The organism is Glaciecola sp. 33A, from assembly GCF_002836745.1.
Taxonomy (GTDB): domain Bacteria; phylum Pseudomonadota; class Gammaproteobacteria; order Enterobacterales; family Alteromonadaceae; genus Glaciecola.
Genome location: NZ_PJAR01000025.1, coordinates 57,672 through 115,342, shown reverse-complemented (window position 1 = coordinate 115,342; position 57,671 = coordinate 57,672). Strand labels below are relative to the sequence as shown.

Annotated in this window: 43 protein-coding genes and 1 tRNA gene (1 of these 44 only partly in view); 17 read left to right on the top strand and 27 right to left on the bottom strand. The window is 40.9% G+C overall.

Annotation, left to right across the window (positions count from 1 at the left end):
• A protein-coding gene (locus CXF81_RS03340; RefSeq protein ID WP_101179960.1) for a multifunctional CCA addition/repair protein crosses the window boundary here: on the bottom strand, positions 1-81 show its start. Its footprint begins 1,185 nt before the window's first position; the window shows 81 of its 1,266 coding nt (coding positions 1-81); the start codon lies at positions 79-81; the stop codon falls past the left edge of the window.
• Positions 82-182: 101 nt separating this feature from the next.
• On the opposite strand from CXF81_RS03340, the gene CXF81_RS20465 reads away from it, so the two are divergent.
• The 6 genes from CXF81_RS20465 (at position 183) to CXF81_RS03315 (ending at position 9,900) form a co-directional block, all read left to right on the top strand.
• Positions 183-305, top strand: a complete 123-nt coding sequence (locus tag CXF81_RS20465; protein WP_255409403.1) for a hypothetical protein — start codon at positions 183-185, stop codon at positions 303-305.
• 124 nt (positions 306-429) lie between these two features.
• Positions 430-1,782, top strand: a complete 1,353-nt coding sequence (locus CXF81_RS03335; protein ID WP_101179959.1) for a DUF1800 family protein — start codon at positions 430-432, stop codon at positions 1,780-1,782.
• A gap of 4 nt (positions 1,783-1,786) precedes the next feature.
• Positions 1,787-3,001 (top strand): DUF1501 domain-containing protein, encoded by a 1,215-nt coding sequence (locus tag CXF81_RS03330; protein WP_101179958.1) that lies wholly within the window; start codon positions 1,787-1,789, stop codon positions 2,999-3,001.
• A 309-nt stretch (positions 3,002-3,310) separates the two neighbouring features.
• Positions 3,311-5,002, top strand: a complete 1,692-nt coding sequence (locus tag CXF81_RS03325; RefSeq protein WP_101179957.1) for a Zn-dependent hydrolase — start codon at positions 3,311-3,313, stop codon at positions 5,000-5,002.
• 530 nt (positions 5,003-5,532) lie between these two features.
• On the top strand, positions 5,533-8,190 hold the full coding sequence (locus CXF81_RS03320) for a TonB-dependent siderophore receptor (protein WP_101179956.1): 2,658 nt from the start codon (positions 5,533-5,535) through the stop codon (positions 8,188-8,190).
• 126 nt (positions 8,191-8,316) lie between these two features.
• Positions 8,317-9,900 (top strand): sulfotransferase, encoded by a 1,584-nt coding sequence (locus CXF81_RS03315; RefSeq protein WP_101179975.1) that lies wholly within the window; start codon positions 8,317-8,319, stop codon positions 9,898-9,900.
• A gap of 11 nt (positions 9,901-9,911) precedes the next feature.
• Here CXF81_RS03315 and CXF81_RS03310 read toward each other — a convergent pair whose 3' ends face one another.
• Genes CXF81_RS03310 through CXF81_RS03300 form a run of 3 tightly spaced genes read right to left on the bottom strand, consistent with a single transcriptional unit; the run spans position 9,912 to position 13,372 of the window.
• Positions 9,912-10,697: an RMD1 family protein gene (locus CXF81_RS03310; protein ID WP_101179955.1), complete on the bottom strand. Its 786-nt coding sequence runs from the start codon at positions 10,695-10,697 to the stop codon at positions 9,912-9,914.
• The gene (locus CXF81_RS03305) at positions 10,681-11,910 is read right to left on the bottom strand and encodes a GNAT family N-acetyltransferase/peptidase C39 family protein (protein ID WP_232771762.1); all 1,230 of its coding nucleotides are present in this window, start codon (positions 11,908-11,910) and stop codon (positions 10,681-10,683) included. The genes CXF81_RS03310 and CXF81_RS03305 overlap by 17 nt, the downstream gene beginning before the upstream one ends.
• Entirely contained in the window at positions 11,900-13,372 is a 1,473-nt protein-coding gene (locus CXF81_RS03300) for a RimK family protein (RefSeq protein ID WP_101179954.1), read from the bottom strand. The genes CXF81_RS03305 and CXF81_RS03300 overlap by 11 nt, the downstream gene beginning before the upstream one ends.
• 195 nt (positions 13,373-13,567) lie before the next feature.
• On the opposite strand from CXF81_RS03300, the gene CXF81_RS03295 reads away from it, so the two are divergent.
• Positions 13,568-13,795, top strand: a complete 228-nt coding sequence (locus tag CXF81_RS03295; RefSeq protein WP_101179953.1) for a hypothetical protein — start codon at positions 13,568-13,570, stop codon at positions 13,793-13,795.
• 94 nt (positions 13,796-13,889) lie between these two features.
• Here the strand turns inward: CXF81_RS03295 and CXF81_RS03290 are convergent, their stop codons facing one another.
• From CXF81_RS03290 to CXF81_RS03280, 3 genes are all read right to left on the bottom strand, one after another.
• Positions 13,890-14,741, bottom strand: coding sequence for a LysR family transcriptional regulator (locus CXF81_RS03290; RefSeq protein WP_101179952.1), 852 nt, complete (start codon positions 14,739-14,741; stop codon positions 13,890-13,892).
• A gap of 90 nt (positions 14,742-14,831) precedes the next feature.
• The gene (locus CXF81_RS03285) at positions 14,832-15,023 is read right to left on the bottom strand and encodes a hypothetical protein (RefSeq protein WP_101179951.1); all 192 of its coding nucleotides are present in this window, start codon (positions 15,021-15,023) and stop codon (positions 14,832-14,834) included.
• Positions 15,024-15,117: 94 nt separating this feature from the next.
• Positions 15,118-17,031 (bottom strand): M1 family metallopeptidase, encoded by a 1,914-nt coding sequence (locus CXF81_RS03280; protein ID WP_101179950.1) that lies wholly within the window; start codon positions 17,029-17,031, stop codon positions 15,118-15,120.
• Between the two features lie 334 nt (positions 17,032-17,365).
• Between CXF81_RS03280 and modA the strand changes: the two genes are divergently transcribed.
• From modA to modC, 3 genes are read left to right on the top strand one after another with little or no spacing between them, the layout of a single operon-like run.
• A complete protein-coding gene (gene modA, locus CXF81_RS03275) occupies positions 17,366-18,178 on the top strand; it encodes a molybdate ABC transporter substrate-binding protein (protein WP_101179949.1) in 813 nt (270 codons plus the stop codon).
• Positions 18,179-18,237: 59 nt separating this feature from the next.
• Positions 18,238-18,933 carry a molybdate ABC transporter permease subunit gene (modB, locus tag CXF81_RS03270; protein WP_101179948.1) on the top strand — a complete coding sequence of 232 codons (696 nt, stop codon included), beginning with the start codon at positions 18,238-18,240 and terminating at the stop codon, positions 18,931-18,933.
• Positions 18,934-18,935: 2 nt separating this feature from the next.
• Entirely contained in the window at positions 18,936-20,042 is a 1,107-nt protein-coding gene (modC, locus tag CXF81_RS03265) for a molybdenum ABC transporter ATP-binding protein (protein WP_101179947.1), read from the top strand.
• A gap of 47 nt (positions 20,043-20,089) precedes the next feature.
• Here the strand turns inward: modC and CXF81_RS03260 are convergent, their stop codons facing one another.
• Complete coding sequence (locus CXF81_RS03260) at positions 20,090-20,554, bottom strand: DUF2721 domain-containing protein (protein WP_101179946.1); 465 nt, start codon at positions 20,552-20,554, stop codon at positions 20,090-20,092.
• A gap of 84 nt (positions 20,555-20,638) precedes the next feature.
• Positions 20,639-20,715: transfer RNA gene (locus CXF81_RS03255), tRNA-Pro, on the bottom strand.
• A 137-nt stretch (positions 20,716-20,852) separates the two neighbouring features.
• Here CXF81_RS03255 and CXF81_RS03250 point away from each other — a divergent pair.
• The gene (locus tag CXF81_RS03250) at positions 20,853-21,536 is read left to right on the top strand and encodes a 2OG-Fe(II) oxygenase (RefSeq protein WP_101179945.1); all 684 of its coding nucleotides are present in this window, start codon (positions 20,853-20,855) and stop codon (positions 21,534-21,536) included.
• Position 21,537: 1 nt separating this feature from the next.
• Here the strand turns inward: CXF81_RS03250 and dcd are convergent, their stop codons facing one another.
• Together dcd and apbC are read right to left on the bottom strand one after the other, a co-directional pair.
• Positions 21,538-22,137: a dCTP deaminase gene (dcd, locus tag CXF81_RS03245; RefSeq protein WP_101179944.1), complete on the bottom strand. Its 600-nt coding sequence runs from the start codon at positions 22,135-22,137 to the stop codon at positions 21,538-21,540.
• A gap of 108 nt (positions 22,138-22,245) precedes the next feature.
• Positions 22,246-23,379, bottom strand: coding sequence for an iron-sulfur cluster carrier protein ApbC (gene apbC / locus CXF81_RS03240; protein WP_101179943.1), 1,134 nt, complete (start codon positions 23,377-23,379; stop codon positions 22,246-22,248).
• A 121-nt stretch (positions 23,380-23,500) separates the two neighbouring features.
• Between apbC and metG the strand changes: the two genes are divergently transcribed.
• Positions 23,501-25,606: a methionine--tRNA ligase gene (gene metG / locus CXF81_RS03235; RefSeq protein WP_101179942.1), complete on the top strand. Its 2,106-nt coding sequence runs from the start codon at positions 23,501-23,503 to the stop codon at positions 25,604-25,606.
• 135 nt (positions 25,607-25,741) lie between these two features.
• Here the strand turns inward: metG and recQ are convergent, their stop codons facing one another.
• Positions 25,742-27,943: a DNA helicase RecQ gene (gene recQ / locus CXF81_RS03230; protein ID WP_101179941.1), complete on the bottom strand. Its 2,202-nt coding sequence runs from the start codon at positions 27,941-27,943 to the stop codon at positions 25,742-25,744.
• Between the two features lie 94 nt (positions 27,944-28,037).
• On the bottom strand, positions 28,038-28,799 hold the full coding sequence (locus CXF81_RS03225; protein WP_198556309.1) for a methyltransferase domain-containing protein: 762 nt from the start codon (positions 28,797-28,799) through the stop codon (positions 28,038-28,040).
• A 178-nt stretch (positions 28,800-28,977) separates the two neighbouring features.
• Here CXF81_RS03225 and gloB point away from each other — a divergent pair, with 178 nt between their 5' ends.
• Positions 28,978-29,745, top strand: coding sequence for a hydroxyacylglutathione hydrolase (gene gloB, locus CXF81_RS03220; RefSeq protein ID WP_101179939.1), 768 nt, complete (start codon positions 28,978-28,980; stop codon positions 29,743-29,745).
• A gap of 135 nt (positions 29,746-29,880) precedes the next feature.
• Positions 29,881-31,521, top strand: coding sequence for a LysM peptidoglycan-binding domain-containing protein (locus tag CXF81_RS03215; protein ID WP_101179938.1), 1,641 nt, complete (start codon positions 29,881-29,883; stop codon positions 31,519-31,521).
• Between the two features lie 130 nt (positions 31,522-31,651).
• On the opposite strand, the gene cysS is transcribed toward CXF81_RS03215, so the two are convergent.
• Positions 31,652-33,040, bottom strand: a complete 1,389-nt coding sequence (cysS, locus tag CXF81_RS03210; RefSeq protein WP_101179937.1) for a cysteine--tRNA ligase — start codon at positions 33,038-33,040, stop codon at positions 31,652-31,654.
• A gap of 247 nt (positions 33,041-33,287) precedes the next feature.
• Here cysS and CXF81_RS03205 point away from each other — a divergent pair, with 247 nt between their 5' ends.
• The 3 genes from CXF81_RS03205 (at position 33,288) to CXF81_RS03195 (ending at position 35,667) form a co-directional block, all read left to right on the top strand.
• The gene (locus CXF81_RS03205) at positions 33,288-33,782 is read left to right on the top strand and encodes a peptidylprolyl isomerase (RefSeq protein WP_101179936.1); all 495 of its coding nucleotides are present in this window, start codon (positions 33,288-33,290) and stop codon (positions 33,780-33,782) included.
• A 29-nt stretch (positions 33,783-33,811) separates the two neighbouring features.
• Positions 33,812-34,534: a UDP-2,3-diacylglucosamine diphosphatase gene (gene lpxH, locus CXF81_RS03200; RefSeq protein WP_101179935.1), complete on the top strand. Its 723-nt coding sequence runs from the start codon at positions 33,812-33,814 to the stop codon at positions 34,532-34,534.
• Positions 34,535-34,779: 245 nt separating this feature from the next.
• On the top strand, positions 34,780-35,667 hold the full coding sequence (locus CXF81_RS03195; RefSeq protein WP_101179934.1) for a hypothetical protein: 888 nt from the start codon (positions 34,780-34,782) through the stop codon (positions 35,665-35,667).
• 56 nt (positions 35,668-35,723) lie between these two features.
• Here the strand turns inward: CXF81_RS03195 and miaE are convergent, their stop codons facing one another.
• The 13 genes from miaE to CXF81_RS03125 all read right to left on the bottom strand — a co-directional run bounded on the left by miaE (position 35,724) and on the right by CXF81_RS03125 (position 57,446).
• Positions 35,724-36,530, bottom strand: a complete 807-nt coding sequence (miaE, locus tag CXF81_RS03190) for a tRNA isopentenyl-2-thiomethyl-A-37 hydroxylase MiaE (RefSeq protein WP_101179933.1) — start codon at positions 36,528-36,530, stop codon at positions 35,724-35,726.
• A 181-nt stretch (positions 36,531-36,711) separates the two neighbouring features.
• Entirely contained in the window at positions 36,712-37,890 is a 1,179-nt protein-coding gene (locus CXF81_RS03185) for an MFS transporter (protein ID WP_101179932.1), read from the bottom strand.
• Between the two features lie 23 nt (positions 37,891-37,913).
• Complete coding sequence (locus CXF81_RS03180) at positions 37,914-39,623, bottom strand: serine hydrolase domain-containing protein (RefSeq protein ID WP_232771761.1); 1,710 nt, start codon at positions 39,621-39,623, stop codon at positions 37,914-37,916.
• Positions 39,624-39,970: 347 nt separating this feature from the next.
• Positions 39,971-41,578: a sulfotransferase gene (locus CXF81_RS03170; RefSeq protein WP_101179930.1), complete on the bottom strand. Its 1,608-nt coding sequence runs from the start codon at positions 41,576-41,578 to the stop codon at positions 39,971-39,973.
• Between the two features lie 338 nt (positions 41,579-41,916).
• The gene (locus tag CXF81_RS03165; protein ID WP_101179929.1) at positions 41,917-44,391 is read right to left on the bottom strand and encodes a TonB-dependent receptor; all 2,475 of its coding nucleotides are present in this window, start codon (positions 44,389-44,391) and stop codon (positions 41,917-41,919) included.
• Positions 44,392-44,494: 103 nt separating this feature from the next.
• Entirely contained in the window at positions 44,495-45,358 is an 864-nt protein-coding gene (locus CXF81_RS03160) for a carbon-nitrogen hydrolase family protein (protein ID WP_101179928.1), read from the bottom strand.
• A 98-nt stretch (positions 45,359-45,456) separates the two neighbouring features.
• Entirely contained in the window at positions 45,457-47,286 is a 1,830-nt protein-coding gene (locus tag CXF81_RS03155; protein ID WP_101179927.1) for a PLP-dependent aminotransferase family protein, read from the bottom strand.
• Between the two features lie 187 nt (positions 47,287-47,473).
• Positions 47,474-50,545: an efflux RND transporter permease subunit gene (locus tag CXF81_RS03150; protein ID WP_101179926.1), complete on the bottom strand. Its 3,072-nt coding sequence runs from the start codon at positions 50,543-50,545 to the stop codon at positions 47,474-47,476.
• Positions 50,538-53,912 carry an efflux RND transporter permease subunit gene (locus tag CXF81_RS03145; RefSeq protein WP_101179925.1) on the bottom strand — a complete coding sequence of 1,125 codons (3,375 nt, stop codon included), beginning with the start codon at positions 53,910-53,912 and terminating at the stop codon, positions 50,538-50,540. Before CXF81_RS03145 ends, CXF81_RS03150 begins: the two co-directional genes overlap by 8 nt.
• A gap of 14 nt (positions 53,913-53,926) precedes the next feature.
• Entirely contained in the window at positions 53,927-55,042 is a 1,116-nt protein-coding gene (locus CXF81_RS03140) for an efflux RND transporter periplasmic adaptor subunit (protein ID WP_232771760.1), read from the bottom strand.
• Positions 55,043-55,256: 214 nt separating this feature from the next.
• Positions 55,257-55,814 (bottom strand): sugar O-acetyltransferase, encoded by a 558-nt coding sequence (locus CXF81_RS03135; RefSeq protein WP_101179924.1) that lies wholly within the window; start codon positions 55,812-55,814, stop codon positions 55,257-55,259.
• Positions 55,815-55,923: 109 nt separating this feature from the next.
• A complete protein-coding gene (locus CXF81_RS03130; protein WP_101179923.1) occupies positions 55,924-56,484 on the bottom strand; it encodes a LemA family protein in 561 nt (186 codons plus the stop codon).
• Positions 56,485-56,492: 8 nt separating this feature from the next.
• Positions 56,493-57,446 carry a hypothetical protein gene (locus CXF81_RS03125; RefSeq protein ID WP_101179922.1) on the bottom strand — a complete coding sequence of 318 codons (954 nt, stop codon included), beginning with the start codon at positions 57,444-57,446 and terminating at the stop codon, positions 56,493-56,495.
• Positions 57,447-57,671 lie beyond the last annotated feature (225 nt).

Genomic DNA, 57,671 nt, shown 5'->3' with positions numbered 1-57,671 from the left:
TAACAGTTTATCGCGCACCGCCCCCCCCACAAGATAGACGTATTGGAGTTCTTTTGGTGCATCAAATTCAATAGTAGGCATAGTAATTAGCGGTTTCCTAGCAGTAACGATAACTGTGTTGTAATAACTGTTTTGCGATAACTAATCTTGATAATAACCCAAATTTGAATAGGGTTGTTAACATGACGAGCGATAGCGACTTAATTATCCAATTAATTACTGTAAAGGTCGTTGAAATAGCTACCGTAGAGGTCCCTAAAACACTCAAATATCAAGCGAAAACCTACGATAAAAGTAAAGTGTAAAGATAGTGTAATGTAGATTGTCGTTTACAGTAGCTAGCAGTATGCTGCAAAGGTAACTATTTTGAGTCTAGTGGGCTGGTCTATCAGCCGTCCGAATAAGAGCATTAAATTTTTTGAGTAGAATATGCAAAAAAGTTCCCTGTACATCGCGTTTAACCGTTTTGGTTATGGTGCAACACCTGCCTTAGCAAAGATGAATATTCAAGATCCAAAAAAATGGTTATTAAATCAGCTCCGTGATTATTCTATTCAAAACCCTAAATGGACAAGTGAACAGGCCCTCAAAAATATATTCGCCTACCGACATGATAGAAAAACGACACAGCAATCTGCGCAAAATAATAAAGCGATAACGTCGCTCAAAGACAAACGTCGAGAAATGATCAACAGTAGCAAAAGGCTCAGTGCACAAATCATACGGCAAGCGATTCAAACCAAACAACCATTGCAAGCTCGGCTACAAGACTTTTTCGCTAACCACTTTAGTCTTAGTAATACCAATGCGAACATGCGAACAATCGCCCCCACATTAGAATCTGAAGCGATAGCGCCGCATCTAAATGGTTATTTTGCCGACATGTTAGTGTCAGTTACCCGGCATCCAGCGATGTTATATTACTTGAATAATGAGAGTTCAATTGGGCCTAACTCAGCACTTGGCCTGAAACGCCAAAAACGTGGATTGAATGAAAACTTAGGTCGCGAAATTTTAGAGTTGCACACCTTGGGGGTTAATGGCGGTTATACACAAAGCGACGTGCAGGCCCTTTCAAAATCCTTAACCGGTTGGGGTATTGGGGGTAGGAAAAAGCGCGAAGCACTGGGTTTTGTATTTAGAGCAAATGCACACGAACCTGGAGAGAAAACATTATTAGGCAAACGTTATGCTGCAACACGCGATAACGGCCAGCAAGCTGTTGATATGCTTAACAGTCTTGCAACTCATGATCAAACTGCACAGCATCTATCATATAAGATAGCAAAACACTTTATAGCTGATTCACCACCGCAAACGCTGGTTCAGCAAATGGCAAAACGTTGGGTAGAAACTAAAGGTCATATTCCAAGTGTCATGATAGTCATGATCGAACACCCATTGAGTTGGTCGATAAAGTCAAGCAAGTTCAAAACCCCCAGAGAATACGTTATTTCACTGCAGCGAGCTTGCCAACTTAGCAACACCAAACCAGATATTCTTAAGAACCTAGAAATATTGGGACAAGCACCCTACTCATCGGGCTCGCCCGCTGGTTTTTCTGATAACGCACAAGACTGGGCAAGTGCATCTGCCCTTATGAATCGGATTGAATGGGCTGAGCATATCGCAGGACAAGTTAAAATGGCGCCAATTGATGTTGCAAAGGTGGCGTTAGGGGATTTATTGAGTTCCTCAACAGCCCAACATATAATGCGTGCAGAAAGCAAACAACAAGGCTTAGCGATGTTATTTGTGAGTCCAGAGTTTTTGAGGAGATAATGCGATGACCAATATAAAAAATCCACGCAGAGAATTCATACGCTCAACAATCGCCGGGTGTGTGTTTTTATCCACTCCCACAATAGGTGCAGCAATCGCACATGCGACTGACAAGCAAGCGACTGACACTAAAAATAAAAAAGTGGTTTGGATAATGTTACGCGGTGCGATGGATTCACTGCATGCGGTTATTCCGGCTTTTGACCCCGACTACTTCGCTTATCGTGCGAATATTCTCAGTGATATTACAGGGTCTCTGCTACCCTTAGACAATGGTTTTGCCTTGCACCCCGCGTTTAAGCATTTGCACCAGTTATACAAAAATAAACAATTTTCCCCAGTAATTGCGGTCGCTAGTGGCTATAGGAAACGGTCGCACTTTGACGCGCAAGACCAGATGGAAAGCGGCCTAAACGACATTGATCACGAAAATGGTTGGATGGCAAGAGCCCTAGATCAATACCACGGTCAAGGGCTCGCTATTTCTCGCACCATCCCTATCGCCTTGCGCGCGGGTGTAGAGCCCTCAGCGAATGAGGAGCCCTCAGCGAATAAAAAGCCCTCAGCGAATAAAGAGCCCTCAGCAATTACATGGTATCCATCCAATTTTAAAGCCGCCGACGATGATCTACTCGACCGACTAGAACACTTGTATGAGAACGACGAGGAATTAACACTGTTGTTGCAGCAAGCAAAGGAGCAGCGCGATAACCCAAATATGATGTCGACAGGCAAAACACGACCAAAGTTTACGCTGTTAGCAAATAATTGCGGTAAAATACTGCAAAATGACGACAACATTAATTGCGCTATGCTTGAGCTCGGTGGCTGGGATACTCACAATAACCAAGCTGGCCGTCTACAGCGGCAATTTACGCTGCTTGATAAAGGCATACAGTCTTTACAAGACGGACTCGGACAATCGTTTAAGGATACATTAGTGATAGTAACAACGGAATTTGGCAGAACCGTTGCACTAAATGGCACGGCCGGGACAGATCATGGCACGGCAAGCTGTTTATTTATGCTTGGCGGTAATATTCCGCAAGGGGGTCAAGTCTTAGGTAAGTGGCCTGGACTTTCCCAGGATCACTTATTTGAAGCTAGAGATTTAATGCCTACATCCGATGTGAGAGAGTGGATTGCCAAAGGTTTACAGCATCACTGGGGACTAAAGCAAGTACAAACCAATACCATATTTCCCGATCTCTCGGCTTAACAGAAAGCAAAACAGGATTTTGGAAGGCGTTTTCATGATAAAAGCATGACGACATCTATCGTCAGTGTAGATTACTCATAAATACTGATCGTGGACGACTCCATAATTGACCCACACATCTCACTGAAAATGCATTGCTGCAATTATCAGAAAATCGCGACAACATCTGCGTAAATACCAAAAGTTACATTTGCAATCAGATGACATTCTGTCTTAACATTTAGTTATGGCAGTGCTCATACATGCATGCTACAAACCTGCCTCAAATAGTAAAAAATCAATTACAATAATAATAAAATAGGACAAATCATGCATAAATATAAAATTGCTGCCCTCAGTACAATCGCAGTTATTGTCATTGCTTCATTGACAGGATGTTCAAAATCAACAACTGAAACGCAAGAAAACCCAGCAGGACGTTCAACTGTTGCTGCGCAATCAACGTTAATCGTCGATGAGTCAAGACTCGACATATATTACCCCGTTGAATTAGCCGCCGATTTATCAAGTTATACCCCCAATCAAAGGAAGATGTTGAGCGTGCTTATTGATGCATCTAAAATTATGGATGATTTATTTTGGAAACAAGCGTTTGGTCAAGACAAGTCTCGCTTTTTAGACAACATTGTCGATCCTAAGGTCAGAGCCTTTGCTGATATTAATTATGGTCCATGGGATAGATTGAACGGCGATACTGCGTTTTTATCCGGGATAGATGAGAAATCAAAAGGCGCACAATTTTATCCAGCTGATATGAGTAAAGAAGAGTTCGAAGCCGCTAATTTTGATGATAAACAAGGCCTTTACTCTATTGTCGTTCGTGATGAAAACGGAAATTTGAGTACCCAAAAATATTCACAAGTGTACAAGTCAGAATTGACCGCTGCCGCTAAGCTGTTAGAGCAAGCAGCCACACTAGCAGAAGACAAGTCCTTTGCCAGCTATTTGAATATGCGTGCAAAGGCCTTACTAACTGATGACTATCAGGCATCCGACTTCGCTTGGATGGACATGAAAACAAACACTATTGATGTCGTTATTGGGCCAATTGAGGTTTATGAAGACCAGTTATACGGCTACAGAGCCGCCTTTGAATCATACGTGTTATTAAAAGACTTATCTTGGAGTGAAAAACTAGCGAAGTACGCCACTTACCTTCCTGAATTACAAAAAGGCTTACCCGTTGATGACGCTTATAAAGCTCAGATGCCTGGCACAGATGCGGATTTAAATGCGTATGACGTTATCTATTATGCGGGGCATTCAAATGCCGGTAGCAAAACCATTGCAATAAATTTGCCAAATGACGAAGAAGTACAATTACAAAAAGGCACACGCCGATTACAACTAAAGAATGCCATGCGCGCCAAATTCGACTTCATCATGTTACCCATTGCAGAACAATTAATTGTTGAACAGCAACGTAAACACGTCACGTTTGACGGTTTTTTTGGCAACACCATGTTTCATGAAGTCGCTCATGGATTAGGTATCAAAAACCTATTAAGTGGTGAAGGCACTGTTAGACAGGCATTAAAAGAACATTCTTCAGCCTTAGAGGAAGGTAAAGCCGATATATTAGGCCTTTATATGGTGCGACAGTTGCTAGAAAAGGGCGCAATAACTGAAGGGGTGTTGGAAGATTACTATGTGACTTTTATGGCTGGTATTTTTCGATCAATTCGTTTCGGTGCATCAAGTGCGCATGGCAAAGCAAACATGGTTAGGTTTAACTTTTTCAACCAAGAAGGTGCGTTCAAACGCAATGAAGAAGGCTTGTATTTAGTCGACATTGAAAAAATGGGAAAGGCAATAGATGCTCTTTCAAACAAAATTCTTGTGCTACAGGGAGATGGAGACTACGCGGGCGTATCTGAGATGGTGACAACGATGGGTGTTATTAAGCCTGATTTAGCCGCCGATTTGCAGAAGCTGTCAGATGCACAAATTCCAGTTGATATTACCTTTAAACAAGGTAAACAAATATTGGGCTTAAACTAGGACCTTCATTGGGCTTTGTGGTAAAGATATCCTGTAGGTTTAGGTTGTACCCAACTGAGACATAAAATTCAGTTTGAAAGTACTATCTAAATGTGACTTGAATATTAAATAGCCTGGATAACGCCATGGATTTTGGTATTCCCTAGGCTATTTAATGTCGTTTATTACTTTTAAACCTTATTTAGTTCAATTTAATATTAATTAACTGTTTTTTAAAAATTAATGCATTAAATTTAACATATGTCCTTCCGCAAACCCCAGCTACACTGTTATCCAATCGACACAACAAATACCAAAACACAAAAAATAAGCGTATTCCATCTTTAAAAAATAATTATCGCTATATTATAGACTTTGAGCTAATTGTAATTTAAGTTTAAGCAAGGTAGTTTTCGCCGTACAACGTTCAAATCTTAAGCGCGTTGAAACATCGGATTAAAGGGAACTATATCTATCAGATTGCGGATACTAAAAACAAAAAACGCAACTTATTAAAAATTTATAATCTACATTTATAAACGGGATAACACATGAAAAACAACCTCACACTAATAACAAGAAGCGTACGTGTTGGCCTAGCCGTTAGTGCTGCCGCATCGCTTACGTTTGCATTACCCACAGTTGCACAAGAAGACGGCAAGAAAGCATCCATGGTTGAAAAAATCGCGGTTGTCGGCAGTCGTGCAGCACCTCGCTCAATTGCTGATTCACCCGTCGCAATTGATATTATCGGTGGCGATGAGCTCGGCAAAGGCGGTAACACAGACATGCTTGAATTATTGAAAGGTACAATACCTTCACTAAACGTGCATGCAAACCCGATCAGTGATGCAGCAACACTAGTTCGTCCAGCTAACTTGCGTGGTTTATCTTCAGATAGCACACTCATTTTAGTCAACGGCAAACGCCGTCATCGTTCCTCCGTTATCGCCTTCTTAGGTGGTGGTATTAACGATGGTGCTCAAGGCCCAGATATCAGTGTTATTCCTAGCGTTGCACTGAAGCAAGTTGAAGTACTTCGTGACGGCGCTGCAGCGCAATACGGTTCTGACGCGATTGCTGGTGTAATGAACTTCGTGTTAAAGGACAGTGCCGAAGGCGGTTCATTGTCGCTTCGTCAAGGTTCGTATTACGAAGGTGATGGCGATACAAGTCAATTATCAGGAAACGTGGGTCTACCATTCACAGCGGATGGTTTCGCTAACCTGAGTTTCCAGTATAAAAATGCTGATGCCACCAGTCGAAGTGTTCAACGTGCCGATGCAACTGCGTTCGAGCAAGCCGGTTTAAATGTTGCAAACCCAGCGCAAATCTGGGGTTCACCTGAAGTAAAAGACGACATAACCATTTTTGGTAACATTGGTCTTGATTTAGGCGATGATAAAGAGTTTTACATGTTCGGAAATTATTCTGAACGCGATGTACGCGGTGGTTTCTATTACCGTAACCCAACCACACGCCCCGGTGTTTATGGCGGTATAGTGCGTGATGTTAACGGCACTGCTGGTTACCGTCCAGGTGATGATGACGCAGCCGGTCAAGATGCATGGGATGCTGCTCCAGCAACTATCTTAGTGGGTTCGTTAGATGGCTTATCACAACAGTTAAACTGCCCAATTGTCGAAATTGCTGCAAATGGTTTACCTGACCCGACCGCACTAGGTCAGTTAGCTGGCGCGAACTGTTTTGCTCATAACCAAGGCATTGCAGAAGGTTTTACACCAAACTTTGGTGGTAATATCACGGACACATCATTAGTTATTGGTACCAAAGGTGAAATAAAAGGCGGTGTTGCTGAAGGTTGGTTCTATGATGTTAGCGGTTCAGTGGGTCGCAGTGAATCAGCATTTCTTATCTTTAATACCTTGAATTCTTCACTAGGTCCAGATACGCCTCGCGATTTCGCTCCTGGTAAATATATTCAACTAGAAAAAAGCTTCAACCTAGATATGGTTAAGCAGTTTGACTTCGATTTATATAGCGAAGTGAACATTGCTGGTGGTTTAGAGTGGCGTGAAGAAAGCTTTGAAGTTATTGCAGGTAACGTTGCATCGTTTGAAAACGGTCCATTGTTCGACCAAGGTTTCAGCGTTGGTTCAAACGGTTTCCCTGGTTTCAAACCTTCTGATCAAGGCGTATCGACTCGTCGCAACTATGCGGTTTATTTAGATACAGAAATTCCATTCACCGAGGCGTTCTTACTAGGTGTTGCTGTTCGCTACGAAGACTATGACACATTTGGTTCAACTGCTAACTTTAAGCTAGCTGGTCAATACCATGTAAACGATGATTTTTCTTTGAGAAGTTCATACAGTACAGGGTTTAGAGCACCCACCGTTGGACAAGCCAACGTAAGTAACGTGCAAACCAACCTAAGTAGTGGTGTATTGGTTGATTCTGCGTTGCTTCCTCCTACTAATCCAATCTCGGTTGAACTAGGTGGTACTGAGCTAACGCCAGAAGACTCAACCAGTTACACATTAGGCGCTGTATATACCTTGGGTGATGTTTTCATCACACTTGATTATTACAACATCGAAGTTGAAGACCGTATCAGTCAATCTGAAAAAATCAACTTGACTCCTCAAAACAAAGCAACACTCATCGCCGCTGGCGTACCGAATGTTGCAGGGTTGGCACAGGTAAGTTTCTTCACTAACGATTTTGATACCACTACGACAGGTATCGATTTAGTAGCTAACTACACTACTGAGTTAATGGGTGGAAACTCTACCTTTAGCTTGGCGTATAACTGGAACGAAACTAAAGTTGATAGATTTAGTGCTATAACCGGTGCTTTTAAAGTTAAGCGTTTAGAAGAAGACCTTCCAAACCATCGTGCTACAGGAACATGGGCACAAAGCATGGATGAGTTCTCATTCTTTACACGTGTTAACTACTATGGCGAATACCAAGGTGTTCACGTGGATTATGACGCAACGGCAATTACAGCTGATGCTGCAGTGACTGTTGATGTTGAATTTAGTTACTTCTTAACTGAAGAATTCACACTAACAGCTGGTGCGCAAAATGTCTTTGACCAAGATGCACAGCGCATTGATATACCAGCTGCCAAACAAGCATCTGAAGGAATTAGCAATAATACATGGGGTGGTGTTTTCTATGAGACGTCTCCGTTTGGTATTAACGGTGGTTTCTACTATTTACAAGCAACTTATAGCTTCTAAATAGTAAACACGCTACAAAAGCCTTGTCCTTTAAGACAAGGCTTTTTTTTAGCATTAATTTTTCTTTATTTACACTCTCTTATATGGCATTTTTACTTGCTTCGTTAATTGTGGATACCTATTATTTTGACTTTGCAGGACTCGCACGTATCTTTTGAGAAACAGCTCAACATTGCGCAAGATGCAGTTGCTAAAGGTGATTTTAAACGTGCATTTAACCTATTCTTAGCATTACAGAAATTGGCACCAAAGCGCGGTGATGTCTGCTTTTATTTTGGATCTGCATTGCTCAGTGTGGAAGAGTTTGACTCAGCGATCACACAACTCTCAAACGCTTGCCAATTATTGCCAACCCAACATGAGCCTCTTTTTAAACTAGCGGATGCTTTTGAAATGGTTAATTCTGTTAGGGATGTTGAAACCGTAATCAACTTTGCCCTAACTCAGTTTCCTAAAAATGCTGTCGTTATTTATCGAGCGGCTAATTTTTACAGGGAAGTAGGTCAACTGATTAAAGCGGATGAGCTAGCCTCTGAATGTATCAATTATTCAGATGACAACTTACTACGTAGTTATGCATGGTTGCTCAAACTCAACCTTGGTCAAATGCAAGATATCAACCTAGCGCATGATGCTCTCAGCGCAATAAATAATATAATACCCAATATTGACGACTTGTCTGACAACCTTTCTCCTAATGAGCCCAACAGTGACAAGGTAGACAATAACTCGGCCAGCGATAACAAATTACAAATGATTGTTAACTACGCACTTGGTCGCTACTTCGAATTAGCAAAACGAAGCAAACCGGCGTTTGCGCACTGGAAAGTTGCTAACCAGCTTCAATTATCTATGTGTGACTATCGAGTCAACGATTTACGCGATCTTTTTACAGCGATCCAAATAAATTCAAATGCAAAAAAATATCACCGAGCTAAAAGCACGCGTTTTACGCCTATTTTTATCCTTGGTTTGCCGCGCACTGGTTCTACCTTACTCGAACAGATGCTATGTCAACATTCAGATGTGTCGAGTTTAGGCGAACAAGCTATTATTGCCAGTCAAGTAGCCAACTTCGTGGCCCACCATACGCAACAGCCCTACCCTTTATTTATGCCCGAATTGGACACCAGAAAAGGACAAGAAATTTGTCAGCAAGCAGCTAATATTTATGTAAATGCGATTAAGAAAAGGCAATTAAGCACGCCATTTGTGATTGATAAACTGCCTGCTAACTTTCAATCTATTGGCTTAATTAAGACCTTATTTCCACATGCAAAAATCATTCATTTGACGCGACAGTTTGCTGATACTGGGCTGTCGATTTTTAAGAATCATTTTGACGCCAACGAACCTTACTTGTGTGATCTCGGTGAATTATCAGTTTACAACCAACTTTATGGCAAGCTAATGCAGCACTGGCGGCAAATCTATCAAGATGAAATTTTTGAAATAGAGTATGAAACTTTAGTTAGTCAGCCACAATCGACCATGCACCAAGTACTCGCATTTTGTGGCTTGAGCCATCAACAGGAATGTTGGTATGAGCAATATAAGAAAGAGGATAAGCGAGAACAAAAGCAAAAATTGGTCAGCATGGTTAAAACCTTGAGTTCGGCCCAAGTTACTGAGCCTATTCATCAAAGAGCAATAGGCCAGCATAATAAATATGCCGCCTATTTAAAACTCAATGGTCTTGTTAATGATTAACACCACACACATTATTTAAAAAAGAAGAGCACAATTTCTGTCGCAATCAAAATAATAACTATCGATCCCAAAAACGATAAATGTTTGTGGTTTTGCTCAGTCGCCAACATGTCATATAGATCATGCATAGTCTGCCGCTTTAGATTTACCAATTCAATTCTTGGTTTTAGTTCTAAATATTTTGATAAGCTCAAATACAAGTGGTCCACCACCGGGAAATCCCAAAAAAACTCAGGTGTGTCCAACACGCGACAATGCAACATAATGTCACTTCTTGTCTGCAATAGTTGGCCTCTCAATTTTGCCAACGCTTTGCGACTTAAGGGAAGCTTACCCGTTTGTGACAAGGTGTTGATCAAATACTGATTATTACTAATTGTATGCTCGGCCAGTATCTCAACATGCTGCAATTTGGCTGACTGAGCAAAAGCATGACTCAAGGTTAACAAACTATCAACCTGCACATTAGGCAACGAGAGCTGGTTATCCACAATAACCAACTGACTGGATTCTTTGCCTGCTTTAACAAACTCATATCTGTCTGTCTGTGCCGGATTTACCCCTTTAGCAATGTGTTTTAGGACGGTCAGATAGTGATCTTGCTTTGCAGGGTTAACTCCCCACGCAACCAATACCCCATAATCAAAAATAAACAGGTGACCTTTGGGCATTTCGATGTGCACTGCATCGCGGTACTTTTGTACAATATATAGTTTTTCAAACTGCGTTTTGACTTGTTCCAAATCAATTTGTGCTGCAAATAAGATAATTTCTGCGTTGTTATTGAAGAAACTCATTTCTTGCCTCTCCTATGGATTCAATTTTTTGTTTGCCTGGCGTTATTATTAAGCAAGTTCTTAATTTGCTTTTTCCAAAAACCGAAAGTGATGCAAAATCTTCTTTTAAAATAGGTAAATGCTGATAGTCCAAATCAATATCTTCACTTTCGCCAGCATCGCTTTGACTATTGCCATCCAACCTAGTGCCAGTCTCATTGTAGAAACCTTCGCTACCATCAGGGTCATGCAAATATAAGCACCTGTCATCCGCATGCGTTATTGCAACCCAGTGTGGGGTTTTTTTACCGTCAAATTGATAAGTACTGATAAGGCAAATAACAGCGAAACCGTTAGACAGGGCGTTTTCAATTTGCGACAGTTGTATTTCATTTTTATACACCCGCACGTTTGCTTCAGTCGCTTTCTCTATAAAGTCTTGTTCCACAATGCGCATAATTGATTTTTTGTGCTCGCTGCGAACCCCGTCAATAAACAAATCATTAACTTGTGTCGAATAAACTGCAACTTCGAATCCACGTTTATGAGCTGCTAATGCAAGTCCTAACGGATGGCAACCACCATGTCCTGATGTCATAAATATAGTCGTTGCATGGCGCCAAATATCGATTTCGGTAGCTTGATCAAATCGAGTGCTTTTATGCAAATACTTCATCGCCATCATTAAAGCGCTTGGACCACAGGTAAATTCAGTGGTCTGCTTATACCATGGGTAATAGCTCATATTGCTGGCCATCGTAGTCTGTTGTATGGCTTTTTGAAAACGCAAGGCGTCGGCACCCGTTTCATAATATTGACGATAAATACCAAACTTGCGATAACCCAACTTTTTATACATTTTTATGGCACCGAAATTATCCTCAGCTACTTCCAAACGCATAAACAAACGTTGTTCGGTTAAGGCTATCTCTTCAAGCTTCAGCAACAAGGCTGGTGCGATATTATGGCCTCTCGCATTGGGTAGCACAGCAAGCGAATACAAGCGTGCTGAGCGACTACCTTTGCGTAAAATAACCAGACCATAACCGACGACTTCAGCCGCCTTTTGAGCTAAAACTAGAATACCATTGTCTGCTTTTAACCAATAACTCATGCGCCTGCGCGACAACCTGTCATTATCAAAACACGCAAGCTCGATACGCTCTAAAGCATCTAAATCTTGGATAGAGGCAATTCGCAACTGCATATCAACAACCACGGTATTAGCGGCCACGTGCTTCCAACCTGTTGGCAAATTCTTGCATAATGATCATGTACAGTTCCTTGCCCAGATATAAATCTTCTACTTTTGACTCAATACTCGGGTTGTCATTCACCTCAATAACATAAACTTTGCCATTAGCTTGTTTAATATCAACACCGTACAAGCTGTTGCCAATCATTGAACAGGCTTTAACGGCAGCATCGAGCACCGGTTTTGGTACTTCAAACGTTGGTAATGTTTCAAAACCACCTGTGGTATTGGTCTTTGAATCATGGTTGTAAATTTGCCAGTGGCCTCTCGCCATATGATAGCGACAAGCGTATATAGGACGACCGTTTAAGACCCCAATCCGCCAATCAAATTCGGTGAAAATGTATTCTTGTACTAACACTAGTGCCGACTCATTCAACATCTTTTCTAGTTTGAGCCTAAGCTCTTGAATATCTTTAACCTTAAATACACCCATAGAAAATGAACTTTCTGGTAGTTTTAATACCATGGGGAAACCGAAGTCTTCCGCTAATTTTTCGCAGGTTAGCGTCTCGTTATCGGAGACAAAATGACTGCGTGGCGAGGGTACTTTGTGGTAGCTAAATGCGTCGTGTAAAAATACTTTATTGCAGCATTTCAAAATACTTGTGGCATCGTCCATAACCACTAGACCTTCTTGCTCGGCTTTACGTGCAATATGATAAGTTGGGTGATTAATAGCCGTGGTTTCGCGTATAAATAGTGCGTCATAATGCCCAATATTGGTCGCTTGTGTTGAGTTAATAACTTCAGCATTGATACCAACAAGTTTCGCCGCTTTTATAAAATGCTTAATCGCTTTTACATCGCTTGGCGGAGTAGCTTCATTTTCATTACACAAAATAGCCATGTCCCAACGCGCTTGTTTTCTTTTACTGCCCCGTCGCCACGTTTTTAACATATAGTCATGTAATGCTTTCGCCAATTCGGTCTTGTCGTTATTGTCGTTATTGTCAGCTGATTGCCAATCACCAAAGCCGACAGTCATAACGGTTGCATTGGCTTGTTTACTTACCGACACACTTAAGAACGGCGCAGGGAAACGTTCAAAGGCGAACTTTGCAATGGGGGCCATAGAAGCGGACTTTGTGCTGCCGAAAAATACGTCACAGTGGCTACCATCTTGCACCTCATCACTTAAGGCTTTTGGCAGTGTAATGGTCTTCATCTGTAAAGACTGTTCTTGGCTCTCAATAATCAAATCGTTAATGGTATTGACGCTAGGCAACACTTTGTGTGTTCTTGCCTCTGCTAAAAGAGAACAGTAATACCCTTTGCTCAAATATCTATCCGTGGCACACAAATTAATGACACGCATTTTGCCTTCATCACGTTTAGGAAATTCAGATAAATACCTATCAAAATCAATTACTTCACAATCATGTAAATCTAATTGACTAAATTCATTCGGCGAATCGACAACAATTAATGTCGTTATCATTTTTGCTTCCCAGTGTAAGTAAAATTAAGGGGTTAATATCGCGCGAAATATAGTCTTTACGTGCACTATATCAAGATAAAAATCAGCTGATTTGAGTGAAATAAATTATTCCACAAGAACATTTTTTTTTGCTCGCATTTAAACATTACCAACATACACTTAGCACATCGAAACACATGTTGATTTGGAGGGTTTATGAAATATACGTTACTAGTGGTTGGTTTGCTTTTTGCTGCGTCGACTATCGCAGACGAGCGTCCTGTCGCTGATGCTCAGCTTATTAAGGAATACAAAGAATACTGCAAGGAAATTGCGGACGACGAGGGAACAGGAAAATTATCAATGGACGAATTCTTGCTTGTATGTGTAAACGAAGAGCTAGAGACTGAAGGATATCAACCGATTACCAAGTTACCGAAATAATAAAGGACTGCACCTTTCATGAAGGTGCAGTTTTCATCAAAATTAGCGTTTATCAAGATATGTGCTAACAGAGCAATAGTGTCTGTTAACGCACTTACTTCACTTTTAGTTGCATATAAGCAATTAGTTCTTCTACGCCTCGATTTTTCTGATTCTTTAATTGATTTAAATAGACCGGGATTTTAACTTCTTGAGTTAATTGCGAAGGCGTAAAATTAGCGAGTACTTCTCGTAAATTAGTATCCAGAAATGCGTGTGATGTTATCGGTAATATTAAACGACTGACCTCAACAGCAGCCAATGCCAATGCAACATCTATTGAAGAAGTGCGTAACTTAGCTTTTCTTAATTCGGGATGTAGTTTACCCAGTTTGTCGTTAACAGAAGGTGACCATTCAATATTGATGTCATGAATTTCGCTATCAATCTCGCTGTTCGCACTATTTGACTGATACATACAAAGTGAGACTTCAAACAACAAACTACTTTCAATATCATCCGACTTAACCTGCGATGTGGTTAAGGCAACGTCAATACTGTGTTCATGCAGTTGCCTGGTGATTTGTTCGATAGTGGCGATTTCATGCTGGAAGCTAACGCTATTGAAGTGAGTAAGCAAGTTTGGCAGCCAATTAGAAAAGCACAGCAAAAATGCATTCTGGGTTGAAGCACAGCTAATGTGCTGGCACTCTTCTTGGGCCAATAACTTTCTTGCTTTTGACAATGTATTCGAGAGTTCTTGAGCGTATGGGATCAGCTTTTGACCTGCTGGCGTAATTTGAATACTATTACGATTTCGAATGAACAATGCAGTGTTGAAATACTCTTCCAACAGTTTAATGCGAGCACTAACTGCCGACTGAGTTAAATATAAATTTTCGGCTGCACGACCAAAGTGTCTGGTTTCTGCTACTTCAAGAAAGGTAGTTAAAAATCTAATGTCCACAAATAAACCAGTAATCGATTGATTACTGGTTTATAACGCGATTTTTACCATGAGTGCAATGCTTAATGTCGCAACTTAGCAAAAAATAACTCAGTGCACACTCTCGGCATCGTCGTTTTGCTTATTGCGAGCGGTGGTCATATCCTTACTGGCGCGCTTTTTACGCACCAACTCGGCTTTAGCTTGTTCAACCTTGCCCTCATCGTTTTGCTTACCCACAATCCAATCTTGGTTGTCAAAATCATCACTTTCTTCTTTGCGAAATCTGTAATCTTTACTCATAACACTTAGCCATAAATCAGGAGTGTATATAATAAAAAAAAAGAGCCAAATAAGTACAACAAATTATTTATTTCCTGAAGAAAAAAATAATTGATTACTCAACATAACCTTCATTCGCGCTTATAGTTAGCGGGTGGTAACCCGGTTTTGCCTGTTCAAATGCTTTTTTCGCAAACGCTTTGCCATCGGGTGTCTTTGATAACTCACGATATAAAGGCTTGACTAATTTGTTACGGCCAATGGTCGTTAAGTACTCGTACAGACGTTCATACGCAGGTTTATATTGATTTTTCACCGCAATCATTAACCAGCTATGTGCTATTTCATTATTTTTGCTTACCGTTAACGAAAATGCAGCATCCAGCTCTGCTAACTGCTTTTCATTTAAAAGCTCAGGCATGTTATTCAAAAAATACAGCCATTGATGCACAGTCCAGTCTTGCGTTTGGGTCATGTTAGCGCTGGTCTTCCCTGCTAACCATTGCTCTCTCGCTTTGTCGACATTCACAAAAGCGTCAGATTCTGGTACCGGAGCACCTTCAGGAATTCCAGGCTCAAAAATCCACTCATTAATGCGTTTTTTATCAAGCTTGTCGGCATATTGGCTTAGCAAGGTTACATCTAGGTAAGCTAAAAACTCATCGGTAGTAATACTTTTAAATGAAAAGTGCTCGAAGTAACTTAACAGGAATTTATCGAAATTATCACGCCCAATTTTTTGCTCGATCTCGCGTAAAAATAGGGCACCTTTTTCATACGGAATATTAGAAAACACATCGTCGGGATTTCTACCACGCAAATCGATCGCAAGGATTTGGTCAGCTGGCGTTAGTGAGTTTATAGCAGCTTGCAAGTCCTGATAACCAAGTACTGCTTCCATATTATAACGGTCTTCACCATACACCATTTCCATAATACGATAGGTCAAATAAGTAGTAAAACCTTCATTTAGCCACAAATCACGCCATGTTGCATTGGTCACCGTATTGCCTGACCAGCTGTGTGCTAGTTCATGCGCAATCAACGATACAAGGCTTTTGTCACCGGCAATCACGGTTGGCGTAATAAAAGATAATCTTGGGTTTTCCATGCCTCCAAAAGGAAATGAAGGAGGTAAAATTAATAAGTCGTAGCGATCCCAGCCATAAGGACCATATTTATTTTCGGTCGCAACTAGCATGCTTTCAGTATCTTCAAACTCAGCGGCCGCAGACTCTAGTAAAGCCGGTTCGGCATACACACCTGTGCGCTCACCCATTGCTTTAAAATGCAGATCGCCAATAGCTAAAGCAATCAAGTACGATGGAATAGGTTGGGGCATATTAAATTCGTAAACGCCATCGCGTTCAGTGCCCGGGTCATTGGACGCACTCATTACGGCTAACAACTCTTTGGGTGTTCTAATGGTTGCAGTATAGGTGACTCGGACTTGCGGAGAGTCTTGCAAAGGAATAAAGCTTCGTGCGTGGATTGCTTGCGCTTGGGTAAACAGAAATGGGTATTTTTTACCTGCTGTTTGCGCTGGCGTTAGCCATTGTGCACCGGACGCTGTTGGCGATGTTTCATAATAAATAGTGAAGGTGTCTGACCCTTTGGGCATTTTGATGTGCAGCGCGGCACCTAAGTTTTGATCTGCCGCTTTCAATTCAAAGGGAACATCATTGCCTTGGCTTGTGACGCTAAAGATAACGAGATCACGGGTATCCAATATCACTTCATCTGCATTTTCTTGTTGACGTTTTACGGTCACTTGCACACTACCGATGAGTTTTTTACTAATAAAATCAGCGGTTAGATCTAGGTTTAGATGCGTTACTAAGACCTCGTCTGGATTGGCATAAGAATGGTAGTCTTTGCCGACATCGATTGCAGAACTGCTTGCCATATCATTTTGCACGTTTTGACTAAGCATACTCTCGGTATCAACCGGCGAGGGGTCCTCAACTGGAGAACAAGCCACCAAGGATACAGCTAGGGTAAACATGCTTAGTCTAAAAAAGTTTTTCATTTGATTTTTTCCATCTGTATATTTTTGAATGAGTTTTAATTATTTTTTTTCAAAATTTGGCTTTCCTTTGCCACCTAGTATAGACGATTACAACAGACTGAGTTTGACATAAAACAAGATATGAAAAACTGTGTCCCTATCGTCTACTCTCATTATGTCTATTCTTAGGTGGGTTTTGTCAACTAACTATTAGTACTAATTGCGCAAATAGGAGGTCAAATATTCATGCTGAATTAGTCAAATAAACAGTCTTAAGTTTTAGACATTAAAGGAACATTACTGGTATCATATTGCACTGTCATGTTGCATCTCGTCGAGTCTAAAAAACCCAACTATGAAATATAATGTAACATTCACTCTGTCATTAAGCATGCTTTGTATTTGCTTATTTCTGTATCCATTAACACCAAGCAATGCCGTTGACTTAAATCAACCAGCTTCTGAAAAGTCACCTTCGATTAACATAAAAACGCGGCATGCGAATGTGGCCGTTGCCTCAAATTTTATTAAACCTATGCAAGAGCTCAAGGCACAATTCGAACTAAAAACACCGCATAAAATACGCGTTTCATACAGTTCATCAGGAAAGTTTTTTGCCCAAATCGTGAACGGCGCGCCCTACGATCTGTTTCTTTCCGCTGATCAAGTAAAGCCTGATGAACTCATCAAGCGAGGAAAAGCGAGTGCCCGTGGGCGCTTTACTTATGCGCAAGGAACACTCATTTTGTGGTCCTCGAATGCTACATTGGTTAATAACTCACCCGATGTTTTATACAATAACCAGTTCAGAAAAGTAGCCCTTGCCAATCCTAAATTTGCACCTTATGGTCAAGCTGCGGTTGATGTTTTAAAACATCTGTCAATAGTTGAACAGACCAAGCCAAAATGGGTAATGGGAGAAAGTATTTCTCAAACCTATCAATTTGTTGCAACTGGCAATGCGGAGATCGGATTTATCTCTTTTTCACAAAAACCAGAACACGGTTCATATTGGCTGATCCCTGAATCTTATTACAATCCAATAAAACAAGATGCTGTTTTATTGGAAAATGCAGAGCATAATGCAGCGGCGTTGGCTTTCTTTGAATTTTTGAAAAGCAATGACGCGAAAAACATCATACAGTCACATCACTACACAGTTGATTGATACAATTGATTCATTTTCGCAATAATAAAATAGCGGCGTATTGCTAACAAGGAACTTGCATGGGACTCATCGATTCTGACATTAATGCTATTTGGCTAACCATAAAACTAGCGTTTACTGTCACCATCATTCTATTGATTATAGGCACACCTATCGCTGTCTGGTTGGCAAAAACAAAGTCTTGGCTGCGCGGGCCAATAAATGCAATCGTTGCATTGCCATTAGTGTTGCCGCCAACTGTTTTAGGTTTTTATCTATTAATCGCAATGGGACCGGAAGGTCCTATCGGCGAACTTACAGAGCAACTTGGCCTAGGGCTACTGCCTTTTACTTTTTGGGGCTTAGTTATTGCCTCATTATTTTATTCGTTACCATTTGTTGTACAACCGATTCAAAATGCAGTAGAGGCTATTGGCAACAAGCCATTAGAAGCTGCTGCCACGTTGCACTCTAAGCCTATGGATACTTTTTTTCACGTCATCTTGCCACTTGCTAGGCCAGGCTTTATTAGTGCCGCTATATTAGGCTTTGCACACACGGTAGGTGAGTTTGGCATTGTACTGATGATAGGTGGTAATATACCCGCAGAAACCAAAGTTGTTTCTATCCAGATTTATGATCAAGTTGAAGCCTTAGAGTACGCTGGCGCACATCGTCTATCGGCTATTATGCTCGGCTTTTCATTTATCGCGCTGTTGCTACTGTATAGTTTTCAAAGGCGCGGTATTGCTACCAAATTTAGAATTGGACGCTGATTATGACCCAGGTTAATAGCACGTCGTCGACTATCGTTGCCAATTTGCAGATCAGTTTACATAGCGGTTCCCAAGTATTCGAACTTAGCGTAAATAGCGAATTTCCCAGTACCGGTATCACTGCAATTTTAGGTGAATCGGGCAGCGGCAAAACAACATTACTTAGATGCATTGCAGGACTTGAAAAAAGTGCTAAAGGTCTACTAAAACTAGGTGAAACGACGTGGCTTGATGATAAGCATTGTGTTCCCACTTATGAACGTGAAATTGGATATGTGTTTCAAGATGCGCGATTATTTGAGCACTTAAGTGTGCAAGGAAATTTACAATTTGCAATAAAACGCAGCCATGAAAAAGTGCAAAAGGCATTTTATGCGGAAGTGATTAATGCATTAGACATTGGACATTTAATGCAGCATAAGCCAGATCAATTATCGGGCGGTGAAAAACAACGCGTTGCTATTGCTCGTGCCTTGTTAGTAAAACCAAAAATGCTGATCATGGATGAACCACTTGCTTCTCTGGACAATGCGCGCAAACAAGATGTACTACCCTATTTAGCCGCACTGCAAAATATGTTTCATTTGCCCATCCTCTACGTAAGTCACTCAACCGATGAAGTATGCCGATTAGCCGACCATGTCATTGTGCTTCACCAAGGCAAAGTCGTTAGTCAGGGTAGCATCAATGACGTGTTTGCCAGTGCTCAATTGCCACACATTTATAAGCAAGAAACTAGCACTATTATTAAAGCCAAAATTATTGAAAAAGATGAACGCTGGCATTTAATAAAAGCAGAATTTGACGGCAACACGCTTTGGCTACAAGACCATAATAAAGCAATAGGCAAAACGGTCAGGCTACGAATTATTGCTAGCGACGTCAGCTTATCACTGCAAGATGAAAAAGAAAGTACTATTTTAAATCGACTAGAAGGACGTATTGGCGGTATTGAAATAGATAAAAAAGGCGCCACAGCTCTCGTTACCATTGACTTAACGAATTCAGAGATTGTCGCTCAAGTAACCCGTAAATCTATTGATGATTTATTCTTAATGGTAGGAATGAAAATTTGGGTACAGATAAAATCGGTCGCTATTTTGGGTTAACAGCATGTTGTTTGCGGTATTTTTAATGTTAAAAACTGACAGTTTACTTATTTATTTTTAGTCAGCTTTTGTACCTTTGAAACATTTATTTTTAGCGATGCGGTAGCTAAGCTAACTTCAAAGAAAAATGCGATAAGTCCCCCAGTCAACAATACAATACTGCTCATAAACGTGGCTAATATGATGGTGTCTAGGCTGGTGCTAATCAAACCATTAATCATCAATAAAATAATATCAAAACAAATCACAAGGGCAGACGCAATAAGGAAGTTAATGGACCAATTGGCCAGTCGCAAGCGTTTGTTTAGTATCCGAATTTCGAGTCGAACTTCGCCATCAATGCAGGACGGTTGTTGACGGCCTAAAGCTTCAAACCAGCGTGCTCTGTCAATCACTCTTCCGACGCGGCCTGTGGCAACATTAACTAGCGTTCCTATACCCACAATAAGGAAAATAGGCGCTAACGCTAATTGAATGATGTCGACAGCATTTGGACTTAAAATAAATTCCACATTTCACTCTTTTTGGTCATCACTAAGTAGTCACATGTTATTGATTATTTGCTGTTTTGAATAGGATCCGAGGAAGTGCTTAATTGGTCGGTGTGATAGGATTCGAACCTACGACCCCTTCACCCCCAGCGAAGTGCGCTACCAAGCTGCGCCACACACCGACCGAAGCGAGTATTATATTGATTACATTATATAATTCCACCGTTATTTTGTTTTTATCTTGATTGTGCTGTATTTAAGTATTGTCAAACCCAACTTTCACCTGTAAAAGTATGTTTTTTAATCATACGTATTGTATATGCAAGTTCCCAACCTTCATCAATTGCAAACACCCGCTCATCTGATTGAGCAGCAAAACCAATCATTGTTTGCAAAAGTCGCCACTGACCTAACAGATAAGGGGTACAGTATTCAACCGTTTGCCTTGCCACTTGAGTTATCCAACAACTTGCTAGAACAAGTTTCATCAATGTCCTCACAAGCGTTCGTGGAGGCTGGGATTGGGCGTTTACGCAAGCATATGCACAACGATTTTGTTAGGCGTGATGAGATTTGTTGGATAACAGGCAACAGTGAAGCTGGGGCACAATGGCTAGACTGGACAGCGCAACTGCAACACTATTTGAACCGACACTTGTTTTTAGGCTTATTTTCATTTGAAAGCCACTTTGCGCACTATGCTACAGGCTCTTTTTATAAGCGACATTTAGATGCGTTCAAAGGTGAGGCAAACCGGATTTTATCAGTGGTTGCCTATTTAAACCCGCATTGGCAACTAGGGGATGGTGGCGAATTAGTGCTTTATCAAGATGAATTTGATGCACAAGGATTAAAGGTTATCCCAGCACTTGGCACGTTAGCCATATTTCTAAGCGAAGAGTTTCCACATGAAGTGTTACCCGCTCAACGCGACCGCTACTCAATTGCAGGTTGGTATAGAATAAATGCTAGTTCAGCAGATCGAGTTGACCCACCGAGATAGACTATTCTCTATCGGTTCTATCGTCAGAACTGATACGACTAGCAATGGCACCTGTTTGACCTTTATACTTAGCGTCAACTCTCGCGTTGTAAGGTTTTTCGGCACTGCCACTGAGAACTTCAAAGCTAATAGCACCTATTTTCATCTTCGGCTTCAGTGCTAGTGGCAATTTACCACTATTAAAAAATTCCAGCACGATTTGGCCAGACCACCCCGGATCAATACGATGCGCAGTGACGTGTATCATTAAGCCTAATCTTGCTAAGGAAGAACGTCCATCCAACCAACCTACGATATTATCCGGTAAGGTAATAGATTCATGCGTAACAGCAATCGCGAGTTCACCTGGGTGCAGATAAAACGAATCGTTTTCACCTATGGTTATTTCGTCACTCATTACTGAATCAAGCGCTTTTTGCACGCTTCCTTTTTCACCACTCAAATCAATATAAGGCGCTGCATGGTCTTGAAATACCCTAAATTTATTGCTTAAGCGAACATCTACCGTTAGGCCGCTAATTTGATCATAGTCAGGTGTCGGGTCAATTTTAATTTTCCCTTCTTGAATATACTGGTAAATATCCCTGTCACATAAACGCATGCTTTGTTCCCCCAAGCTATATTGTCGGACGCGATCAATCTCAGTGCCGTATTATGATCACAGTTGGCTCAGGTTGCAACAGACTATTGTCTGCCTTTGTGCGTGCAACTAGCTTTTGTTTACAACCTGAATATTGACGCCATTTTTATCCTCCCCCGCAGTTTTATCTCGAGTAAGCTGATGTGGCTGCAAAATTGTGCCTACTTTTATCGATACCTTACGCGCAATGCTTTGATAAATTGAAGTTACATTACTGTCAGGTAATGCGTTTACAACAGGTTTTCCATTGTCAGCGTGTTCTCGTATGTCATTGCTTAATGGTAACTCCCCTAATACCTCAGTACCATGCTGCTCTGCCAAGAGGGCTGAGCCACCTTGGGAGAATGGATATGATTTTTCGCCACATTTACATTCGAAGTAGCTCATATTTTCAACTATACCAAGCACCGGGATCGCCAACTTTTCAAACATCGCGATGCCCTTTTTGGCATCTGCCGTAGCAATTGTCTGCGGTGTGGTCACAATCACCGCTGCCGACAACGGCACTTGTTGCGATAAGGTGAGATGAATATCGCCTGTGCCCGGGGGCAAATCAACAATTAAGTAGTCGAGTAATGGCCATTTTGTTTCATAAATCAACTGTTTAAGCGCTTTTGTTGCCATCGGCCCACGCCAAATTGAGGCACTTTCACCGTCAACTAAGTAACCAATCGAATTAGCCGCAATCCCTTCAACCATCAATGGATACATGGTGCGGTTATCTTTACTATCAGGATGCGCTTGGGGATTACCCAACATGATGGGAACGGAGGGCCCATAAATATCAGCATCTAATATTCCGACCCGAGCGCCCTCTTTTTGTAATGCATAAGCTAAGTTAACGCTCGTTGCCGACTTTCCTACGCCTCCCTTACCAGAGGAAACCGCAATCACATTTTTCACATTAGGAATGGGTGCAACCTTGGCTTGAGTAATAGGAACATTGAATGAAATCTCTATGTTGCACTTAGCAATGTTAGGTAATTTTTGCTGTAACGCTTTTTTTAAGGCGTCAAGCGTGCTTTTTACAGTGAAGCCTAAACTGATTTCGATAGTCTGTTTTTTGCCTATTGCATATTTTGCAGGATCAGCCAAAGCTACTATTGCATCAGTTTTTGTATATACACGGCCAACTGCATAGTAATCAGCTATCGCTTGTTCGATATCTTGAATTCTTTCTCTCTTGTTTTTCGAAAAAAACACTCTTTGCTCCTTAGACGCACTAAAACTGCTCAAAACAACCAATTACGTAATGCAAATTGGTGTTGTTTGGGCTACCATCTTGGCACATTTTTAATTTTGTGAAACTGACTAAAAATCATCTATGCCTACTACTTCAGCACAACCTGTTTCAAAACGTCGAATTCTGACTACTAGCGCCCTGCCATATGCTAATGGCTCTATTCACTTGGGTCATCTTTTAGAACATATACAAACGGACATTTGGACTCGTTTCCAGCGCATGCGAGGTCACGAATGTTACAGTGTTTGTGCGGATGATGCACATGGTACACCTGTAATGCTCAAAGCCCAAGAATTGGGTATTACACCAGAACAAATGGTTGAGCAGACACGTAATGAACACCACCAGGATTTGACTGATTTTCATGTAGATTACAATAACTATTATGTGACTCATTCGGCAGAAAACAAGGAGCTTTGCGAATTAGTATATAATCGACTGGATGAAGCCGGTTATATAAGCAAACGTATTATCAGTCAGTTGTACGATCCTGAAAAAGAAATGTTTTTACCTGACCGTTTTATTAAAGGTGACTGCCCTAGCTGTGGCGCTGAAAACCAAAATGGCGACAACTGTGATGTTTGCGGTGCAACGTATGACCCGACTGAAGTTAAAAATCCTCGTTCAGTCGTATCCGGCGCAACCCCTGTTTTAAAAGATTCCGAGCATTACTTTTTTGACTTGCCCAAGTTTGAAGAAATGTTGAAAAGCTGGATCCGCTCCGGTGCTATTCAAAACGAAATGGCAAATAAGCTGGAAGAATGGTTTGAGAAAGGTTTACAGCAATGGGATATTAGCCGCGATGCACCCTATTTTGGCTTTGAAATTCCAAATGCGCCAGGCAAGTTTTTTTATGTTTGGGTAGATGCACCTGTGGGCTATATGGCTAGCTTTAAGAATTTCTGTAACGCCAACGGTATTGATGACACTCCTTTTTGGGCAAAAGACACGGACACTGAGGTGTATCACTTTATCGGTAAAGACATTGCCTACTTCCATTGTTTATTTTGGCCTGCCATGCTCGATGGTGCTGGTTTTAGAAAACCCACTGGCGTTAACATTCACGGTTTCGTGACGGTCAACGGAGCGAAAATGTCAAAATCGACGGGCACCTTTATAAAAGCCCGAACCTATTTACAGCATTTAAATCCAGAGTATTTACGCTATTACTTCGCATCAAAATTGAATGATTCGGTGGCTGACATCGACTTAAACTTTGAAGACTTTGTATTAAAAGTAAATTCAGACCTTGTCGGTAAGGTGGTTAATATTGCTAGCCGCTGCGCAGGTTTTATTACCAAGCGTTTCGATGGCAAACTAGCTAACAACATCGAGGCTCCTGAATTGTTAGCTGAGTTTCAAAATGCCAGCGAGACGATTGCTAATTATATTGAAGCTCGTCACTATAACAAAGCAATACGTGACATCATGGCACTTGCTGACAAAGCAAACCAATATATTGATGGAAAAGCGCCTTGGGTAACGGTAAAAGACGAATCTAAGCAGGCACTGACCCACGATGTTTGCTCCATGGGTATTCATCTATTCAGAATATTGGTGATATATCTTACCCCAGTAATACCAAAGCTGTCAGAGCAAGCGCAAGCATTCCTCAACGATAAGTTTACTTGGGATAGCGCCCAAGAAGTTAAAATAGGTCACCCTATCAATAAGTTTAAAGCCTTATTGCAGCGAGTTGAAATGGATAAAGTGAATGCCATTATAGAAGACTCAAGAGGTAGCTTGGGTTTGCCAAAAATTGACGAGCCTAAAAGCGACAGCAAGACAAATACCAAAGCAAAGGAATCAAACGTTTTAAAAGACGATGGTTTAACGCCTCTAGAACGTGATCCTATTGCTGAAACCATTAGTTTTGAGGACTTCGCAAAAATCGATTTACGAGTTGCTCTCATTTGCAAAGCTGAACATGTTGAAAAAGCCGATAAACTTCTGCGCTTAGAATTAGATTTAGGTGGTGAGAAGAAACAAGTGTTTGCCGGTATTAAGTCAGCTTACAAACCAGAAGATTTGGTCGGTAAAATGACTGTTGTGGTAGCCAACTTAGCGCCCAGAAAAATGCGTTTCGGTATGTCAGAGGGTATGGTTTTGGCTGCGGGGCCTGGTGGTAGTGATTTATTTATTCTTGAGCCACATGATGGCGCGCAACCCGGCATGAAGGTTAAATAAAGAAAATCTATTTAAATAGATGTCAATGACCGGCTTATGTCGGTCTTTTTTTGCCTAAATACTCACTAAATTGAAATACATTCACTTTTTTAACTGCAGGTGCACTCAGGATATCATTCCACATGGCGTTACTTGTCAATGCAGATAAAAAGCGCGAAGCAGGTGCAATTGCTCGTATTTGATATTTTCACCTAAGGCTTCAAACACAGGTTTTAAACGCTCACTGCCATGTTCTTCAAATGCAGCAATACCGTCTTGAACTTGTTCCTGTGTCAATTTTGCTTCTTCTATCAGGCGTTCAGGCTTAACTAATTTATTTCCCAATTGTGCATATTTGTATAAATGACTATAGATGGTATTGTCTTTTACCTTAAGTAAGCGCGACAAGTCTGCCACTGATCTACCCTTCTCAAATTGCTCCACCACCTCTTTCGTTTTACTCCCTACGCTAGACGATTTTGCTATTTCCTTTTTAACCTGAGCGCTAGCTGTTTGCATATTGGCAAACTCATGCAGGTCATGCTGCACGCAGAAGTCGATAATGATTGATAAAAATAGCTCGGCGTACTTAAGCAGCTTGGCGCTACCTACACCATGAATTTGCAGCATGCTTTGTTCTGAGTGAGGCAGATAATATGCCATTTCTTGCAGGCTCCGGTCCGAAAAAATGGCATAAGGAGGCACATTCGCCTTATCTGCACTCTTTTTTCGTTCCGCTTTAAGCCGTGCCACTAAATCAATATTACCAATCACATCTGACGTTGACGCTGTCTGACGTTTTTCTGGAGTCGCTTGCTGCAACATGGCATAAAACGGCACTTTACCTTTTAACACATCAGTTGCTAACTGAGTCAGCTTTAAACCGCCAAACTGTTCATCTTGTTGAAGCATCTTCTTTTGAATAAGTTGTCGCGATAATGTCATCCACTGCTTTTTATTTAACTCGTTACCAATATCATAAGTTGATAATAGATTATGTTGATTTTGCAATACTTTTTCAGCATTTGACCCACGTAGTACATCCACGATGTGTCCAGCGCCAAAACGCTGACCGGTTCGGTGCACGCAGGAAAGAAACTTTTGAGCTGGAACAGTCAGATCTGACTTTTGCTTATCGTCATTCAAACAGTTATCGCACTTCACACACGTGTCGCTAACGTCGGGCTCACCAAAGTATTGGAGTAACGGCACGCGCCGACAATCTTCCGTTTCAGCTAAAGCAAGCATTTCGTTCAGGTGCATGGTAGCAAGTCGCTTTTCATGCTCATTATTCATTTGCTCAATAAAAAATCTGATTTTACCGGTATCACCGTAGCCAAATAGCAATAGACAGTCAGCATCCTGGCCATCACGACCCGCTCGTCCAATTTGTTGATAATAGCTTTCAATGTTTTTAGGTAAATCGTAGTGCACTACATAACGCACATCAGGCTTATTAATGCCCATACCAAAGGCAATAGTAGCAACAATGATGTCGGCATCGTCGCGCACGAACTGCTCTTGATTTGTCGCCCGTTTTTGGCTATTAAGACCGGCGTGATAAGGCAATACAGAATATCCATCTTGTTTAAGTTTCGCGGTCAATTCGTCGACGCCAGAGCGTGATTGACAGTAAACAATGCCCGATTGTTTTTCATGTTTATGTATAAAAGCTTTTGTTTGCGCATACGCCGACTCTTTTAGTGCGACTTCAAGATATAAATTAGGGCGGTCAAAACTGGCAATATACTCACTGTCATTGGTGATGTTGAGCTGACGTTTAATATCTTCACGAACCCTTGGCGTTGCTGTCGCCGTGAGGGCAATTGTTACGGCATCAGGGAAACAGGATACAAGGCGATCTAATTGACGATATTCTGGCCGAAACTCATGCCCCCACTCCGAAATACAATGCGCTTCATCAATAGCAATAAAAGGCACATTGATACTTTGCAATAAGCTAAGAATAGCCGGTTGAAGTGCTGTTTCAGGCGCCAAAAATAGAAGTTTAATTTTACCGTCTTTTAGACTCGCAATATTATCCTGATATACATCAGTAGTTAACGCACTATTTAGCATCACTGCCGGAATATCTAGCTCCACTAATTGCCTAACTTGGTCTTGCATTAATGAGATTAAGGGGGATATAACAATTGTCAGGCCATCAAAGACCATCGCGGGAATTTGGTAACACAAGGACTTACCTCCCCCTGTAGGCATTATGGCTAAGGTGTTACGTTGCTGAAGCACGCTGTCAATAATGTCTTGCTGCGTGGAACGAAATTGGTCAAAGCCAAATACATTTTTAAGAATGTGTTTGGCACTTTTCAATTTAGTTGTGTTCGTGGCTAACTTCATACTCAAAAAACAGTCCATGGTAGCTTATAAGATACGATTTCCACCATGGGTATTCGCAATATGAATTCATAACGGGTTGCTTTAATGTGCGTCGCTAGGTTACTTTTTTAGCAACTGTCGCCTGTGAATGTCCCACTCGAGCGCTAGCAGCAGCAAAATTCGGCTTTTTCACCTTCCATTTTGGTTTAATTGTCGACAGCGGTATTTCCCGTTTTCTCGCTACTAAAATATACATTGACGAAAAAGCCGGCAAGTAGCGTTTGCAAAAAAGTTGCAACTTTGAACCCGGTAAAAATCGTTTATTGGTGAACAACGATGAATACATTACATATTCTTGCTCAAGAATTTCAAAACCGAGTAATTGCAACCAATCTTTGATCCGTGCGCTGGTGAAAAATCGGCCTTGATGCAATAAGTTTTCTTTATTTATCGGCAAGTACTTTAACACTCCAGCTAAACTATACGGGTTGAACCCAGCAATAATCAACTGACCATTAGCAGTAATTGCGCGGTTAACTTCTCGCAAAATTTGATGTGGATCCTGAGCAAAATCCAGTTCGGCAGCCAATAAAAACGCATCAACCGAATTTTGTTGTAATGGTAGTTCTCTGGAAAAGCCGCGCACACTGACTTTTTCATGTTCTACATCAGTTATATTTACGACGTGTTTTATTGAGCAGTTTGGAATATTTATTTCGCTACTTAAACTACCCAGTCTCACAAAATGATAACCAAATATGCGCTCAACTATCGGCGCACATGCATTCTCGAGTTCAACTCGAATTTGTTCGCCTTGGCTGAGTGCCTTCCACGAATTCGGATATGGAGGCTTAGTGTCACTTAACGCTGAACGCATCACTAAATATTTACTTCCCTTAAACATAGTAAAATAGTAGTAACCAAGGTTATAGTGAAGGAGCATCGTTATGCAAGCGTAATCAGATTAATTTGCGAGATACTGCTCAGCATCGTCAATCATATTTACTAAACGCAGTAAACCGCAGCCTTCAACCACATCTATAAAATGAGTTTGTATGAATAATATTTTTGCTATTCCTGCCTTTTCCGACAATTACATATGGTGTATCCATGACAGCAAACATGCAATAGTTGTTGATCCAGGTGATGCATCACCCGTGATCAAAACACTGAATGAAAAACAACTGACCCTCACTCATATTCTCATTACGCATCATCACCACGACCATATCGGTGGTATTAAAGAGTTAAAGGAAACCTATCCTGAAGCTATCGTGTATGGTCCGCAAAATCCGCAAATTGACGGCATTGACCAACGGTTAAAGGAAGGGTCAAACATTGCTTTGCACAATCCTAATATTGACCTAAAAGTGATGGAAACACCCGGCCACACCATGGATCATATTGTTTTTTATAACCAGCAACTTTTATTTTGCGGTGATACTCTTTTCTCTGCTGGCTGTGGTCGCATGTTTGAGGGTACACCGGACGTATTTTACCGTTCATTGCAGAAACTAGCGCGACTACCTGAGCAAATAAAAGTGTATTGCACGCATGAGTATACGCTAGCAAACCTTGCCTTTGCTGCGCATGTAGACCCTGAAAATGACGTATTGCGCGACTATCAGACTTGGGCAACTGCGCAGCGAGAAAAAAACCAAATTACGTTGCCTAGTAATATTGCTGAACAAAAACAGATAAATCCATTCCTTCGTTGTAGTAGTCAAAAAATAAAACAAAACATTGAAAGTATCATGAACTTATCGACAGAGTCTGAAGTCGAAGTCTTCGCAGCACTAAGAAGCTGTAAGGACAATTTTTAATTAATCGCGAAATTTGCTATGATTGGTGCTTACAAAAGTTGCAAAAGCCTGAGCTATGAGCACGGAGATGCTTGATAGACATAATAAAAACGACATTGAAAAATAATTTAGTGCGCAACTAGAAACTGGGAATGAATGAAATATATTACAGCTTTATTGCTGCCCCTCCTATTGAGCGGCTGCGCGTCAACTGAGCAAAATACAAGTCAACAACAAATTGCTGAAGTCGTAGCGCCAGAACATGATGAATTTGCCTGTGTTGTCTCCGGCGAACTTGGTCAAGAGATGTGCGAAGCATCCAGCGAAGGCGTCTTACCAGTCATTCACCCGGCTGACCCCATTGAGTTAAATCTGAATGAAGAGACAGTGCCTGCACCAATACAAGTCACCGATACTTGGGATCGTGTGAGAAAAACCTTCACCTTTGATGTGCCTGATAGAAAACGTGTAAGTAATCAAAAAAATTGGTATTTGCGCCATCCGAGTTATATGAAGCGAGTATCAAAACGCGCTGAGCCCTTTCTTTATTATATTGTTCAAGAATTAGAAAAAGCTGGAATGCCTACCGAACTGGCCCTTTTACCGATAGTAGAGAGCGCTTTCGACCCCTTTGCATATTCGCATGGTCGAGCCGCTGGTATGTGGCAGTTTATACCAAGTACCGGCAAAAGTTATGGTATGAAACAAACTTGGTGGTATGACGGGCGTCGTGATGTTATTGCTTCGACCGAAGGTGCTATAAAATACCTTCAACGCTTGCATCAAATGTTTGACGGCGATTGGCTGCACGCACTAGCTGCATATAATAGTGGTGAAGGACGTGTCATGCGTTCTATTCGCAAAAATAAGCGTCGCGGTAAACCAACTGATTTTTGGTCTCTCGACTTGCCTAGGGAAACACGTGCCTACGTACCTAAACTGTTAGCACTTGCCGACATATTGGCAAATAAAGAGTCTTATGCATTCGACTGGCCAACTATTAATAACCAAGCGGTCATTGAAATTGTGGATGTAGGGTCACAAATTGATTTAGCGGTTGCTGCTAAAAAAGCAGGACTAACCACCAAAGAACTACACTCACTCAATCCAGGATATAACCGCTGGGCGACGGATCCGGATGGTCCCCACAGACTCGTTGTTCCGCGTCGACTTGCGCTGGAGTTTACCGCCGCATTGGCTACAACGGACCCACAAGACAGGTTAAATTGGGTTCGTCATAAAGTAAAATCAGGTGAAAGTTTAGGCTTAATAGCAAATAAATATAACACAACGATTGATGTCATTCAGAACATTAATGGCATGAAAAACAACGTGATATATACAAATGATTTTTTGTTGGTGCCAATTGCGTTGAAAAGTATGGATGAGTATTCACTTTCAGCTGACCAGCGACTCGCTCGTACACAAGCGGAAAAGAAAGGTGCATACCAGCTAACACACAAAATTAAGAGTGGAGACACTTTTTGGGATCTATCACGTGCTTACAAAGTGTCTGTGCGAGACTTAGCAAAATGGAATGGCATGGCACCGCGTGACCCATTAATGCCAGGCAAAGAACTGGTCGTTTGGGTTAATCAGGTGTCTGAACAGCCAACCGACAACAGCATTATGCGCACACTCACCTACACCGTGCGCAACGGTGATTCATTGTCCCGGATAGCAGACAAGTTCAATGTCAAAATCAGTGATATTACGAAGTGGAATAGCCTAAATGGAAAGCGGTATCTGCAACCTGGTCAAAGGCTAAAATTGCATGTCGACGTCACTCGCACCTAAAGTAAAATCAAAACGATGATTGGACTTGACGATAAAGTGGCGCCGTTACCCATTAAGCAAAAGAACGCATTTAGAGCAATGCGCCCTTGTTAAAAGCGCTTGGTGTCTGGGAATGCCTTTTTTTAGCTGTTTACGCTTTTCTCCAAGTCGTTCCGGTAGGACCATCCTCAAGCACTACACCCATTTCATTTAAACCATCGCGAGCGGCGTCGGCTGAAGACCAGTCTTTGTTTTCTCGTGCAGTGTTGCGTTGGGCTATAAAAGCGTCAACCTTCGCAGCAAATTCATCACCGTCTTCGCCTGCGATATTGCCTTGTAAATAATCAGTCGGGTGCATTTGTAGAATTCCTAAAATAGCCCCTAGCTTTTTCAAAATACCCGCAAGGTCTTTGCCTACATCTGGGTCAGTGGCTTTGTTTAAGTCCTTAGCTACATCGAACAACACCGAAAATGCAATAGGCATATTGAAATCATCGTTCATTGCCGTTTCAAATCGGGCTAAATAACCACCCTGCGACAAGTTTACGTCCATATTTGGCAGCACATCACGTAATGACGTGTACAATCGCTCAAGTCCAGCTTTGGCTTGTGAAATGCTATCCTGAGAGTAGCTTAATTGACTGCGATAATGAGCCGACATTAGGAAAAATCTCAGGGTTTCAGGGTCATGTACTTTTAATACATCACGTAAAGTAAAAAAGTTACCCAACGATTTAGACATTTTCACGTCATCTACCTGCACCATTCCCGCATGCATCCAGATATTGACGTAAGGTGTTTCAAATGCACAACATGACTGCGCAATTTCATTTTCGTGGTGTGGAAACATCAAGTCTGAACCGCCACCATGTATGTCAAAGTGCGCACCTAAGTGTTTATAGTTCATCGCTGAACATTCGATATGCCAACCGGGACGCCCGTTACCCCAAGGTGACGCCCAACTAGGCTCATCAGGTTTTGCTGACTTCCATAACACAAAATCAAGGGGATCGTCTTTATCGCTGCTGGTTTCAACGCGAGCACCCATGTTTAGCTGAGACAAATCTTGCTTGCTCAACCGACCATATTGCTGATCCGAACTAACATCAAACAAGACGTCACCCGATGGCGCTTGATAAGCATGGTTTTTATCAACTAAACGTTGAATAATATCCACTATTTCATCCATATGTTGAGTGACACGTGGTTCGATGTTTGGCTCTAATAGGTTTATTGATGCAAAGTCTTGATGCATCATGGCGATGGTTCGTTCGGTTAATTGATCTGGCGTTTCGTTGTTAGCGATGGCTCGCTGAATAATCTTGTCATCAACATCAGTAATGTTGCGCACATAATTAACATCATAGCCAACGTGACGGAGGTATCGCACCATAATATCGAAACTCAGATAAGTTCGAGCATGGCCCATATGACAGAGATCATACACGGTAATTCCGCACACATATAAGCCGACCTTATTCTCAACTATTGGAGTAAAGAGCTCTTTTTTGCGCGTTAAAGTGTTGTAAATCTGTAGCATGTTTTTTGCTTACCTCATGGTGTTGTTAATTAGCTTTAATTTGTAATTACGTTAAGATTGGAGGAATTCTAGCATCGACACCATAAATGTGAACCGATATTATCAATAATACCGTAAAAACGTCAGCATCTCATTGGTCTTACCGGCATTTTACGCTACCATTGCGCTATTCAAATTTCATGTTTTTGGCTTTTGTCCATGCTAAGTCAAAAACGGTTCAAAAAATCAATTTTTACAGGACAAGACAATGGTTATTTTAAAAACAAATCACGGCGACATTAAGTTGGCGATGTTTACAGAGGCTGCGCCAAACACAGTGGCAAACTTTTTGAGCTATGTTGAAGAAGGCTTTTACAATGGAACCGTATTTCATCGCGTAATCAGTAACTTTATGGTTCAAGGTGGAGGTTTCGAACCAGGTCTTGAGCAAAAGACACCAAAAGCAGCTATCGAAAACGAAGCTGACAACGGTAAAAGTAACAAACTAGGTACCCTTGCAATGGCTCGAACTAGTGACCCTCATTCAGCCACAGCTCAATTTTTCATTAACGTGAAAGACAATGACTTTTTAGACTTTACGGCGGCTAATTCACAAGGCTACGGTTATTGCGTTTTTGCTGAAGTGGTTGAAGGCATGGACATTGTTGAAAAAATCAAAGGTGTGACTACGGGTAACATGGGTATGCATCAAGATGTACCATTGGAAGATGTGATCCTTGAATCTGCAGAAATTGTTGAGTGATTTCAACCTAAATCATTAGGTTAATAAGGATGTCTGTCACCTACTTTATCTCGGATCTGCATTTAAGTGCCGATCGGCAAGATATTAACGACTGCCTGTTTCGCTTTTTACAAACGGAAGCAGTCGATGCTGATGCTTTGTACATATTAGGCGATTTGTTTGAGGTATGGATCGGGGATGATGACATCACGCCCTTTTCTGAAAGCATTGCAAAAGCCTTAAAAATGGTAAGTACAACAGTGCCCATTTACTTTATTCACGGCAATCGAGACTTTGCTATTCGCCAATCTTTTGCGCGCCGAGCGGGCATGACTATTCTCCCTGAGCAGCACGTAATCGATCTGTATGGCCGCAAAGCGTTATTGATGCATGGCGATGAACTTTGTACTCGAGATATTGAATATCAAAAGTTTCGTAAAAAATCTCGCGGTTGGTGGTGGCCTAGACTCATGTTGTTGCTACCATTGAAAATGCGGCAAAAACTGGCAACAAACGGTCGTCAAACAAGCATAGAAAATCAAAAACAACTTACCGCTGAGATTATGGACGTGACCCAAAGTGAAGTAGCGTCAGCGATGCAACAGCATCACGTTGATTTACTAATACATGGCCATACACACCGTCCTAAGGTGCATGAATTCACTCTTGATAATAAATTCATGAAACGCATTGTATTGGGTGATTGGTATGATCAAGGCAGTATACTCATTGCTGATAAACAACAGTTATCTTTGCAAAACCGTATTTTCTAATTGCTTGTTGTCATTTATCGTTCATTTCCAGTCTAGACCGCCACATAAATAAGCGCGACGGCACTTAATTTAGTCCTAATTTAGTCCTAATTCTCGTATTTATCTTGCTTGGTATCATGAAAACATTTGTAAACTAATCCATTCCTCTCTATCATTCTTGGCGAGTTAATTAAGTTGATAAGTTTGTATCGCGCTATGCGGGTTGTTAGCGCTAAACCCCATAGAGAATAGAAAGGACATCAATAATGTTCAACCGCAGCATCAAGTACTTAGTACTGGTGATTATTAATATCGTGATTATTGCCATATTGGTAATGGATGATGACCAAAACTCAGATGTGTTCGATACAGACTATGTCATTAACCTCTTGGATAATAGCAAGCAGTTAGAGAGACAGGTAACGAACCTCACTGCACAAAACAAATTCTTAGAAACCTCAAGTGAAAATGTTCAGCGACAAATCATGCAAACCCGATCCATGATTGATGGTAATGTTGAAAGATTGCAGCAATGTAAAAGCGAACAAGCTTCAATGGTTGCACTGGCTGAACAGCAATCGTTACAGCGCAGTAAAATGGCTTCCTCACAGTCCTTCAGTGCACAAGTATGCAGTGATAACGCCGTACAAGTGAGCTTTTTGAATAAACAAATGATCTCACTGAAAGAACAATTAACGGCTGCGAATGCTGCGGCACGTTCTGCCAACACTGAAAAACAAATAATGCAAAGTAAGCTCAAAAAACTGAATTCGAGTGTAGAAAAGTTTGCTGAAGAAAAGAGACTACTGCAAGAAATTAATCAGCAACTAGAAAGTGACTTGTCGAGCAATATTTATGTAAAGCAAATATACACGGCTCCAACCTACTGCCAACCGCCTCGCTTTGAGGAATTAGTTTGTGTTCAGCGCTTACTAGTGCGCCCGCAATTCAGTAAGACACCATTTACTGACGTGCAAACAACATTAACTAACCCGAGAGGAAAAGTGGTTGGTAAGTTTAGTTTTGAGGCAACGAAAGCGAAATTAGTTAACTTCCCCTTCCCTGAGGATACTGAGCAGCCTGCAGGCGAATATACAGTCAGCTTTGTGGTAGATGGTCAGACATTATTAGAAAAAATAATACTGGAGCACTAGTCAAACTCATGGCAGAGGCTTATCGCTTTAACAACCCGAGCCGTTAGATGAGTATTTTAGGCCGCTGTCGTATTAGTCAGCCTAGTTTTTGGTAATATCAAGCTACCGGGGGCGCCACTATGAAATCGAAACTCGCCGCTATCTGATGAATGAATAAGGTCAGCTTCAACGTCAGCAAACACAGCGACACGTGCTGAAATATCGTTTCCTGCTATGGATTCAGCCAACACAAGATAATCTTCAAAATGCCGCGCTTCGGAGCGCAATAGTGACATATAGAAGTCACCTAACTTAGTATCAACATGTGGCGCTAGTTTTGCGAAACGTTCGCAAGAACGAGCTTCAATAAAGGCACCACAAATCAGTTTATCGATAAGTGCATCGGGTTCGTGGGTTTTTACATGACGCAACATACCTTTTGCATAACGACTTGAAGAGATGTTTTCATAAGGAACTTGGTAGTATTCCATCATCTCTAACACTTGATAAAAATGATGAAGTTCTTCCTTTATCAACATGACCATTTTGTCTATTAAGTCTTGCCCGTATACCGAGTTCTGCGCAGGCATCATCGATTTGCTTAACTTGTTGTGCTTTGCTAATAAACGCCAATCGCCCTGCATTCGATACGTAAAGTCTTCATATGGCTTTAACCACTGCAATAAAGCCTGACTGCTCTCTTTATCTACCGCGTAGCGACGGATTAAAAACATGGCGCTTTGCGCCGCTTTTAACTCGCAAATCAAATGATCGAGCAGTATTACTGATAAGTTCGCTGGCTTGATGGCCTCATCAATCCAACTTTGCGGGCTTGGGCATTTTAAAAAGTGATTAATTGGGGATAACAGTTTTTCAGTCGTCAATTATTTAGCTTCTTCATTGTAAATACTTTATGGTTGCGGAGCTTACCATACATTTATTATATGCCACGATATGGTGTCCATATCGAAAAACAAAAGTCCGTCAATATCCCTACATTTATTCATCTACGCCCTTTGCGCTAAGAATTGTACAATGTTTTATTGCGCACAAGGCCCAGCCTATTTATGGGTGCTTTGCGTCCAATACTTTAGCTGGTTTTATGACACATATCGCACAAAGGATTAAGGTAACAACCGCCACATTAATTACCAGGTCGTATTGTTCACCCGTCAATATAAGTGCGCCCACCATAGGGCCTGAAGCCAATCCCACTTTAGATGCAAATCCACCCATAGCGGCTAATTGCCCTGCTTTATCTAACTCCGAACAAATACCAAACATATAAGGCAATGCGAACGCCCAAGTCACTCCAATAATTATATTTGCAATTAAGTAGATTTGAGCGCTATCGCTATAATGTAGCAACAAACTGCATAATGCGGTGCTTAGAATTGACGTCACTAAGGGGATAGTTCGTCCGTATTTAGTTCCTATAATAATGACTAAAAATGGTCCTATTAAAGCTAACCAACTTGCCGAAGCTAGGGCTGGACTCATAAATTCGATGCTCAAACCTTGTGCTTTTCCTAATCCAATTATGTACGCAAACAATCCCATATTTGCAGCCTGAAACAGGAAAATAGCGACCAAATTTAAAAGCAACAGGGTTTTACTCAATTGTGTCTTAGACTGCTCAGTAGATCGATTTTGCTCTACTTTATAATTGGGAATGAATGGCATCATCAATAACGTGACTAAGGTAAAAGCGATTAAAGACAAAAATAAAGCCGCAGTTCCAAAACTTGGCACTAATTCAGGTAGGAACATCAAACCGAAACCGCCTAAGCTCCATTGAATAAATAGCAGATAACCAAAGGTTTTGTCTGCTTCACTAGTGCGAGAAATGATGCCAAATCCTATTCCTACTAGCAATCCACCGGTTAAACCATGTATAAACCGGACAACAACCATTAACGTAGGGTCCTCTATAAAAATACAAATGCCGTCTATCACAAGCAAGCTTATTAATAAAGCATATGACAATACACGCCAGTTAATCCGTTTAATTAAAAAAACCGCTGTTAACGCACCAATCGCAGCTCCGTATAAGTTGGCAGAACTGACAAACCCAGCCTGTTGATTGGTAAAAGCTAAGCCCTCTTTTAAACCGCTCACTACAGCCGGCATAATATTGATGTAAAAGATGCCCGCTGTAGTTAAGAAAGCCAGAAAAACGCGCGCCAGCATGCTGTTAGCACCGACTTTGTATTTTGAAATAGTATGAGTATCACTGTTTAGCATTTATCTCTCCTGTGCGGGTACATCTAATTATCTGCTGTGACGCTTGGACAGATAAGATTCAATTTTTGAAGTTCGGGAATGGCTTCAGACCAATCAAAGTGAAAACTATCACTTACGTAGTAATAAACAGACGATTTAGCCAACAGCGCGATCGTTATTCCTCCGTAGCCAGACATAAACGGTATCCACTGTGGCTTTTTACAAACTGACTTATTTGTGGTTTTTCTCGCCCAAAATCCATGTTGGTAACGAATATGGCTATAGTAAGTAGTTAATCCCGGCTTTTGTGGTTTTTTTTGTAACGCTGCTTGAAGTGGATCCTGTGCCAAAACCGAAGAGTTAACATCAACTTGTGCCTGCTGAATAACAAAACGGCTCAGTCTTGCTAGGTCATCCCTAGTAAAAAATAAACCATAACCCACGTATGGCTGGCCGCTCAGATCAGAGGTTCGTCGACTTTGGGCACTCACTTGGCTAAGGCCCAATGGTTTAAATATCTTTTCATACAATACATCACTGAATAAATCGGCTGTCTTTCCCAACTTCTCTTTTACGTAAGCACTTAAACCCGCGCCTAGCAGGTAGGTATCTGATGTGTGGTAGACAAATATCTTTCCTGGTTTACTTTTACGTGAAAAGTGACCGCACGCAAATTCGAGTCTTTGCTCATTTGTTTTAGCAGTAAAGAATACTAGTTTTTGTGGAGAAGCTTCATCCGCAGAATACGTCGCCGATTCATAATGGCCTGTACTCATGTCCAATAAATTGGAAAAAGTAACATCATCCCAGCTATCACCAGCGCACTGTTTTATCCATTTGCTGATTGGCTGAGAAAATACATCTCCATATTCTTTTTCAAGGTAAAACATAGCGGCAGCAGCAAATAATGATTTGGCAGTTGAATATGAAGGCAATACCATTTGATCACAAAACGGATAATTACCCGCTCGAGTTTGACAATCTGATACATAGTGTACATCACCTAACAACACACCATATGCCGTCATATCGTTAGGCGAAATTCCACTTGATAAGGCTAACATCTCAGGACGTATTTGGTTAGCTTGCTGTGTAATCATCGCAATTGGTTTTGTTCTGACTCTGTGCTTTTTCTCGATCGCATACTGAGTAATATTCTTTTCTTGATCTGCATCCTTTAAGAACGTATTTGTCACAACCCCACGCCCCCAGAAGTCAGCTTTAAAATACGCACATGTCTCACTGCTAATTTGAAAGTAAAAATAGCCCTCAGCAGAATCGCTATCAAAAACGAGCACACCGTTGTGTGTGCAGTTTTGATTTTTTTCGACTAAGGTAAAAGGCATACTTACCCTTTTAATTTCCTCTCCTAAGCTTGCGGGCCAGATTTCACCAACGCCAAGAATATAATCCCAATACGGGCTATCGGAAACCACTAAATGTCTTATACTCGGGATCACCTCACCCGCTTCGTTTTGCACCCAGTCAAATGAGATATTTGGGATCGTATGCCGCCCATCCCTAATCTTTTCTCCTGTCACTATATTAACCAACGCTGACATTTCGGGTCTCATTGAAATGCGTGTTCTTCCCTGCCTAATTGCAAGTTTAGTATTTAAGGGAGGAGGATTAAGAAAAGACATTGAAATAGGGGCAGCCGGCACTGCGTGTTGGTTTTTAAGTATCTCATCTAAAGTTACTGAGAAGGCAGAAATACTAGCCGTCATAAAGGTAAGCAATAATATTAAACGCATAAGATACCTTCGACTTCAAAACTCCGTTCTAGGATGCATAACGGTTTATCAGAATAATGCCAATGAGCAAGATAATTAGCGCATGAGCTTAGCTTAACTTGATGACTTATTACATTAAATTCCTGCCTCAGTTTTGCTGCACCGAGATTGTTACCTAGGCAGAACTGCGGTTGAAATCCAGTCATTGAGAAGTCATTCATACATACTCACTCTATATCACTTTTAGCGTAACGTTGTTATTCAGTGCATTTACTTTCCAACATATCCCCTGCCTTGAGTAGTACCAGTTTTATGACAGCTATGGTGCCAGATTATTTTTTTGAACACGCTTGCTTATAAATTCATGTTTAATCACACGATATTCCAGCCTGCTCCAACATCATTTGCAAAGGTTGAAGTTGCTGACTATATTCACGCCATCGGTCAATTGAGGTGTCATAGATGGGTAGCCTTACTTGAGCTGCACTGGCCGTCGTTGATGCAGTGTTGTTTTCATGGAATCGTAAACATTGATCCTGCCACGGCAAATCACAAAATGTTAATAACGCCTGACTCTGAGCTTCCTGATTATGGACTATGTCTTCATATTTTAAATCATACATTACGCCTGGGATAACCGTTTTCCAATGTTGAATCAATCGATGATAGGCAATGTAGTACTTTGCTAAATCCTGTAAATCGTAAGAAAACGGATAAGCATCCTTGAACAGTTGTTTATATACAGCGTAACAAGCAGCCATTGGGTGTCGAGTCATATTAATTATTTTCGCATTAGGTAATGCTAAATGAATTAAACCGGCATACAACATATTGATTGGAAGTTTATCTATAAACCTTTTAGTATGACCTGTGGAAGGCTTTGTACTGTTAATATAGTTTATTCCTAAGCTAGCAAAATCTACTGAGGCACTTTTTTTAACCAGTTCGGTAAGTGATAATTTTGATGTATCAGTATTCATATTAATCTGTTTTACTAATTCGAGACTAAAATTACTCAACTCTCCCGCAGCATATACATCGCTGTGGCTTCCTAAAATACGCTCTACCAAAGTCGTCCCTGTGCGCGGAAGTCCAATAATAAAAATAGCTTCCTCATTTGAATTACCCACAATATTTCTTTCAAACATCTCTTTTTGGTAAGTGTTTTTTATGACATTAATTGTGTTAATTTCACTATTTACGTCATAAGACATTCGAGCACGGCGATTGTTAGCGCCCTGCTGAAGATAGTTAAAAGATTTTTTAAATTCGCCAAGATCATCACATTCTTTAGCTAAACCATAACAAATATTGACTTTACCCTGCACCGGCAATTTTTTATCTTCTAAGACACTTTCTAATTCTTGGATATGATTAGATTCTTTAGTTTGCTTGCGCAACGAAGAACGCATTGCCTGAGCTTCAAAGTCGAACGGATTTAACGCTAGACATTTATCTAAAACCGTCTCTGATTCTTTTATTTTACCTGCGAAACGAAGTCCAGTAGACAAATTATAAAGTAGTATAGGATTTTCAGGATCCAAGGAAACCGCTAATTCGGTCTGTAACAATGCTTCTTTTCGTAGTTCCTGCACCCCCAGCAACATCGCGGTCTTATCTAGTACATAGAGGCTTAATTGTTTTTTCCATTTAGTAATATTACGCTGATTCGTTTTCGCAATTTCAAGTAGTAACTCTCTGGCTTCAACCAGTTTTTGCATCGCAAGCAAACATTCAATTTTTTGTAATGTGACTCTTGGTTCCGCTGGTTGCAGCGCTAAAGCATGGTCAATTGAGAGCAAACTAGTTTCAGGTTTATTTAATTTAAAATAAAGCTCGGCAGTAATATGCCAACCCTCAAAAAACCTCGGAAACTGAACATTAAGTAACCGACAGGCCTCAATAGCCTGTTTAACGTTCTTACTTTCCAAAGACTGAACCGCAATTTGATATAATTGATTTTTAGTATATTGCACTGCTAAGACTCTTAAATTTGCTAATATTTATTGTAAAGAAAACTCGATATGGACAAGATTACCACCCATGAAAGTAAGTAGCACTTTGGTTTCTGACATTCTACTTACTCCACATCAAACAAATTCTTATCTAAAACGATTATATCTATAAACTGACCGCCACCTGATGATCCAGTCGTATTTTGTGCAGCATTAACATGGATTCCACGGCTACTAAAGAGATCAACCTTAGTGTGTCCTGCTTATTTTTTCATTATTTTATAATTCTTTGTTACCACATTGGGTGAGATTAAAAAGCCGAGATATTCTCGGCTTTTTAAGTAATAACGAAGGAATTATTAAAAGAAATAAGAACCATATACGGTGACCGTTCTTGGAGTCGATATAAAGTCTTTCTGGCCCGTTCCAGAGAAGTTATAGAAGGAGCCATCTCCACCCATATATTCTTCTGTAAACGTTCCCGTTGTGCCTTTTTCATTAGTAATATTCTTTATTGCTACACCAATCGTCCAGCTATCTGCTACCACTGTAAACGACGCATTCAACATAGAGAATGACGGCAGCGTTTGTGCAAATCGATCGCCTTCAAATACACTAAGAATTGAGTTTTCAGAAGACGACTGATAGTAATAGCTAACCCGACTATCTAAATAGAGATCACTCGTCAACGTTTGATAATTAGTAAGCGCTAAATTGAGCGTATTCTTCGCAGTACCAGGTAAAGTATCACCATCTAAGGCTTGAAGTCTTGATGCACCATTAGTCGTATAATCAGCATCATGCGTAAAGAAATCGGCCGTTAGCGCTGCATCAACATAGGTATAACCACCAGACAAGGTCGTCGTCTCAGTAAGCGACCAAGTGAATTCGGTTTCAAGCCCAACACTTTTAGCACTTTCACCGTTTGCTACAGCAAAATAAAAGCCAGATGGTGTTGACGTATTTAATTGAGGATTAGACCAGTCAACATAAAACAAATTGGCCGTGTATCTAAGGCTATCTGTACTACCTTTAACACCAAACTCATAATTGATCACGGTATCTACAGCAAAAGAAGCCCACTCTGGATCATTAGGATCTTGTTGTGCCTGACCTACATCACTTTCCTCGGTCCTAACTGGCGCAGCATTTGATCCACCGCGGCGATAACCTTCTGATATGGTGCCGTAAATCATCATGTTGTTACTTAGTTTATAAGAAATATTTCCTTTAAATAAGATATCGCTGTCTTTTTGTTTATCTTCAACTAATTGCCTCTGTATACCAAAAATTGGAAAGCCAGTTTGTGATACAACGTCTGACTCATTCTCAAAATAACGGAATCCAACACTTGCTTGTAATTTATCGCTAACATGGTACGTGATTTCACCAAATGCGGCGGTATCTTCAAAGTCATTGGCATAGGTCCAAAGAAATGATTCCGCTGGATTATTGCTTAAATCGTAAAAATTACCTAAATAGGCACTGGCTAACCTAGGATCAAGTCCTGCCGCTATGCGCCAATCAGTGAATCCGCGGACTTCAGTAGATTGTCGAGCTGTTGTATCTTTTTGCTGGTAGTAAAGACCAGCAACCCAATCAATATTACTGTCATCGGAATTAGAGACTAAGCGTACTTCTTGTGTAAATGCTTCTGAGGTATTATCGCGTATTGCGGCAAAAGCTAAACGAGGCATATTTCCATACCCATACCAATAAGCAATGCTGTTTGTAATCTGGAAACCAGTATTATCAGCTACTTGATGGTATTCACGCTCACTGAAAGAGCTACTCGAACTTAAAGTCGCAAAACCAAGATTATATTCTACCTCTAAGCTGAGTACTTCATTGTCACTTGATGCGGGTTCTAATAGCGCTGCGCCAAGCTCATCATCAGCATAGTTTTCACCGTTAAGTGCATTAATTCCTGTACTGACTGCGCGGCGAGCACCAAAGTCACCACTTTGATTCATATAAGTGAATAGTGCATTAAAATCATCAGATGGCTCAAACAACACTGAAACACGCTGATAATCAATTTCAACGGTATCAGCATCCGTAATAGATTGAATAATAGGGCCGCCTAAGACAAAGTCACCGCCTTGGGAAACCGGTGAGCCACCATCATCTACTTGATATGCATTTACATAATCAATCACACCATCATTAGAGATTGTCCCTAGATTAAAACGGATTGCAAAGTCATCATTAAGAGGCATATTTAACATGATATTTGCAGACTGATTATTACCATCAGAACCGTCAGTTTGGCCATATGTGCCATCAATTTTGCCATAAAATCTAGATACATCAGGTCTGTTCATAATATAACGCACCGTTCCACCTAATGAACCTGAACCATAAAGTGTTCCTTGTGGTCCGCGCAGAATTTCGACACGCTCGATATCTTTTAGAATAAAGTTACCAAATGCAGGGGTGTCGTTCACATAAGTACTTACGGTTGGATCGGTTAGGAATACGGCATCCGTTCCTGACAGGCTAAGGTTTAGGCCTCGAATAGTAATGGCATTGTTATTTGCAGCTGCTCGCCCACCACCGTCAGGCACAGATATACCTGGCATTTCACGCAGCAAGTCTGCAGTATCAACCCAGCCAGCAGCATCAATTTCTTCTTGACCCACGGCTGAAATATTAAATGGGACTTCTTGAATATTTTGCGCTCGGCGGTTCGCTGTAACTTCTATAATTTCCATTCCCTTTTTCACTGCTGGCTCGACTTCTTGAGCGTGCACACTAGCAGAAGACACGGACATAAATATTGCTGTACTAACAGCTCCCGATATTATTGACTTATTAAATGTAGCTGCTTTCATGTTGTGGCTCCAGATAGTGTAAGGATGTTTTACGCATTTTTGAGACTAAACTAGCCTTTATATTTTTCGTAGTGCCAGTTTTGCACTTATGTTAGGTCCAGTTTTAGTTTCTTTTTATTGTATTAATTTTAGGTATGCATAGAGGCCCCAGTTCTTTTAATATGGTCTCCAGTGGTGCTTTATCCGAATAGACTGAAAATTTAACTTGATTCTTTGCAAAACTTTTAAGTGGCTGACCTAAACAGTGCAGACCTCGCTCGCGATTGCGACGTATCAGCTCAAAATCTACTTCTATGGGGATGATTTCGACGCCTACTCCTGCTTGATAAATAATATTACCTTCCGGTCCAACCACGATTGATTGTCCATTTCCTGCCTGTCCTGCAGCGTTTATAGCGATGACATAACTTTGATTAGTGGCAGCAGTTGCCTGCGCCATAATGAGTTCTATAGGGCGGTCAATCGTGCCGGTTAACGTTGGATAAATAAGGACTTCAGCTCCCATACTAGTTAGTTGTCTTGCAACTTCGGGAAACCAGAGGTCATAACAGATTGCGACACCAATGCGTCCCTGAGGCACGTCGAAAACAACAAAGTCTTGTCCACATGACACACCATCTTCGTAGGGGTAGAAAGGATAAATTTTTCGATAGCGTTGAACTACTTCACCTTTGTTATTGATTACAGTAGTTGTGTTAAACACCTCAGAGCCAGCTTGTTCATACAAGGAGCCAGGAATTAACCAAACATCCTGCTCTTTGGCTAGCTGACAGTAGAAGTTTTCTGTTTTATTCGGCAACTCACTAGCATATTTTTTCTCAGACCCATAAGTGCCTAATTCGCTAAGGACAATCATGTCTACCCAAGGGAAACGTAGTTTTGTTTTAATTATTTCATTTGCTAAAGCGTCGAGATTATCTCCAGCATGAAGATCTAATTGAAGTCCAGCAATCGAGAAGTGACTCATAACTATTCACTCAATATCACTTTTATTGTGATGTTATTTTTAAGTGCTTTTACTTTCTAATATAATCCTTACTCTTAGTAGTACCAGTTTAACTCACGCTATGGTGCCAGATTTTGATTAGTGTAACCCTTGAGTTCTAATTGCCTTACAAAACAATAATCCTTATCAAACCATTTCATTTCTTTGCCATCCATGATTACGTAAAAACCTTTGGTTTCTCCATATCCCCATAACTTCCATTGACGGTAAAACATACCGTTTTCGACCCACCAACTGCCGCTATCAATTTCTCGATTTTCGCCTCCAGTGATGCCCTGCATTGAGCCATCGGCAGTCAGTTCAATAACACATGGCACTCCATAGACCATTTGGCATTCAAGTATTACATCAGGTAGTATTTGTTGTAATGCTTCATTGCTAAGTAATTTACCTTTAGCGTTAGATAGTTTTTCTTCAAATTCGGCAGTTAGCAAGTGAATAAGTTCTGCCAGTTTACTCACGCCTTCTCTTATTTTTTCGTTTCTAATACTAGTAATACCCAAGCGGAAGCAGTTTTCAGGATGTTCTTGTTTAGCAAAATAACGTTTTACCGGCTCAATGAGTATGCCTAACTCGGCGGCTTTTTTTCTTAAATATTCACCATCTAATTGTTTAGGTCCCGTGACCCAATATGCAGTGCCTCCCTGTATTGGTCCGGTATCGATACAATTAGGTAAATAAATATTAAGCGCTTCTCTTAACGTTAGCCAACGTTCAAAAAACACTTTGTGTAATTGCATCATATAAGAGTCGTAATAGCCTAATGATAGAAAATAAGCCACGGTGCGTTGATTATGCAGAGGTGGATTCCGCATCATCAATTTTCTTAGTTTTTTCAACTCACATATCACATTTTTATCAGTAACAATAAAACCTATTTGTACCCCCGCGGCCAAGACCTTGGATAAACAGGAAACATACACTACCCGGTTGTCCTTATCTAAACTGCGAAGCGCCGGATGCGGATGGCCCAAAAAATTACTTTCAAATTCAAAATCATCTTCAATAATTAGTAGATCTTGTTGGTTAGCTTTTTTAAGTAACTCGTCTCTGCGTGCCATCGACATAGTAATACTGGTTGGCGTTTGATGACTAGGTGTAGTGTAGATAATATCGCAGTTATCTAGATTTTCATTAACTACAATACCGCTATCATCAATGGCTTGATAAAGCAGTTTCGCCCCTTTGTTGGTTAATAATTCGCGCATTTCAGGATAACCAGGTTCTTCCACCGCCACCGTAACGTTACTGTTTACAAAAAGCTGCGTCAGCAAATATAACGCTTGTTGACTGCCAGCCGTGATCAGAATTTCATCACGCCCTGCCTGTATGCCTCTGCGTGGCAGTATTTTAGTGCGAATTTCATCCAATAACATAGGATCATCTTCTGCACCTTGGGTTTCTGACCATTTGTAAATTTCACGCGTTGTATTGGCTTTGTTGTTTGCTTCTCGCCATTCTTTTACAGGGTACAACGAAGAATCAAACTTGCCATCAATAAACGAGTAAGGAAAACTTCGCCAATTAGATGGACATGAGGTTTCATTTGTGGTGGCAATCGCACCTTTAAAACGATGATTATTGATACTTGAGTTAGTATCAAAGCTAGCAGGATAACTGTTCGCAACCTTGCCATATTGAACGTTAGAGGTCACATAAATACCACTACGTTCACGACTCTCTAAATACCCTTCATCAATTAAAGCCTGAAACACTAGCACCACCGTATTACGCGAGACTTCTAATTGTTTTGCTAATTTACGAGAAGAAGGTAATTTGCTGCCAGCCGCAAAAGAGCCAACTAAGATCCCTTCCACCAATTTCTGGCGAATTTGACTCTGCAAGCTATCTTCTCGGTTCTGTTCAATATGGATTAAACGGCTGTTCATAACATCACTAATCTCAAGCTTGAAGCTAACAACAGTAACCTATTCAACTGAGCTAGCAAATAAATGACTAAATTTATATCGCCCTTTGCTGATACCTTCAGCAAAATATTTGTGATTTATGTTCACAAGATATGGCCATGTCTATCAATTGACGACTATTTCGTTTAGCCTACTGAATGATGCTTGATCACGCAGCTTTAATTAATTTAGACACCATCATTTTACTTTCACTTATCATTTCTACCGTCGCTCGGCGTAATTTCAGTAATAGCAAGTAAGCTAGAGGCACTAAGAATAAACTGGTAATAGTACTGAATAAAAGACCGCCAATGATCGCTATCGCCATCGGTGCATAAGGAGGGCCATCACCCCCAATATTTACATCGCCAACAGCCAGTGGTAGTAATCCTAACACGGTGGTTAGCACCGTCATTAATATAGGCCTAACGCGAGTTAAACAACCTTCAATTATGGCATCCGGCACACTCATTCCCCTATTAGCCAAATAATTTATTCGATCGACCAGCACAATACCGTTGTTGACTACTATACCCATTAAAATCAGCATGCCTATCATACCCATCACCGTCATCGCATTACCGGTTATCAAGAACGCCCAAAATACGCCGGTAAATGAAAAGATAAGTGAGGTAAGTACTGCTGTTGGCAGCAACAATGATTCAAACAATGCAGCCATCACGATATAAATCATGATAATGGCTAATAACATATTTGTTAGCATGATTGCTTCGTCTTCATCTTGGCGCTGAAAACTTCCCTCTAATGACCATGCATAACCGGCGGGCAGTTCGATATTCTGCATGATTAACTCAATTCGTTCGCGAGCTTCGTCTACCGTGATATCAGCCTCCAAATTGCCACCAATACTCAATGACGTTTGACGTGAAGTGCGTTGAATTTGCGATAAGCGTGGCTCGACCTTCATACTAGCCACCATATCCAAGGTCACGTTTTGATTTTCATCGCGAAAAATAGTTAGTTTACGTAGCTTTTCAACTGAGGTTTGCAGCGACTCGTCATACATCAAGCGTATACTAACCTCACCGTCGGTCTCCCCTCTGAATGTGCGCAAGTTTGAACCACGCAATGCGGTGCTCACAATAGTCGCCACATCCGTTGAACTCAAACCAAAGCGAAAGGCTTTTTCTCTATCTACGGTTAACTGCAGTTCAAAATCTTGACCATCGACAGCAGTTTTCACATCAGTTAAGCCTTCAATACTGTCCAATACCGGTACGATTTGATTGGCTAATCGCAATAGATTTTCTGAGCTCTGACCAAATAAGGTGAGACGTACACCCCCATCCGAGCCTTGATCCCATTGAAACGAGGGCCTTGCTCGTACAAATAATGGCAGCGCTTGTTTAATCTCATTTTTTAAGTCTGCTACTTTTACCGGCAGGTCGTCTTCTAAGGTAATTCCTGATACGGCGAAACCGGCAGTGTAGTAGCTATAAACTTGTTTAATGTGAAATTTCTCTTTATTTGCATATAAATAGGCTTCCATTTTGGCAACTGACTTCTCTACTTCACCTAAACTATAGTTCCCTTGAATATCATAATTCAACCAAATACGATCTTGGTTATTGTTGCTGTCATCATCGCTTTGCAATAATGTCATTGGAATTCCGGTACTTAGCAAAATTCCGACAGCAATGGCTGCAGTCGCTTTTTGGTGTGCAAGTGTCCACCTTAAAACCTGTTCATAGATTGCTTTTAATTTTGACGGTTTTTGTTGCGCAGATTTAGGTTTAATTTTAAGTTTTGTAGTCAGCAGAGGAATAAGGGTTTGAGCAATCAATAGTGACGCCAAGAGTGATATGCAAATTGACACCGCTACGTGCTCCAAGAACACAGTGAGCTCTGCTTTTACGCCAACAATGTTGGGCAAAAATACAATCACCGTGGTTGCCGTACCAGCAATAACCGCTAAACTAACTAACGAAACCCCTTTTTTAGTCGCTTCTACTATATCATCAGACTTTTCTCGTTCTTGAAAAATGCTTTCCGTGACTACCACCGCATTATCTACCAACATTCCTACCGCAAGCATTAAGCCCATAAGAGACAAGATATTTAGCGTGTAACCCATAAAGTACATACAAGCTAATGTAATACAAATAGCGAAAGGGACTGATAACACAACCACCAACGTGGTGGCCAAATTACGTAGAAATAAATACAACACAATGATCGATAATAAGCCCCCAACTAGGCCGGAATTTATCAGGTCTTGCAGGGACTGAGTGACACTTGTAGCCTCATCTTGCATAACAAAAACATTAATGCCATTAAATGAACTGCTGTTTTTCGCATTTTCAATTTCTGCCATGACCGCTTCAGACACGTCAACCAAATTGGCACCCGACTCTCTGAAAATATTCAAACCAATTGCATGGGTTCTATCTAAATGACGACCTTCTACGGCCTTCGGTTTTTCGTATATAACCTTGGCAATGTCGCTGAGCCGAACGTTATGCATCACAATTAAGTCTGCAATGTCTTCTTTACTTTTATATTCGCCGCTTGGATTAACGGTAATTTTTTGGTCTAGGTCAAAAAATTGTCCGGCGGTCATCGAAAAGTTGGCTGCGCGCAAAGTTCTGGTCAATGCGGCAACATCAACATGCAATGCAGCTACTCGGTCAGGATCAAGACGAATTGAAATTTGTTTTTTTTGAACACCATACAACTCAACTCTGGAAACACCTTTGATGCGTTCAATCGGCATTTTTAAATTGCGTTCTAGCAAATCAAATGAATTTGAAATATCACGATCACTGGATAGGCGTAATTGAAACACCGGCATATCAGATAAATTGAATTTGTATACCATGACACGTTCAACATCGTTTGGCAGGAGATGACGTATGGCATCAATTTTCTCACGAGCCTCTATACTTTTCGCTTTTATATTTGCGTCCCAGTCAAAACGAATGTTGATTTCAGCGCTGTTTTCATTTGAAACAGAACGCAGTCGCTTAATACCCGACATGGTCGCTAGCGCCTCTTCAACTGGGCGCGTAATCATTTTCTCTATTTCCGCAGGTGTTGCATCTTGATAAGGTACTTGAATAAAGAGTTCAGGGAAGTCGATACCGGGAAACTTTTCCAAGGGTAAATAACGACTTGCACCCAATCCCATGACAAGTAATGAAAAAAACAACATCGTAATTGTGACTGGACGACGCATAGCGAATGACGCCAACGCCGCGCCTGCGTGTTCGAACTTATCCATGACTAGGCTCCTGGGCAGGAGTTGCTCTTGGCATAGCGCTATTCTCACCTGAAACCGCAACATGCTTAAATCGTTTACGATCAAACAAGCTGTACAACACTGGAATGAGGAACAGGGTTAGCAATGACGCAAATAACAAACCAAAGATGACGGTTACTGCCATTGGGGTGCGGATCTCTGACCCTTCGCCTAGACCAATAGCCATGGGCAGCAAACCTAACACCGTGGTTAACGTTGTCATCAGAATTGGGCGCAATCGACTTTGTGCAGCTTCGATGATGGCTTCATCCTTTGCAACACCACTTTGACGAAGCTGGTTTATGCGATCAATCAATACAATCGCGTTATTCACAACAATACCAGCCAGCATAATCAGCCCTATAAACACGACGACACTGACATTTGTGCCGGTTAGCACGAGACCATAAATAGAGCCTGCGCAGGCCATTGGTACAGTAAATAAAATCAGAAATGGGTGTAGAAAAGATTCAAATTGTGAAGCCATCACGATATACACCATAAATACGGCTAACGCCAAAGCAAAGTAAAGCGATTTGAAGCTGGCTTTCATTTCCTCACTTTGCCCCGCTACATTTGCTTTTAGAGTGATAGGCAGTTGAATGTCATCGATAGCTTGTTGTGCATCAATTACGGCTCCTCCCAGATCGCCATAGGCTAGGTTAGCTGACACTAAAACGACACGTTGTTGATTTACACGGCTAATTTCACTTGGACCGACTGACATTACAATATCAGCAACTGCCGACAATGGAATGGCTGGCGACGCTCCTGGGTTAACAATAATTTGTCCAATATCAGCCACTGAATCTCGCTGTCGATCTTGACTACGTACCAAAATATCGACTTTCCTGTCATCAACACTGAATTTACTTGCAATTTCACCACCAACTTTAGTGGCAATTAACTTGGATACGTCCGGCGCGTTCAAACCTAATTGAGCTAATTTTGAGTGCTCAAAATTAATTTTCAATTCAGGGTTACCGCTTTGTAACGAACTTTCAATATCAGCAAATCGATTATTTTTGCCGAGTTCTTCTGCAAGGACATCACCATAACGTTTTAAATTAACCAAGTCATAGCCTATGATTTCGATTTCCAGTGGTGTTGAAAAACTAAATAGCGCTGGTGCACCAAACTTACTTTGTATGCCCGCCTGATTTGTCAAGTAAGCGCGCATGGCACCAATGACTTGTTGCTCTTGTTCAACATTCGCCGCATCTGACATCACCACATTGAGTTTACCCCAATGATCGCCACCTTGTGCCGGTGAGGCGTTCATCAAACTACCTGTACCTGCTAATGAATAAGTTCGTTCAACACCCTCTTGTTGTTGTGTAAAAGTAGCTAATTGGGAAAGAAGTTCATCAGTATTTTCCAGTCTTGAGCCAGTAGGTAAGGTAATTTCCACATCAAACTCGCCTTGCGACATGGGTGGTATTAATTCGATACCAAGCTTTGGAATAAACAGTATCGAGAATAACGAAACTGAAATAATTGCAGCCAACACTAGGAGTCTGGCCTGCATTGCCCAATCCAATAATTTGAAATAAGTGACAGACAAAGCATCGTATATTTTATCAAACACCCAAAGAGCGGGTTTAAATAGCCAGCTTAACCCGCTGCTAACGATCCTAAACAAAGACACAGTAAAACCAACAGTTACAGCAGGGATAAAGTAAAAAATGATTTTAAATATCCAGCGTGAAGGAGCACCTAAGTACCAGAGAAAGCGTCTGACTTTGCCGTTTGGTTTATCCTTTTTAAAACGCGGGCCCAAATCAAGTTCATTATCTTGTATTGCAACACTGACATGAGATTGATCGCGCGCTGCCAACATAGGAATAAGTGTAAGCGCAACAATCAGCGAAACTAACAAAGCGAAGGTAACAGTTAACGCTTGATCACTGAACAATTGCCCCGCAATTCCTTCAACAAAGACTAATGGAAAGAAAACCGCCATTGTCGTCAACGTTGATGCAACAATGGCCATAGACACTTCTGACGTGCCTATTGAAGCTGCTTGCATGGCATTCACATTATTCTTTTTGTGGCGATCAATATTTTCTAATACCACAATACTGTTATCGACTAATAAACCTATGGCCAATGCAATACCGCCTAAACTCATTATGTTTAAACTAATATCATAGCTATTCATCAAGTTAAACGTAGCGATAATGGAAACCGGAATTGAAATCGAGATGATTAGCGTGGCCCAAATATTCTTGAGAAAGAAATACAAAATGAACATGGCTAAGACACCACCGACCACGGCAGCTGATTTCACTTCGTCTATGGCACTGGAGATAAATTCGGATTGGTCATACACTTTTTGTAGCTCATAGTTTTCTGGTAAACTATTACGGATGCTTTCTAAGCGTTGAGTCACCGCATTTGCCACATCAACTGTATTTGCATCACCTTCCTTATAAACGGCTATTTCAACACCCTCAAAGCCATTAAAACGAGTAATTGAATCTCGTTCTTTATACGAGTCAACTATCTGCGCAACGTCATTCAGCTTTATAAACTTACCTTCTCGTGTCGCAATATAAAGGTTGCGAATATCATCTAAGCTTTCAAACTGATTAATGGTTCGCACTAAATATTCTTGTGCACCATCTTCAACCCGGCCGCCTGATGCATTTACATTTTCATCTTTAAGTCGTTGAATGATCTCACTGATAGGGATATTAAGTTGACTGGTTCTTTGTTGATCGATAAGCACTTGGATTTCATTTTCAAGTCCGCCACCGATGCGCACTGAAGCAACCCCTTCAATTGACTCTAATTTGCGTTTTATTTCTTCTTCAGCATAAGTTCGAATGCGTTTGGTGGTGTTAATATCCATCGTAACCAAGCTTTTAGCTTGCATGCTAGCTTGGTCGATAGCTTGGTTGATAGCTAGCTTACTAACTGCGCCTAGACCGAAACGCATAACTGGGTCAAGACTGGGATTAAAACGCAGTAGTAAAGGGCGTTTTACATCTAATGGTAAAAATAAAACATCGAGCTTTTCACGAACTTCTAAGCTGGCTAAATCCATGTCAGTGCCCCACTCAAATTCAAGCACCACATCAGATTGCTCAGCCTTGGATGCCGACACAACTTTGCGCACGCCTTTTACCACCCCAACCACTTCTTCAATAGGTTTAGTGACCAGTTGCTCTACCTCACCAGGCGCTGCGCCGATATAATCGGTGCGGATAGTTAGGGTAGGATATGATAATTCAGGTAGTAAGTTTATTGATAAACGAGAGAGTGACACAAAGCCAAACAACAACACGGCCAACGTAAACATCCATACGGTGACGGGTCGCTTCACTGCAACATCAATTAAATTCATGATGATCCCCTCAATTAACCGTTAACAACATTGACAAGAGCTTTGTCTTTTAGGTTTTGATGACCGGTAATCACTACCCTTTCATTACCCGATAGCCCTTCAACTACCTCTACAAAATCACCTTCTTGGTAGCCTGTTTTTATAGCTACCTTGTTAGCTATCCCGGTATCATCCACAACGAATACGTTAATTGTGTCGTCCAGGGCAAGCATGGCCTTTTTTGGTAATAAGGTCGCATTATCGCGAGTGTTATAATTTAAACTAACCTGAGTAAACATACCTGCCATCAGCTTTTTATCTTCATTTGGTACGCGTAATGTGACTTTAAATGTCCCTGTTGTGGAATCAATCACAGGGCTAATTCTTTCCACAAGTGCGTTAATTTTTTGGTCATTCAAGGCCGTGATGATTAAGCTCGCTTTCTGGTTTTTATGTACTTTAGAAAGTTCTTTCTCAGGTAAATATACAATTCCATACAACTCTTTCTGCTGAACAATATGAAACATCCTCTCACGTTGGAAAGATTCCGTGAGGTTACCTACTTTTGCATTTCGCTCTGCAATATAACCACTGATAGGAGCAACGATAGTCGCTTCTTTCAAATCTAACTGCGCTAACGCAAGCGTTGCTTTTGCTGATTCATATTGTGCAGTGATTTTGTCGTAAGTGTCATCACTGACTAATTTCTGATGATACACTTTATTGATTTTCGCTAACTCTTTTTCAATCCCGGTCATATCTGCTTGAGCGCGTCTAAGGTTGAGCTCATATCTTTGTGGCTCTAGCTTCGCAAGAATTTGACCTTTTTCCACATAATCACCCTCTTCGACCATTATGTGCTCAATGATGCCGGATGCTCTGCCGACTACAAATGCCTCTTCCTTCGCTTCTAACACCGCAGTCGTTGTGTAGTTTGAGGAAATACTGCCTTTTTGAACGAGACTAACTTCAACCGGAATGGGGATAATTTTCTGTGCTTTTTCCTCAGCAATTTCACTCTCAGTTTTAGTTGCCTCCGCTCTGCCACATCCATTCAACAAAACGACGGTGCTGAGGAGAGCAGCGAGTGCTGCCATTTTAAATTTATTGTTCATTGAGCCAGTTACATTTACAGACGTTGGGGCATTCATAGTGAGTTCCTTGATTGAACTTATTGTTTTAATTCATCTACGCCAAAGTTTGCATCGAATGTGCCAGTTAATTAAAAAATAATAAAAACAATCGCTTAACTATTTAACCACGAAGCACTTTGGTATTCTCGCCATTATAGTTGGCGAATTAAACTAATACTTGGTTGAATTGTTACAGCTTGTGAATTGTGTGTCAGGATAACGAGGGGATTTTTTATAACTGCTTAATCAGTCGTGCCGGTACACCTGCAACAACGGTATTAGCCGCAACTGATTTATTCACTACAGCGCCGGCAGCGATGACAGCATTGTCACCAATAGTCACCCCTGGTAGGATTTTTGCGCCCATACCAATCCAAACACTGTTGCCTATCGTAATTGCATGCGCACTTTCAATGCCTTTATTACGCTTTTTAGGCTCTAAGGGATGTGTTGCAGTAGATATCAAGACCCCAGGCGCTAGCATAACATCATCACCAATTGTCACCGGCGCTGCATCCAATATAACGCAGCCATGATTAGCATAAAACTGCTTACCTAAATAAATATTGTAACCATAGTCACAATAAAACTGCGGCTCAATCCAAAATGATTGAGTACGACCAAAAAGTTCCTTTAACACCTTCATACCTTGTTTAAACTGATTGGGAGGCAATTGATTAAAGTGATGACATATTGTCTTGGCGTTCATTCGGTCTGCTTGCAACTGCTTGTTGCTAGGAAAATACGGTTCTGCTGCTAGCATCTTTTGCTTTTCGGTCTTTTCAGTCATTAACTTTATTCTTCACTTTTCTTTAATTAGGACCTTATACAAGTGTTTGCAGCTAGTATATAAACCGTGGGCTGCGCATCAATCATGGTGACCTTATTCAACGTTATTGTTAAAAATTAGGTTTATAGTCATACGATTCAACCGTGCCCGATTGATGAAAATTATCTAACTTTTCTTTCTTGGTAAACAAACTGTTGACTACATTATACGGTACCATTTCGATGGAGTTATTAAAGTGTTCAACACTGCGGTTATAAATCGTAATAGCCGCCGCGACATTTTCGTTTTTATCGCTAATTTCATCCATTAGTTCTTGTACGATTTTAGTAGAACCTAATTCAGGATAGTTTTCAGCTGTCGCCCGGAAAGCAGAAAACACAGCATTTGATTTTGTCTCAACGTTAGCCAATGCTTTTACATCAATTTCATCTTTGTCCAATACAGAAATAGATTCTCTGAGTGCAGTTACCTTATGAATAAAGTCACTTTCGAACTCCGTAAAGTTATTGGTTAACTCGGTTAATTGTGGGATCACGTCTTGCTTTAATTTTTCGTAAGTGATCACGTCAGACCAAGCACGTTTGGCCCTATTTAAATTGCCGACAATTTGGTTGTATATGATTATGATGCCGATAATAATGACAACAGCGATGATGAGAGAGGTAAGCATATAAAGTCCTATTTATTTTGGTTAATAAAGTGGAGCAAATTTTTAGCATTTTCCAACATTGGAATTTGCGTTGGATGCTGTAATTGTTGAACAAAATCCGCTTGTTTGCGCAACGATGGTTTTTTCACTTGGCTTGGAAAAATGCTTTTCGGTAGTTCAAAGCAAGCAACAGATTCAGCGTTTACATCCATTGACTTAATAAAGCTAAAGTTATCGGCGAAGGTTAAGACAACTTTAGGATTAAAAAATTTAGCCGCTTGAATTTCTGTTGCACATCTGACCTTGAACAGCTTATTAAAGGTGCGGCTGGCTGAATCCCATTTCTCAGAGAAACGCTTCGCATTTAATGAAATATAGTTAAAGTTAGTGAATTGCACCAGCATGCCATATTTATAAATTGTACTTTTTGACTGAGAGGCTCTTGAGTTTCCATTATTGTCGGTTGTGTAATGAGTGGTGACATTAACGTATTTAAACTCAAATAACGTAAATGGCGTCGAATCAACGCCACCTAAATAGCGTTTGGTAATTTTCTGGCCTTCATCACCACAATTGAAGACTGGAAATATGGACTTTAATTCACGCCAATAGTTTTTACCATCAAAGCTATAATCTCTTTCAATACCAGCATGAATGGCAACGGCTCGCACATATAACTGATCGCCAATACGCTTGATTGACGCGAATCGCAACCAAATATTTACAATACAAGCAACGCCTATTATCAAACCACCAATACGCATCCAGTTACGTTGGTCATAAGACAAGTCCATTTGTGCCCAAAAAGACAGCAGTAATGCAAGACCTGCAAGCACAAACCCGATGATTGCCAGACTATGATTAAACTTATAAGCACTGCGCTGAGAAAATCGCAAAATATGTTTCGCGACCTTGTCAATATCATCTTTCGATTTAGCCATTATTGCATGAGCTTTGAGCTCACCTAAATGCGCTTTTAACATTTTGTTTCTTGAATTCTGTTGCATCAGTTGTCTCAGCAAATAAATCATATGTTACAGCAGTTTGCTGCTTTTAAATGCTTCTGTTGGAAACAACAAAGCGCTTGATTTGACTATATCACACCAATCCTGTTTGCGATTTGATTTACGCACCTGAACATAAGGTGCATGAATAGAAATGAAAAACTAAATCACGAATTTGTATTTGACCGATTAGCTCAGATGCAA

Bases quoted from the DNA above. Each gene is read 5' to 3' on its own strand.
- CXF81_RS20465 (WP_255409403.1), top strand. From the start codon at position 183: ATGACGAGCGATAGCGACTTAATTATCCAATTAATTACTGTAAAGGTC.
- CXF81_RS03335 (WP_101179959.1), top strand. From the start codon at position 430: ATGCAAAAAAGTTCCCTGTACATCGCGTTTAACCGTTTTGGTTATGGT.
- CXF81_RS03330 (WP_101179958.1), top strand. From the start codon at position 1,787: ATGACCAATATAAAAAATCCACGCAGAGAATTCATACGCTCAACAATC.
- CXF81_RS03325 (WP_101179957.1), top strand. From the start codon at position 3,311: ATGCATAAATATAAAATTGCTGCCCTCAGTACAATCGCAGTTATTGTC.
- CXF81_RS03320 (WP_101179956.1), top strand. From the start codon at position 5,533: ATGAAAAACAACCTCACACTAATAACAAGAAGCGTACGTGTTGGCCTA.
- CXF81_RS03310 (WP_101179955.1), bottom strand. From the start codon at position 10,697: ATGAGTTTCTTCAATAACAACGCAGAAATTATCTTATTTGCAGCACAA.
- CXF81_RS03300 (WP_101179954.1), bottom strand. From the start codon at position 13,372: ATGATAACGACATTAATTGTTGTCGATTCGCCGAATGAATTTAGTCAA.
- CXF81_RS03295 (WP_101179953.1), top strand. From the start codon at position 13,568: ATGAAATATACGTTACTAGTGGTTGGTTTGCTTTTTGCTGCGTCGACT.
- CXF81_RS03285 (WP_101179951.1), bottom strand. From the start codon at position 15,023: ATGAGTAAAGATTACAGATTTCGCAAAGAAGAAAGTGATGATTTTGAC.
- CXF81_RS03280 (WP_101179950.1), bottom strand. From the start codon at position 17,031: ATGAAAAACTTTTTTAGACTAAGCATGTTTACCCTAGCTGTATCCTTG.
- modA (WP_101179949.1), top strand. From the start codon at position 17,366: ATGAAATATAATGTAACATTCACTCTGTCATTAAGCATGCTTTGTATT.
- modB (WP_101179948.1), top strand. From the start codon at position 18,238: ATGGGACTCATCGATTCTGACATTAATGCTATTTGGCTAACCATAAAA.
- modC (WP_101179947.1), top strand. From the start codon at position 18,936: ATGACCCAGGTTAATAGCACGTCGTCGACTATCGTTGCCAATTTGCAG.
- CXF81_RS03250 (WP_101179945.1), top strand. From the start codon at position 20,853: ATGCAAGTTCCCAACCTTCATCAATTGCAAACACCCGCTCATCTGATT.
- dcd (WP_101179944.1), bottom strand. From the start codon at position 22,137: ATGCGTTTATGTGACAGGGATATTTACCAGTATATTCAAGAAGGGAAA.
- metG (WP_101179942.1), top strand. From the start codon at position 23,501: ATGCCTACTACTTCAGCACAACCTGTTTCAAAACGTCGAATTCTGACT.
- recQ (WP_101179941.1), bottom strand. From the start codon at position 27,943: ATGAAGTTAGCCACGAACACAACTAAATTGAAAAGTGCCAAACACATT.
- CXF81_RS03225 (WP_198556309.1), bottom strand. From the start codon at position 28,799: ATGCGTTCAGCGTTAAGTGACACTAAGCCTCCATATCCGAATTCGTGG.
- gloB (WP_101179939.1), top strand. From the start codon at position 28,978: ATGAATAATATTTTTGCTATTCCTGCCTTTTCCGACAATTACATATGG.
- CXF81_RS03215 (WP_101179938.1), top strand. From the start codon at position 29,881: ATGAAATATATTACAGCTTTATTGCTGCCCCTCCTATTGAGCGGCTGC.
- cysS (WP_101179937.1), bottom strand. From the start codon at position 33,040: ATGCTACAGATTTACAACACTTTAACGCGCAAAAAAGAGCTCTTTACT.
- CXF81_RS03205 (WP_101179936.1), top strand. From the start codon at position 33,288: ATGGTTATTTTAAAAACAAATCACGGCGACATTAAGTTGGCGATGTTT.
- lpxH (WP_101179935.1), top strand. From the start codon at position 33,812: ATGTCTGTCACCTACTTTATCTCGGATCTGCATTTAAGTGCCGATCGG.
- CXF81_RS03195 (WP_101179934.1), top strand. From the start codon at position 34,780: ATGTTCAACCGCAGCATCAAGTACTTAGTACTGGTGATTATTAATATC.
- CXF81_RS03185 (WP_101179932.1), bottom strand. From the start codon at position 37,890: ATGCTAAACAGTGATACTCATACTATTTCAAAATACAAAGTCGGTGCT.
- CXF81_RS03180 (WP_232771761.1), bottom strand. From the start codon at position 39,623: ATGCGTTTAATATTATTGCTTACCTTTATGACGGCTAGTATTTCTGCC.
- CXF81_RS03165 (WP_101179929.1), bottom strand. From the start codon at position 44,391: ATGAAAGCAGCTACATTTAATAAGTCAATAATATCGGGAGCTGTTAGT.
- CXF81_RS03160 (WP_101179928.1), bottom strand. From the start codon at position 45,358: ATGAGTCACTTCTCGATTGCTGGACTTCAATTAGATCTTCATGCTGGA.
- CXF81_RS03155 (WP_101179927.1), bottom strand. From the start codon at position 47,286: ATGAACAGCCGTTTAATCCATATTGAACAGAACCGAGAAGATAGCTTG.
- CXF81_RS03150 (WP_101179926.1), bottom strand. From the start codon at position 50,545: ATGGATAAGTTCGAACACGCAGGCGCGGCGTTGGCGTCATTCGCTATG.
- CXF81_RS03145 (WP_101179925.1), bottom strand. From the start codon at position 53,912: ATGAATTTAATTGATGTTGCAGTGAAGCGACCCGTCACCGTATGGATG.
- CXF81_RS03140 (WP_232771760.1), bottom strand. From the start codon at position 55,042: ATGAATGCCCCAACGTCTGTAAATGTAACTGGCTCAATGAACAATAAA.
- CXF81_RS03135 (WP_101179924.1), bottom strand. From the start codon at position 55,814: ATGACTGAAAAGACCGAAAAGCAAAAGATGCTAGCAGCAGAACCGTAT.
- CXF81_RS03130 (WP_101179923.1), bottom strand. From the start codon at position 56,484: ATGCTTACCTCTCTCATCATCGCTGTTGTCATTATTATCGGCATCATA.
- CXF81_RS03125 (WP_101179922.1), bottom strand. From the start codon at position 57,446: ATGTTAAAAGCGCATTTAGGTGAGCTCAAAGCTCATGCAATAATGGCT.